We start from the raw sequence: 43,506 nt of genomic DNA, 5'->3' as shown, positions 1-43,506 counted from the left end.
GCGCCTATGTCGGCCGGCCGACATAGGCGCGCGGGGAGGTCGTGGATGGACCGCAAAACATTGCTTCTGGTTGGCGTTGCTCTGGCCGTGCTGCTGCTGATCGGCTTCGGCATCATTCCCTATCTGGATTAGGTGCTGCGGGAACCGTTTGCAATCGACGCCGTTAGCGATCCGTAAGGGCGGCCGTGTTCGCCAGAGGAGGAAATGGCCGGGCATGCCCTACGAAAGGAGGGACCGTCGTCATGAACAGGTATTCCTACATCGTCTCCACCGGCCTTGCTGTCCTGATGCTTGCCGGAACGCAGCTATGGGCGCAGGAGGGCGACCCGGCCGCGGGCAAGACCGTGTTCAACAAATGCCGCGCCTGTCACGAAGCGGAAACCGACAAGAACAAGGTCGGCCCGAGCCTGCTCGATGTGATCGACCGTACTGCAGGTTCCCTGGAATCGTTCAAAACCCGCTATTCGGCGAATATGCGCGAAGCGGGTGAGGAAGGGCTCGTCTGGAACGACGAGAACCTGACCGAATATCTGCGCGATCCGAAAGCCGTCATTCCGAAAGGCAAGATGGCGTTTCCCGGCCTGAAGAGCGACGAAGATATCGCCAATGTGATCGCCTATCTGAAGGCCGACCCGAAGCCGTAGAAAGCTGTCGTGAAACACCGGCGGCCTTGTTGCATCGGCGGATCATGTATTTGTTTGGCCCAAGCAAAACCCCGCCAAGCGGTTGGCTTGGCGGGGTTTTTGTTGTGTGGTTTGGTTGCGGGGGTGCGCAACCACCGATACCGACATTCGCTGATTGTTCCTTTATGACGGCCTCGCACCATGAGTCGTTTTTGTAAACCGATCATTATATGTCGTGTTTCGGGCCGTGGGCGGACCATCCGTTTTTCAGCGAAGAAGTTGAGTAAGCTGACCTAATACGGACACTCAATAGGTGGAGGGAAAGGGCTTGGGATCCAACGTTCTCCACCCAGCGACCCAAGCACTGCTATCCCACGGTGACCCCGAACAGCGCCCCGACCGCCGCTGTCGCGGCCATCGCGAGTGCTCCCCAAAGGGTGACCCTCGTCGCGCCACGCATGACGCCGGCGCCGCCGGCGGAGGCGCCTAGTCCACCGAGAACCGCGAGACCAAGGATCGTCGATGCCGCCACCAGAAGCGCGATTCTGCTTTCCGGCACGAACAGAGTGACGATCAGCGGAACAACTGCGCCGATGGCGAAGGTGAGCGCCGAAACCAGCGCTGCCTGGATCGGGCGAGCCGTCACGGTCTCGGAGATGCCGAGTTCGTCGCGCGCGTGCGATCCAAGCGCGTCGCGTTCGGTTAACTGGACTGCCACCTTCTCGGCCAGGTCGCGGTCGAGCCCCCGATCGACATAGATCCGGGTCAGTTCCTCGAGTTCTGCCTCAGGCGTTTCCGCGAGTTCGCGGGTCTCGCGGGCAATGTCCGCCCGTTCTGCATCCGTCTGCGAACTGACTGAGACGTATTCGCCCGCTGCCATGGACATTGCTCCCGCTACAAGCCCTGCAAGCCCCGCGATCAACACCTCGGGCTTTCCGGACCCCGCCGCTGCGACGCCGACGACGAGGCTCGAGGTTGAGACGAGACCGTCGTTGGCTCCGAGAACGGCTGCCCGTAGCCAGCCGATGCGATGCACCATGTGAATTTCTGAATGCGAGAGGCGGCTCAAGGCGTGGCTCCTTCGGGGATGTCGGCCTGCCCCGAGGAGACAGACTGCGGTTTCGATGCTGCAGGTTCATGGGGCGCGATGCGCAGGGCACGCAGGGCGTTCAGGATCACGGCGACATCGATCACCTCCTGCAAGAGCGCGCCCTGCACCGGAGTGAGGTAGCCGTAGGCAGCGGCAATCATACCGAGAACGGAGAGACCGATCCCCGCAACGACGCTTTCGACGGCGATACGGCGCGAGGTCCGTGCGATCTCGATTCCCGGACCAAGTCTGTCGATCCGGTCGACGAGGAGCACGACGTCGGCCGCCTCGGCCGAAGCGGCGGCACCCCGCGCACCCATGGCGACCCCCACATCAGCAGCCGCCAGAGCGGGCGCGTCGTTTACCCCGTCGCCCACCATCATGACAGGCCCGTTCTTGCGCTCGGTAAGAACCAGCAGAACCTTCTGATCGGGTGTCAGGCCGGCCCGCAGACCGTCGAGACCGAGGCCCTCGGTCACGCGCTCTGCCACGTCCACGCGATCGCCGGTGGCGAGCAGAATTCGCGAAATGCCTTCACGGCGCAGCCCGTCAAGCATGGCGCCCGCGCCCTCGCGAAGCGGATCTGACATGATGAGGTGCCCCGCCAAATGGCCGTCGACTGCAACCGCGACGAGGACCGAACCGGCGGCCATGGCTGGATGATCGCCCGGCCGCCGTCCAACGCGGGACGCCACGAAGCCGTCGCCGCCGACGATGACCTTGCGGCCCTCGACGTGGCCCACGACGCCTTCGCCCGGGATCTCTGCCACCTCTGACGGAACGGGCAGCGAGAAGCCCCGCGCCTTCGCGGCGGCGACGATGGCCTGCGCCACAGGATGCTTCGAAGCCTGGTCGAGCGCGGCGGCGAGCCGCAGGATATCGTCTTCGCCCATGCCGTCGTGGCTGTCGATCGAGACGATCTGAGGGCGGCCGTCCGTCAGCGTGCCGGTCTTGTCGAGGATCAGCGTGCGGATGCGGGCCATGGTCTCGAGCGGCCCCGACCCCTTGATCAGCACACCGAAATGCGTCGCACGCGAGAGACCGGCCACAAGGGCGACCGGTACGGCGAGGATCAGCGGACAGGGCGTGGCCACGACCAGCACGGCGACGGCCCGGATAGGATCGCCGGTGAACGACCAGGCGGCGAAAGCGATGCTGATCGTGACCGCGAGGAAGCCCAGCGACCAGCGGTCGGCCAACCGCGACATTGGCGCCTTCGAGCGCTGGGCCTCCTCGACCAACCGGACAATCCCGGCATAGGTACTGTCCTTCGCGGAGCGCGTTGCCGAGAGGTCGAAGGTCTCGCCCGCGTTGGTCGAACCGCTCATGGCCTCGGCTCCGCGTGCCAGCCGGACCGGCAGGGACTCGCCCGTAAGCGCCGATGTATCGACGAAGGCCGTTTCGGACGCCACCGTGCCGTCCACCGGCACGACGTCGCCCTGCCGGATCAGCAGGCGATCGCCGGGGGCGATCTCATCGAGCGGCACATCCTCCAGCCCGCCATTTCGATGTCGGGTTGCCGTCCTGGGCACGCGGGACAGGAGGTCGTGCATCTCGCGCCGCGCACGACCCTCGGCGAAAGCTTCGAGAAAGGTGCCACCGGAATACATCACCGCAACGACCGCCGCCGCGAGCGTCTCGCCGAAGACGAGCGCCGCAGACATGGACAGCGCTGCAACTATATCCAGCCCGACCTCGCCGCGGCCGATGCTGCGGAGGATCTCGATTACGAGCGCGATCAGCGCGGGAACGACCCCGGCGATCCAGGTGATATTCGCTATGTTGGGTTGGCCGCCAAAGTAGAATGCAAGTCCCGCGATTAGACCGGTCACGGCCAGCAGCAGAATGACGGTCTTTAGGCGATCGGTGCGGGTGGTTTCCATGCGGCTCATCTTTCCCCGGCGGAGGCGATTGCCGCTGGCTCTTCTGAGAAAAGTCGTCCGACTCCCACGCCCCTTGTGCTCCCGTCATCATCGCGCAGCAGGAACAGGGCGTCGAGCCCGTGTTTTCTTGCAAGTGGTGCCCCTCTGTCAGCTCCGAGCACCATGAGCGCGGTCGCCCAGGCATCGGCCTCGACACAACTCCGTGCAACGACGGTGACCGATGCCGGCGAGGTGAGCATGGGCGCGCCGCGGCCCGGATCCATGGTGTGCGACAGGCGGCGACCCTGCACGTCGACCCAGTGGCGATAGTCGCCCGAAGTGGCCACGGCTGCGTCCTGAAGGGTGAGGATGGAATGGGGTACGCGGCGCTCGGAGTCCGGAGCCTCTACCGCAATCGTCCATGCTTTCTGACCTGGCCGAAGCCCAAGCGCACGCATCTCGCCGTCAATCCCGACAAGGCCGGCCTTGATCCCATGGCACTGCAGTGTATTGGCCAGCCGGTCAACGCCGTAGCCCTTGGCGATCCCGTTCAGATCGATGTCGACGGGCACAAGTTTGCGGACGCTGGTCTCGCCGATTTCGAACGCCTCGTGCGCGGGCACCCGACCTGCGGTCATCGCAGCGTGAATGCGGTCCGGTGCCGCGGCTTCCGGCCCGAAGCCCCAGGCGGTCACAGCGTCGCCCATGCCGATGTCGAAGGCTCCGCCCGAGGCGCGCCCGATCTCGAGCCCGCGTTGCAGAACCTCCCTCAGCCGGTCCGGTGCCGCCACCCATACGCCAACCGGCGCTGCGTTGAGGCGCATCAGGTCGCTATCGGGATTCCAGGTGGACATCTGCCCGTCCACCTCGTCGACGGCTGCCTGCATCGCGGCGCGGACCGGCTCCGGATCGAAACCCGTCTGCGCAAAGAACAGGGCCGACCATCGCGTTCCCATGGTCGGGCCGTTCAGCGCGTGACGTACCGGCTCAGTAGACATCTTCGACATACCGCCCCTCCGCCTTGAGCACCGCGGGCGTCAGCCCGACGGGCGCAAGGATCTCGGCCAGCGCGTCGGCGACCCCTGCGGCCATGTCGCGCCCACCGCAGACCATGACGCGCGCGCCGTCGCGGATCAGCCGGGCGAGTTCGGCCGTGTCGCCGCGCAGTGCGTCCTGGACGTAGTGGGGTCGCGCGCCCCGCGAGACCGCCGTGACGAGCCGGGCAAGGCGACCGTCTTCCTGCCAGACGGGCATCTCCTCACCGTAGAAGAAGTCACTGTCCGGATGGCGCATACCGAAGTAGAGATGGATGGGACGCCGCCGCGCATTGCCGCGCACGAATCCCGCCAGCGGCCCGACACCCGTACCGGCGCCGATCAGGATGAGCGGCGTGCGGCTCCGTCCCGGCTGGAAACCCGGATTGCGGCGCAGGAAAGCGGTCACCGTGTCGCCGGGTGCCAGCGCGGTCAGTTGACTGGAGCAGAGGCCCCCCGGATGCTTCCTGACTACGATTTCGACAAATCCGTCGCGGCGCGCCGAGGCGAGCGAGTAGAGGCGGGGCACGGGCGATCCCTCGGGCATAATGCCTATCAGGTCGCCTGCGGCGAAGCGCGCGAAGCCCGCTCCGGTCAGCCGCTGCCAGATCGTGGCGCGCGGCAGAGCGAAGCGCAAGATCGCGGTCGGCGCCTGCACCTCGGCGCCGTAGTCGCGCCGCGAGATCAGGGTAAGCGTCTCGGTTGCGGGCGGAACGGGCTGATGGGCGAGTTCCAGATCGATCCCCAGCGCCTCCCCAAGGGCGCGCCCCCAGCGCGCGAAGTCCTGCGGCGACTGCCGGTCGATCGTGTCGAATGGCAAGAGTTCCGCCCAGCCCTTCGCCTCGGCCGCCGCAGCGACGTCTTGCGCGAAGGCGCAATAGGCGGGGAAGCTTCGATCGCCGAAGCCGAGAACGGCCAGGGCCGAGCTGGGGGCGCGATCAAGTGCGGACAGTCGGTCGAGGAAGCCTTTGGCCGAGGCCGGCGCGTTGCCGTCGCCATAGGTAGCGGCCAGCATGATGATTTGTTCAGCGCGAGCATAACGCGCGGGCGCGAAGCCGGACATAGGCGCGACGTGGACACTCTGTCCGGCATCGGTCAATGCAGCATGAAGTGTCGCGGCGAAGCCCCAGGTACTGCCGCCTTCGCTGCCGACGAGCAGGATCGTATCGGCCCGTCCGGCCGGCTGGTTTCCGCGAATGCGCGGGCGTCCGCGCCGCGCCGCCAGCCAGACCAACACACCCGTTGCGCCCATCGCGGGAACGCCGAGCGCCATGATCCCCAATACCAGCCCGAGCGTTGCCGCGCCCTGGCCCGTGTGCAGCATGTAGATGGTTTCCGAGACGCGTTCCCATCCGGTCAGGTCGGACCAGTTCAGAAGCGCCCCCGTACCCTGATCGAGATACCCGGTGCCCTGGTCCGTCTTCAGAGTGAAGACATCGGTGGCGTCGCCGGGATAGGGAAAACTCAGCTCGCGAAGTTCTGCTACGGGCGTGTCGCCAAGCACCGCCAAATTGGCGAGGGCCACGCCCATCTCACCGCTCACCGCAGTCGGGAAGGCCGGTGTGGCGCCTCCATCGGGCAGCAGATCGAAGGTGGAGGCCGTCATCCACAATGCGGTGGCTGACGACAGGAAAAGGCCGAGCACCGCGATCCGGGCGATCTCGACATGCAGCCGGCCTGATAGCGGCCCGCGCAGCCGCGTGAACCAGTGCGGCCAGCCCCCCGCACGCCGCGCAACCAGCGCCGTCCCGGACAACGACAGGACGAGCATCGCCGCGGCCCCCGCCGCCATCGCGATGCGGCCCCCATCTCCGAGGAAGAGCGAGCGGTGGAGGTTCGTGAGCCAGCGCTCGATCTGATTGGGGTCGGCGGAAGCCACACCCTGGCCCGTCGCGGGATCGATCACAGCTGAGCCGGGCGCGCCACCATCGAACCAATAGGCGGTGATCCGCCCCGAGGGGCCCCGCCGGATCTGCTCGACACCGGGATATGCGGCCTGGATGCGGGTGGCGAGTTCGGCCACGCTCAATCCCTTCTCCGCCTGTGGCGCACCAAGGCGCTCCGCCGCCGGAAAAACGGAAAGCGCCGCGCCGCTAAGCGCCAGTACGGTAACGAGAGCCAGGGCGAAAAGCCCTGGCCAGCGGTGAAAGGCACGGATCATGGCCTCGTCTCCATCACATGCTGTAGCCGAAGCTGGCGACGTAGCGGCGCCCGCTCACCGGATTGTCCGCACCTTCCGAGGTAAGCGGCACGGCCACCTCGTTCGGGCTGTCGCGCATGTTCTCGACCGCCGCATCGACGTGCAGCGTGTAACCGGCATCAAAAAGCGCATCCGCGAGATCCAGAGTGATCTCGAGCGTCCGCCCGGCTCCGACGCTGGCGCCGGTGATGCCGTTGATCTGTGCCGGATCGCCGCCTGTCGCGCGGTACCAGTCGGTGAGGTGCTCATAGTATTTGGATTTGCCGCCCGCCATCCAGAGACTGCCGGCATACGCGCCGGAAGGGTCGGTGACATAAAGGGCGAGATAGGCACCGTCGCCGCCATAGTTGTTGAGCGTGGTTGTCAGCGTAACCGGGCGCGCCATGGCAATGCCGGGTATCGTGAGCGCCGTCGTGAGCGCGAGAGCGGCCAGTAGGGATTTCATGAGATCGTTCCTTTTCCGGGAAACTGGAGTGTCGGACCTGCGTCAGTTCACCTGAACTTTCGGCGGCGTGCCGCTGCCGAAGAGCCCGTTCTGCGGCGGCGATATGGTGCCGGCCGGCGCCGGATTGCGCGCGGGGTTGCCGCTATCGTCATCATCATCATCATCATCATCGTCATCGTCATCGCCGCCGAAGGTGCGCGCGCGTCGGTATTCGCGATCGTCGTCATCGTCGTTGTCGTCACTGACGAACATGAGCGGCACGGCTTCCTCTTCGGCATCTGCTATCGCCGAGATGGACCGGGTGATGCCGTCGGTCATGGCACGCATGGCACCCCATGCGGGCAATCCGACGGCCGCAGTCAGTGCCGTCGAGGCAACAAGAAGGGTAAGAGTTCTTTTCATGGCAGGGTCTCCTTTCGTCTGCTGCGAGTTATCTGGCCCCACCACCTGAGGCTTTCCTGACAGAGACGCGGTTTTCGCTTCAGCTTGTCGTCAGGGACAGAAAGTTCCGCTGATGGACGCCGGGATAGGAAATGCCTGCGGATGTCCGCGCGAACCAAAAGGCCGGCTGGACCAGCCGGCCTGCTTCTGAATTTACGAAGTGATTGCCGCGCTCTACGGTCAGTTGGCTAGGTGCGGAAAACTTCCCGCATGTCCGCCGACAACGCGCAGACAGATGAGGGCGTGCGGTTGCCCGCCCCCATGTTCAAGGGAGCTAATCACTGCCGAAGGGTGTCCTCGGTCGAACCGGCGCCGTCAGAAGGGCTCGCCTCGTCCATGTCCCGCTCAACGCCGGAACTGACGAGAATGGCCGCCGGATAGAGTATTTCGGCATCTCCGGTTTCGTGCCAGACGACCCGCTCCGCGAGGCGCGATATGTCAGACCGATCCTGCTGTTGCGCTGCGGCAAATAGCTCAACCAGTGCGATTACGACCTCTTCTTGACCGCCCAGGATTCCAGCGAGTTCTGCTCGTAGGTCCATCGTTCCGCGCGCGGGCCAACTGGTCATCGTGCCCGACACGGCCGTTTCGGCAAATCCCAGAAGCGGCAAGACTACGGCTTCTTCAGTCTCGTTATGCCGACGCAGAAGATCTGCCGCGGCGCGAGCCGCGGTTCCGATCTGGCCCGGTACGCCGGCGGCATCCTCGAGTTGCATGAGGAAATCCTCGTGAGCGGCACTTAAGACATAAGGTGTTGCCGAAGGGGCCGCGGAAGCCGTCGTGGCAATCGCGCATACGACGGCGGCAGCAGTAAACAAGGCTTTCATGATCTTCTCCTTTGCTCGGTACCGGACAGGCTGGGAACACTCCTGTGTGAACGGATTTCCATGCCGCCGGCACGATCATCGTGGATGTGAGAGCTGAGAGCTACCTGACGGATGCGCGGTTTTGGCTTCAGCTTGCCGTCAGGAAGGGCAAAAGCCCCGCCGGAGGGGTCGGCGGGGCTTCGTCCGGGGCAAAGGGGCCGGGACAGCCCCGGACAGTATCAGGAAATGTCTTCAGGCCCCGCGGAGCGCTTGGCGCCTGTCACCATCGAGCGGGCGAGGTTTTCGTGATGACGGAACGAGGCCAGCACGACGCCCCCGATGTGCAGCGCCACGAGGACGAGCAGAACGTTCGCGAGCGTCTCATGTATCTCCTTCAACGATCCCTCGGCTTGTCTCTCGCCGTATTCGGTTTCGTAGCCTTCCTCATCAGCGAAGGCCGGGGCGGTGATGTGGGGAAGATCGGACAATGCCGCCACTCGGCCAGGCTCTCCCATAAGCCAGCCGGTCAAAGCCGTACCGGACAAGGTCACCAGCAGCGCCACGACCATCGCCGCGCCCGCGGGATTGTGGCCGAGATAACGGCGTTCGCGTCCTCTCGCCATGTCTCCCAGATAGGAGAACGTGGCTGTCGGCCCGCGCAGAAACTGCGCAAAGCGGGCATAGCGGCTGCCGACAACACCCCAGGCCAATCGAAAGGCGATCAGACCCGCGACCGCGTAACCGGCGATCTCATGTATCGGCTGCAACTCATCCGCCGTCAGCCAGGCGATTGCAAAGGCGGCGACCAGGCTCCAGTGAAAGATCCGGATGAGCGGATCCCAAACGCGAACCATGGTCTTGGCTTCCTTGCCACTGGCTTTGGCGTGCCCGCCGATCGCGTCAGTCATTGCCCCGATCCTTCTTGTCTGAACGCGGACGATCGTCGACATCCTCATATTCGATGTCGATGACTTGAAGCGTCGCGGGATGCACCGTCACCTCAATCCGGCGACCTTCGGCATCGCTGCCGTTGATTTCGTAACAGCCATCGTCGATCTTGATCCGGCGCACGGTCCAGCCGTTCTCATCCGCAAGGCGGGCGACGGCTTCGCGCGGCTGCCAGTCGGCCATCGGCACGAAACAGTCGTCGTCCGCCAGCGCGACACCGGCCGGAAAGACCGCTAGAAAGCCAAGAATTGTCAATGTCTTCTTCATGGGCCAAACTCCTCGCTGCGGCCATCTTGAAGTAATTCATGCGCTGCGAAGCTGACGGCAGCCTGAAGGGGCTTGGCCCACCTACTTCAGCTTCATGTCAGCCGGACGGATCATGGAGGGTCATCGGGAAAGGACGAGGACGAGCATGCGGATCCTGCTGATCGAGGATGATACGGTTCTGGGGACCGCTGTGCGCGACCAGATCGCAGCCGATGGACAGTCGGTGGATTGGGTGACGCGCCTCGATGCGGCCGGCGATGCGGTGAAATCCACGTCCTACGACCTGATTCTGCTTGACCTGATGCTGCCTGACGGACGCGGCATCGGCTTTCTCAAGGCATTACGCGCCCGAGGGGATGTCACGCCGGTCATCATCCTGACCGCGCTCGATCAGGTGTCCGACCGGATAGAAGGATTGAACGCGGGCGCGGACGACTATCTCGTGAAGCCATTCGACCTTGCGGAATTGTCGGCCCGGATCGGCTCGGTGGCGCGACGCTATACCGGCAATCCAAATCCGATCATCACGCACGGCTCGCTCGACATCGATCTCTCATCGCGAAGCATCCATCGTGACGGCAAGCCGGTGCAACTGACCGCGCGCGAATGGGCCTTGTTCGAAGCCTTCCTCTCACGGCCCGGTCAACTCCTGTCCAAGGCGCAACTCGAAGAGAAGCTCTATGCCTTCGACGCCGAAGTGGAGAGCAATACCATCGAGGTGCATGTGAGCCGCCTGCGCAAGAAACTCGGAGCCGGAGTGATCGAGACCGAACGCGGTCTTGGCTATCGGCTGGGCAAGCCATGAATTGGCCCGCGAGCCTTCAGGGTCGGCTCGGCCTGTCGCTTGGGCTCGCGCTGACGGTGCTGTGGCTGCTGGCGGCGACGGTGACGGCCGTGATCGTCAGAGGCGATCTGGACGAGGTCTTCGACAGCGCCTTGCGAGAGACTGCGGAGCGCATCCTTCCGCTGGCGGTGACCGACATCGTCGGGCGGGAAGATCAGGGGGGGACGCAGCGGCTCGCGCCCATCCGGGAGCACGACGAGTACTTCACCTATCTCGTCCGCGATGGCGAGGGGCGGATCCTGTTGCAATCCCATGCGGCCGACCCCGCGGTGTTCCCGCCATACGATGGGTCCGGGTTTCACCAGACTGCCACCCACCGGCTCTACAGCGATGCGGCGCTTCAGGACACGATCCGGATCACCGTGGCCGAGCCGCTGGCCCATCGCGCTTCGGTGGCGCGGGAAATCCAGATGGGCCTCGGCCTGCCACTGCTGATCGTCCTTCCGGTAGCGCTTGCGGCTATTTTCCTGGCCGTCCGCTTCAGCCTCGATCCGCTGCGCCGGTTTCGTGAAAGACTCGGCGCTCGAGGCGCGCGCGACCTGTCAGAGGTCCCCGCCGACGACTTGCCGATAGAGATCGCCCCACTAGCCGGAACGCTGAACGGTCTGCTAAACCGATTGCACGACGCTTTCGAAGCCGAGCGAAGTTTTGCAGCGAATGCGGCTCATGAGTTGCGGACGCCGTTGGCGGGCGCGATAGCACAGGCACAGCGGCTGAGGACGGAGACGCACGAGCCGGCAACCGAAGCGCGTGCCACTGAGATCGAGGCAACGCTCAAGCGCCTGACTCGGCTTTCAGAACGCCTCATGCAGCTCGCGCGGGCCGAAGGCGGGCGGCTGCGGATGGACCGGAGCGCGGATCTGAGGGCAGTCGCCCGCCTGGTGGTGGACGATCTTGGGCGCGCCAGTGCGAAGGACCGCATCGCCCTGGATCTTCCCGACGCAGCTGTCATGTCAGACATGGACCCCGACGCCTTCGCCATCCTGTGCCGCAACCTCGTGGAGAACGCTCTCCGGCACGGAGCCGACAATACAACGGTCAACATTGCATTGACCTCCGACGGGCTGCTCTCCGTCGCGAATGACGGCCCGGTCTTGCCACGCCAAACACTCGACCGCCTGACGGCGCGCTTCGAGCGGGCGAACACTAGCACCGACGGCAGCGGGCTCGGCCTCACCATAGTCGCCGCCATCGCGGACCGTATCGGAAGTAGGCTCATTCTCGAGTCACCTCGTCCGGGTTTCTCTTCCGGATTCCAGGCGTCCCTAAGATTGCCGATAGATGGCTCCAACTTCTGGGCGAACAGCGATGCGTAGCAGGCGCAAAGTGCTGAAACGTCAGCAGTTTCGTGTCTGATCCCGCATCTCGACTTAGTCGGTCATCATCTCCGCGATCGCCCACCCCTCCAGCAGAAGAGCCCGCTGCGTTTCCGCCTCCGCCAGGAACTCCCGCTTGCACTCGATCGCGAGAGACTGGAAACTGAAGCCCGGGATGAACTCATGCAAGAGATCATGGAGATTTTGGAAGAACAGTTGTCACCGAAGTGCATGGCAAAAGTCCGCGATCTCTTGTCCGACTATCTCTAGATCTTGTGGCTATCGGGCACTTGCGCTGAGCTCGTATGTCGCGCCGCACGTTCAATGCGCGACGGAGCAACATCTCACGCTGGTTCACATGGCTTGAACCCTTGCACAACCTAAGATCTTGAGAGCCGATCAAGCATTCGATCAATGAGGCTCTTGGCAGCAACCTGGTTCACTGAACAGTCGTAGATCAGGTCGATGACTTCCTTGTAGGCGGCGCGTTTCTGTTTCGGCATTCCTTCGAGAATATCACCCACGGTCCTGGTGGCCTGCCTGTCTACCGCCTTCTCGATCTTGCGCAGCTGCTGTCGCAGGGCGCCTCTCTCCTGTTCCTCGAAGAGGTCGAATTCCGTTGCCTTGCGCATCTCGGAAAGCAGCGTGCCTGTTTCGGCCTTGATTGTCTTGGCATAGCGTTCGGAGACCGCGCCCTGCTTCAGAACATCGAGCCGTTCGTAGACCTTGTCCGCAGCCAGTTCGAAAAGCTTTATGCGATTTCGCTTCTGGGACGACACACGGCACTCGCGCGCTACCTCCGCGCCGATCGGCCGAAGGTGAGCCACGATATTGTCGAGATGGGCATTGCTTTCAAATTCGTCGCGACGGCCGTTTGGTAACACGCGCGGATCAAGAATATGCACCTCTCCAACCGACCATGAGCAGAAGCGGTCTTCAGGGAAGATCTCGGCAAAAAGCCGGTCATGGCCGATCTGAATATTGCCAACGCGGGCGCGAAGTCCCCGCACCCCTTGCGAGACCGGTATCGCGCCTTGGTAGTCATGATGGATCAGCCAACCTACGGCCGCCATCTCACCGTCAATGCCTTCAATGGAAAACGGCTTCAGGCTGTGAAACGCTGATTTCTTGAAATCCGAAAATGCGACCTCATCGCGGTGAGGTCGATAGACCGGTGTTTCAGACCCGTTGATGTGGATGTGGTAGGTTCGCCCGGCTCGCCCATGGCTTGCCAGAAGATCGGCTATCTCCTTCCGGTAAGAAAACTCCGGAGAAAACGGGCAAGGGCATACCTGGCCGATGAAGGTTTCGATCTCCACCTCGTTTAGCAGACGGTCGTTTGCAATCCGCCGCGGCTTGACGAGCTCGACCTCGAAGAAATGTGCCGGGTAGTCGTCCGGCTCAAGCTGCTTCAGAGATACGGCCTCCCTTACAATCGACTGCAAGTCGGTTTCGTCGTCCGTGGAGGCGAGGAGCTTCTTGACTATTCTCCCATCCCAGCGGGCCTCCAGTACCTTGGCATCCCCTTTGGAGCGCGTGCGGAAGATCAGCTGCTGGACATATCCCAGCGCCGAAAGCCGTCCGACCCCCCGAAACCCTCGAGCATCAGTTCCGCGCTTCCTGCTGGCACCGAACGACATCATTCGCAGCGCAAAGTCAGCGTTGGACAAGCCAACGCCATTGTCTCTGATGACGACCCGGCGGTCGATATGGTCCAGATTGACTTCGATGCGCCCGTCAGCAACCGAATGCAGAAGGCCTTGGGCAACCGCGTCGTCGATGGCGTCTGTCGCGTTCTGCACATACTCGCGATAGATCGCGAGTGGATTGACATACATGGAGCTGCTCAGCAGCTCGAGAACATCCTTGCCGACAAATACCTCCGGCTCGTCGAACTGCCGTTCTTCAACTTTTTCAGCTTGGTTCATCATCTGCCGCCCCCAATCACTCACGCAAATATTTGATTTATCTTCGAAATGCTCTTCTTTGAGCCGGCACTGGGCTGTACGTCCTCGTCTGTGAGCGCTGCATCTTCAACGCGCTCATCTTCAGGGACCAGATATGCGCTGATATCTTCAACGCGCCGCCGCTTCTGTGCTTCCCAGATTTTCGCCTCTTCGGCTTTGGACATGGGCACAAAGAAACGCGCGGCTTCTCGAAGCTTACCCGGTGCGAGGTCGTTGAGGTCGCGCTCGTAATCATTCTTATCCCGGCCGCAGAGATAGCCCGTCAGTTCTGCACGCTCGCCGCTCGAGAGAGAGGACATGACCGATTGGAACGAGTCGAATTCCGCGCGACCGTCAAACTGCTCATACCAGTAGCGATTGAAAATGAAGTGGTGCGGGCGAAGCAGGATGCTCTCGAACTCTTCATATGTGTCACCGAAGGCTTTCCGGAAGAAATCCGGAGCGCCGCTGACAATACCATGCGTGGCCTGAAGGATGACCTGCATGGAGCGCAGGTAATAGGGATTCCACTTATCGCCGACATGGCCACGGTCCGGCCGACTGACAGGCTGATAACGCATCGGGAAGGAGAAGATGCGGATATTCAGCTCTTCGTTCAGATCAACATTGAGCCGCATGCGCTCAAACAGATCCTGCGGGCTGTCCTTAAAATTATAGAGCATATAATTTGACAGCTCCGTCAGCCCCGCCTCCGCGGAATACCGGATGGCCTGTGAATATGGCTTCTTCACCCCGAGATGGTCAAAAGCGATGCGCAGCGGCTTGAGCGCAATACGGGAGAGTTGCTGCAGATACATCGGGTCTTTGCACAGGATGCGTGCATCAACGCCCTGGTTGAAATCCACGCGGCGCTGCAGCTCGTATCGCCCTCGCTTTAGTTTTGCGCCGCGTTCGAAACCCAGATCGATGATCTCAGCAATAATCTCCTTGAAGTTGGCCGAGGCAACGACATTGTTGTCCATGAGGATCAAGTCGCGCTTCTCACCATAGAGCTGGCTGACGCCTTCAACGACCTCCGTCAGTGAGTTGGTGTCGCGCTGCATGCCTTCGAGCGCCGGCACACCGCAGAACGCACATTTGCGGACGCAGCCCCGTGAGGCATAGGTAAAGTACGCATCTGAAACAGGATACTCGTATTCGATCTGGTCCAGAATACTGTAGTCAGGGACGAGGTCCTCAATCGGCTTGCCGTTCGTGTCTTCGGCGTAGAGCTCTTCATCGAACGGGTCGAGCTGAAGCGAGGTTGCCGGCGCCTCGCCGAGAAGCCCTTTGATGAACCGGACACCGCGCCACTTCGGCTCCGAGATGTACTTGTCATGCATGAGCGAGGCCGCGATGCCCCCGACAAACACGCGATGAGCCTGCCCGCCCACCAGGTCGAGCGCGTAGTCGATGCTGCGCGCGGTCCGGTCCCATTCGAAGGAAAACAGGGTTGTGATGTAGACCCGATCCCAGGCAGTTTCGTAGGCTGAAGGGTCTTCGCCCTTCACAAACCGAACGTGATCCTTCTTACCGGCAGGCCCGTGATACTGCGCGATTTTCATCAGCCCGAGAGGTGGATACTTGTTGCGGTACCCCGGTTCGACCAGAAGGATGTTCTTGTTCGCCATTCACTGTCTCGATTCAGTTCTTGCGCCACACCATAGACCAGGTCGACCCGCCGATCTACAGCAAACTCGCGCTGACGCCCCTGCCACCGTGGCCGGCTCGGGCCCACTTTTCTGAGCCATTTTCTCGGTCGCTCCGAGCCGGAAGCGACGCCGTCAATGCGACTTCGACTTCCCGAGCTGCTCGCGTATTGTCGATATCCTGGCTTCAATCTTCTTGAGCTCGAAATCGATTTTCTGTCTCACGCCGGGATTGTGGTCCGCCATTTCATCCAGAACGTCAGGCTCGGAAATCCATGATCTGAAGCGCTTCACCTTGCTCAGCTCAACACTGTCCCCGCCGGCGTGCTTCGCGTCCGTGAAGGCCTCGTCAATATCCACGTCTCCTTTGGCGAATTTCTTCACGATCTTCGGCGCCTGACAGATCGTCGGTAACTGATCTCGAATGTCGACGGCCCGTACCGCCCCCGACTTGATCAGCCCAACCACCTTGCCCTCGAAGTCAGCTATCTCCTCCCGCGCTTTCTTGATCTTCCGGGATTTCAGGAACTCGTCGTAGTGACTCCATCGCTCACGATTGTCGTCGCCGTTGTCCTTCATGAACTGAAAAACATCGACCAGGTGCCGTATCTGCTGAGGGCTTACACCCAACTCGCGAGCTAAGTCGGGGATATCGACTTTTTGGTCGGTGTGGCGTCGATAGACGAATCCGGCTTTCTCGTATGGTGCCCAGTCCTTCTTACCCTTGACGTGGTACTGGCCGAGCATGGCGTACACGTCCGCGTCCCGGATGTCGGCCGGCAAGACGCGGCAGCGAACCGTGTTCCACTTCGCCGGATCGTCTGAAGCCAGTGACCGGTAGGCCGCGAGCCGGCTGTTGCCCTCGATAACAACGAAATCGCCATCGCGAACAATGATCGGGTCGATCAGTCCCCCGTTGTCCAGGATATCGTGCCGGAGTGCGCGGACGTGCTCTAGCTTCAACATCGAACGGAATATCGCGTCCTGATCAGGCTCTGCGGTACTCCGGTCCAGCAGCGAGTAGACGCGCGGGTTGTCTGGCCAGAACTTCAGTTCCTCGTTAGGGATATCGCGCGAGACCGCAGGAATCTTTTTCTGACGGATCAGTATGTAGTCTTCGTCCTGGCTCATTTTTCTGCCGCCGCTGGATTCAGGATTTCGGTTACCACGCGGCCAAAATCATAGCTTGCGGTGCTTTCATACTCTTCCTGCGTTACATCTGACTGCATCAGCTGAGCCGCGAGCCGCTTTGCCCGCAAAAGGCTGTCGACCCAGGAATCGATTGTGTCTTCGCAGATGAGGTTCCAGATGTAGCAGTCTTTTTTCTGGGAGATCCGGTGTATCCTATCCTGCGATTGAAGGTAATCGTCCAAGCTGAATGTCCTGTCATAGTATATCGCGTGATTGGCCACCGTTAGCGTCAACCCTTCTTTGGCGGCGCCGGGCGTCGCAACCAGAACCGAAACACTGTCCTGGTTCTTGAAGTCGTCGATGGCCCGGTTTCTCGTCTCGATGGGCAACTCACCATGGACTCTGACCGCTCCAAACTCGCGCAGCCGCAGGCAGAGCCATTCTGCATTCTGAACAAACGAGGTCCAGACGATGACTTTGCTCCCATCCTCGGTCGCGTCACGCACCAATCGATACAACTCCGAGAATTTTCCAGGCTCCTCCTTGTAACTGTCATCCACCAGCGCGGGGTTCGATGTCACCTGCACCAGGCGAAGAAGCCGCTTCAGGACCGCCTCGGCATCATCCTCGGTCAGAATATCGTCCTGCGTGACTTCTGCACGCGCTTCTTCACGATAGGTGTCGTAAAGCTTTGCCTGAAGGGGGGACATGTAGGTCGAGACCGTGCGGACGATCTTGTCCGGAAGTTCGATGCCGGTCGAACTTTTGGTTTCGCGAATTGAGAATGCTCTCAGCTTGGCGAAGACTGACCCCAGAGCTTCGGCGAGGTCATTCTGCCGCTCAACATCCAGATGCAGTTCATTGTCGAGAGACAGGTCCGATCTGAAGGCCTCGAAGTCTTCGCCAAGTGCCTGACCTCCATCGAGAAAATAGATTTGCGACCAGATGTCTTCGGGACGATTGGCAACAGGCGTTCCGGTCATGATGACCCGGCGCTGAAATCCTTCCCTGAGGTCATGGAAGGCGCGGGTAAGTGCCGCAGAGGGGTTCTTGATCTTTTGCGCCTCATCGAGGATCACACCAACTCGCCGCGTCTTCAGGAACATCTCGAGCCTTTTTTGCTCGGACCTGACCACCTCAAAGTGACCGAGAATCACGCGGGCCGGAGAATTCAGAACGAAGAAATTGTGCTTCCGATCCTGGTTCAGAACGCTTGGCTTAAGATGCGTGTGTGCAACGAATTCCTGTCTCCAGTTCTCGACCAGAGCACGCTTTGTTATGATCATCACCGTGTCGAGGGACTGCTCGGTCAACCAGTGCAACAGCAGGTCAACCGCGATCTTAGTTTTGCCAAGGCCCTGCTCGTGAAACAGCGCGGCGTATTCCAGGTCTTTCACTGCCTCGACAGCATCCAACTGGTAGGGGAAGGCATCAAATCTAGCCGAGAGGTTAAGGCGTGGGTCGGGGCGAAGCATCTCAGTATTCGATATCTGTTGTCAGAATTTGGACCTTAACGCCTTCGTGCCGGCATCCCAGCTCCCGCACCAGTGTCGTCGCGGCAGGCTTTGCCAGGGTCGGAACCGCGAGATAGAAAAACGCGGCGTCATAGAGCGCGAGATAGCGCAAGAAGGTTCCCAGCTGGCGGCGGGACCTGGTCGATATCAGATCAAGGTGCGTCTTGGCTTCCCCAATGACCACGAAGGTGCGCGGTACGTCCTCAGCATAAAGGTCCGGTAGATAGCTGCCGATCCTCTGAGGGCGTTCCCGGCCATACATCTGGTCATCAAAATAGAGCGCAAGATTCCCGCCGCACCCATGCCGCTTTGTTACAAAGTCAGTCAGATGAGAGACCAGGAATGCATGTTCGTTGGATTCGCCCGACATCAGACATCGCCGGTAATCTGAGTCTGAAGGAAACGAAGCGCATCCATGGCAGCTTCGATATGGCGTAACGTCGCCCCATCATCTTCTTTGAACGCTCTCAGCTCGGCCATGGACGTCTGGTTCGCCTTGCTTTCGAGCGCGGCCGCCAGCTGACCGAGCGTTGCTTTCTGCAATTCAACATTCTCGGTTTCACGATCGAGCGCTTTGACGGCCATCTTCATGCCGTCTTTCAGAAAAATCGCCTTCGCGTTCTTATCTTTTAGCACGGCGGGAAGTTGTCTGACCTCCTGCAGTGTGTTTATGCGTCTGTCCTTTATCCATTCGGCGAAGTCGACCCCTGAGAAGCCATTTGTCAAAATGGCTTCCTGCACACGCGGGCTCTGGTACTCCACGAAACCTGAAAACCGCTCGGCATCAAATTCACCGGGCTCGCAAAGCGGCCGATAGAGCTCCTCCATATCCGCATAGGCCTGGATTGAGCGGGTAACGTCGCGCTGGTTCCCGCCACAAAGGGCAACGATCCTGTCAAGCGGCATGAGTTCTTTGTTTTGAAGCTCATGGAGGTAGCGTGCCTTCGAGTAAGCGTCCCAGGGTCTCGGGCCAACCAGATGAGCCTGCAACCTGATGGCATCGATGCTCTCATTCTCCAAGCCTGTGTGTACGAGCGCAGGAATTTTCGACCAGTCTCCCGTGGCTCCCTTCTTGTGAAGATCTCGATAGATCCAAAGGCGTGTATTGCCCTCGATGCAAACCAACGAACCATCGGCCCGCTTGTCCACGATGATGGGCTGCCTGATGCCTCTATTTGCGATAATGGACTCACGCAGGCGCGATGGCGTGGTTGTGTCGGCCAGCGCAGACGGCGAATCGCTCGAAGGCGCGTTCAAGGCCAACCCAATGTGATGATCCCCAATTTCGGTTTGATCGTAGATCTCCAGAAATCGGCGGATCCTCGGGTTGCTTGTATCAAGCTGAATGGCGTCAATTGATACGTTCTGAAATTCACCTGAAATCATCGTCTTCTCGCCCCAAAATCACTGCCCCCTGAAGCATCGCTACTTGCTGAATACCCTGCGGGTCCAGTCTGTGTTGTCTGTTCTCGGTGTCAACGAGACAACGGGTTGCTTCGCCCGCGTTGTATACGTTCATCTCCCCAGCCGCGTAGCTCCGATTGTACCCATTTGTTCTTGTGATGAACATCCGGGAGGGGAAAGCCTTCCCCTGCGGCCGAGTCTTCGGTCTCGGCCGACCCCTTCGAGCGGGGGATTCCCCCGCAACGCCCCCTTGAGAGTGAGAGTGCGGACGGGTTTGCCGTGACGGGATGAGGACCGGAGGAGAGGCCTCCGGCGCCCGTCGCGGAGACCCGCGATGTCCAGACAGAACCGCAAATCCGGCGCCCGGCGCGACCGAACCAATCTCTATTCCGAAATCACCGACAAGATCATCGCCGAGCTGGAGGCCGGCCGTGTGCCCTGGGTTCAGCCCTGGGGGACAGCGGCGGCGAAGGCGCCCCTTGGCCTTCCGAAGAACGCCTCCACCGATCGACAGTATTCGGGGATAAACGTCCTGCTCCTCTGGGGTGCCGTGATCGAGCGCGGCTTCTCCGGCCAGAGCTGGCTGACCTTCCGCCAGGCGCTGTCGCTCGGCGGCAATGTCCGCAAGGGCGAGCGCGGCACTACTGTCGTTTATGCCGACCGCTTCGTGCCGGAGGACGAGGAACGCCGTGCGCGGGAAACGGGCGAGGACGCCCAAGCGATCCCGTTCCTGAAGCGCTTTACTGTTTTCAACACCGACCAGTGCGAGAACCTGCCGGAGGATGTGGCGACCGCCGCGCCGCCCGTGCCGACGGGTTTGATCGAACCGCGCGTCGAAGCGCTGATCGCAGCGACCGGCATCGACTTCCGCATCGGCGGCAACCGGGCCTTCTACGTGCCCGCGCATGACTATGTGCAGGTGCCACCGCCGCAGGCCTATTTCGAGCCCATCAATTGGCACCGTACCGCGCTCCACGAGATGGGCCACGCGACAGGCCATGCTTCGCGTCTGGGGCGGGATTTCTCGGGTTCGTTTGGCACAAAGAAATACGCCTTCGAGGAGCTCATCGCCGAGATCAACGCGGCCTTCTGCTGCGCCTCGCTCGGCATCGCCCCGACCGTCCGGCACGCCGATTACATCGCCTCTTGGCTCGTAGTGTTGCGCGAGGACAATCGCGCCATTGTCCGCGCCGCCAGCCAGGCAAGCAAGGCCGCCGACTGGCTTCTGGCCTTCGCGCCGGACGGCGTGGAGACCAGCGTTTCGGAGACCTCTCGCGACAGGAGGGTGGCATGATCCTGTTGACCGACGACATTCGCGACCGGTTACTCGCCAACGGGCGGCAGGGCGATATCGATCATGTGCCCGTGCTGAAATTCTTCAATCCGGTCGGCGCGGCCACCTGGCTCATCACCGAGATGGAGGCCGACGGCGACACGCTGTTCGGGCTTGCCGATCTCGGTTTCGGATGTCCGGAGCTGGGCTCCTGCAGCCTTGCCGAACTCACCTCGGTGCGCCTGCCTTTCGGCCTCGGGATCGAACGCGACATCCTGTTTCAGGCGACAGTCCCGATATCGATCTATGCCGAGGCAGCGCGCCGGGCCGGCCACATCGTGGAACGCGGGGATCTGCTGGAGCAAGCTGCGGCCGCAAGTCAGTCGCGGCGGTGAGGTGGCGCTCAGGCTGTCACTTTCGTGTGTGGCTCTGGTCAGGCAAAGGAGAGTGAGAGGGCTGCGCCCTGTTTCCGTGACGGGTTTCAAGCCGAGAGAGAGGCTCTCGGCGCCCGTCGCGGAGTAACTCACCATGGCGACAGCAGCCAGGAAGATCATCCTCAGCGCCTCGCGCGACATCCCCTTCAACAACCTCGTCCTCTCCCAGTCGAATGTCCGGCGCATCAAGGCCGGCGTCTCGATCGAGGACCTGGCCGAGGACATTGCCCGCCGCGGCCTCCTGCAGAATCTCAACGTCCGTCCTGTCCTTGATGGCGACGGCAAGGAGACCGGTATTTTCGAGGTCCCGGCCGGCGGCCGGCGCTTCCGGGCGCTCGAATTTCTCGCCAAGAAGAAGCGGTTGGCCCGGGCGACTCCAGTCCCGTGCAACGTGCGCGAGGCGGACAGCGACATATCGGCCGAGGAAGATTCCCTCGCCGAAAACGTCCAGCGCGCAGCGCTGCATCCCCTCGACCAGTTCCGTGCTTTCCAGACGTTCCGAGACCAAGGCATGAGCGAGGAAGACATCGCCGCGCGCTTCTTCGTTTCGGTCAACACCGTCAAGCAGCGCCTCAAGCTCGTTTCGGTGTCGGAAAAGCTCCTCGACCTCTATGCCGAGGACGCCATGACGCTCGATCAGCTCATGGCCTTCACGGTTTCCACTGACCATGCCCGCCAGGAGCAGGTCTGGGAGGCCATCGAGCATAGCTGGTCGAAGGAGCCCTATCAGATCCGTCGCATGCTGACCGAGAATACCGTTCGAGCCTCGGACCGGCGCGTGCGCTTTGTCACCGTCGAAGCCTATGAAGGGGCCGGCGGCACTGTCCTGCGCGACCTCTTCCAGGACGATGACGGGGGCTGGATCGAGGACGTGGCCCTGCTCGAACGGCTGGCCGGCGAGAAGCTCACCGCCGAGGCGGAGACCATCGCCGAGGAGGGCTGGAAATGGATCGCGGTCGCAGCCGATTTCCCCTATGGCCACACAAACGGTTTGCGGGCGCTTACCGGCACACCGGTTGATCTCACCGACGAGGAACGGGCGGCGCGCGAAGCGCTACGCGAGGAGTTCGACCGACTCGAAGCCGAATACGCCGAGGCCGATGAGTTGCCCGACGAGGTGGATGAACGGCTCGGCGAGATCGAGGTGGCGCTCGACGCATTCGAGGATCGCCCGAAGCAATACGATCCTGCCGAGATCGGCCGCGCCGGTTCGTTCGTCAGCATCCGCCACGATGGCCAGCTTTCCGTCGAGCGTGGCTATGTCCGCCCAGAGGACGAAGTGCCCGAGGGCGACGATGACGCGGGAAGCGATGGCAATGCGACGACCGATTCCGGCGCCGTGCAGCGGACCGTCATCTCCGTGGGTGGTGAACCCGAGCAGCAGGACGAGGAGGATGACGCGATCAAGCCGCTGCCCGAGCGGCTGGTGATCGAACTGACGGCGCATCGGTCCTTGGCGCTGCGTGATGCGCTGGCCGATAACCCCTCCGTCGCCATGACCGCGCTGATCCACAAGCTGGTACGTGACGCCTTCCAGCGTGTCTCGTCACCGGGGTGCCTGGAGGCATCGGTTCGGCAGGTCTATTTCCCGGTGCAGGGCGAAGACCTGAAAGACAGCACGGCCGCCAAGACGATCGACGACCGGCACGAGGCCTGGAGGGCCGACCTGCCCCTCGATGATGACGATGCGCTCTGGGCGAAGATTGACGGTCTCGACGATGCGAGCCGCATGGCGCTTCTCGCCCATTGCGTCTCCTTCGGCGTCAACGCGCTCTACGAGAAGGCCAATCCCTATGGCGCAGGGCCGTCAGCGCGCGGCGTTCAGCAGCGTATCCACGAGGCGAACCGGCTCGCCCGCGCCGTCGGGCTCGACATTGTGGAAACCGGATGGCGGCCGACGGTCGACAACTATTTCGGCCGGGTGACCAAACCCCGCATCCTCGAAGCGGTGCGCGAAGCCAAGGGCGAGGAAACCGCGCAACTCATCGACCACCTGAAGAAGCCGGACATGGCCAAGGAGGCCGAACGGCTGCTCGCCGACAGCGGCTGGTTGCCCGAACCACTGCGTCTACCCGTCATCGACGATGACGCCCGCTCGGACGTCGAGGGGGACGACGCCGAAGCCCTCCCGGCCTTCCTCTCCGACGAAGACGAAGGTGACGAAGAGCCCGCGGACGAGCCGCGCACCGTGGCTGCCGAATAGGCCCTCAGGCGGGGTGGCCCCGGGCCGCCCCGCATCTCCCGCCATCAGTCTCATCTCCGCCCGGCCATCGCGCCGGGCTTTCTCGTTTCAGGAGCCCGATATGGCTGACTACTTCACCCACTTCTCCTGCGTCCTCGACGTCAGAACACCCGAGAACGCGGCGCGCGCGCTCGATCTTTACAACCGCCTGTCCGATGAAAACGCCTCGGAAGACCCGCCATCGGAAGGCTTCGATCTCTCAATCGTGCCCGAACATGGCGGCACCTGCCTCTGGATGCGCGACGATGTTACCGGGGATCCGGAACACGTTATCCAGTTCGTCAAACGCTGCGCCGTCGCGTTCGCACTGACCGGGCGATGGGGCTTCCAATACGCCAACACCTGTTCACGGCCACGCATCGATGCGTTCGGTGGCGGCGCCCATGTCCTCGACCTTACCACCGGCGAGACCGTGGCGTGGACCTATACCGGCGAATGGCTCGCCGACACGCTGGCGGGAGGCCAGTCATGAGTATTCCCGACCATGCCCGCGCCAATTTCCAGACACTGTTGCGCGCCGCCGCCGACGGCAATCTCGCCTTGCTCGAATGCGCCGACGCCGAGACCGGGGCGGTGCGCTATGTGATCTGCGCGGTCGGCCGGGATGGCGGCGAGTTCCTCTTCACGCCCTTCGGCCATCTCGCCGACGGTAATCCCTACCAGGCCTATCGGCCGCCCGAGCCTTGAGAGGGAGAGGGTTGCCGGGACGGGTTTGAGCCGGTGCGGTCCAGAGAGAGCGCTGCCCGGCTTGCCCCGTTCCCGCTCTCCCGAGGTTCTCCTCATGACAGAGATCGTTCCCGCGGCGGCGCTTACCCGCGCCGCCCGTCAGCTCCTTCCGCTTCTCGAACAAGGTCAGCGCATCGACGCGCCCGCACTCCGCATCGCGATGAGCGCCGCCTTCGGCGGCTCCGATACCGATGGCGCCTGGGACTGGAAGACTGCCTATGATGTCTGCGAGGGCGCCGCTGTCTTCTTTCTGCGCAAATACGGAAAGGCGCTTCTGCGCAAAGGCGGGTCTCCGGCAGGCGCATTGCCGTTGCTCACCAGGATCGCCGCGCTTCAACCGTCTCACACCCGCCGTTCCGAAGAGAGCGAAGCCTTCCAGCAATTCTCGACGCCGATTCCCCTGGGCTTTGCCGCGGCGACAGCCGCCGCAATCTCCGCCGACGATATCGTGCTGGAACCGTCCGCCGGCACCGGCCTGCTCGCCATTCTCGCCGAAATCGCCGGGGGCCGCCTCCATCTCAACGAACTGGCCGAGACGCGCAGCGGCTTTCTCTCATCCCTCTTTCCGGCTTTGTCGATCACACGCTTCGATGCAGCCCAGATCGACGACTATCTGGACGAGTGTGCCGTTCCCAGCGTCGTGCTGATGAACCCGCCATTCTCGGTGATGGCCAACGTCTCCGGGCGCATGGCCGACGCCGCCTATCGTCATGTCGCCTCGGCGCTGGCCCGTCTCGCACCCGGTGGACGCCTCGTCACCATCACCGGCGCCAGCTTCGCACCCGAGACCCCGAGATGGCGGGACGCCTTCACGCGCCTGCAGGAGCATGGGCGCGTCGTCTTCACGGCTGCGATCGACGGCATGGTCTATGCGCGCCATGGCACCACCATCGACACCCGGCTGACGGTGATCGACAAGATCGCCGCGGACGATCCCACCGCCTTTCCGGTATCGCGGGGTATCGCCCCCGATGTCTCGACGCTGCTTGGCTGGATCGAGGCGGACATGCCGCCCCGCACACCGGTCTCATTGCCCGGAATCTCCGGACAGCGGGTCACCCCGCCGCGCTCGACCTCGGCCGCGCCCCGCAACCACAGTGGTATCAGCACAGCATCGTCCATTTCCGACCCGACCGGCGAAGAGCTCTCCTATGAGACGGTCGACTGGACCCCGCCGCAGGGCGGGCATCTCACCGATGCGATCTATGAGGAATACGCGCTTCAGTCGATCCGTATTCCCGGCTCTCAGGCGCATCCGACCAGGCTCGTCCAGTCCGCCGCCATGGCTTCCGTTGCGCCGCCGAAACCGGACTATCGCCCGCATCTGCCAGCGGGGCTCGTGGCCGACGGCACTCTCTCCGACGCCCAGCTCGAAAGCGTGATCTATGCCGGCGAAGCCCATGCCCAGCATCTCGCCGGCGCCTGGACCGTCGATGAGACCTGCGATGTGGTCACCGCCGCGGCGGAAGACGCCGCCGACGCTGTCCGTTTCCGGCGTGGCTGGTTTCTCGGCGATGGCACCGGCGCGGGCAAGGGCCGCCAGGTCGCCGGCATCCTGCTCGACAACTGGCTCAAGGGCCGTCGCCGCGCCGTCTGGGTGTCCAAATCCGACAAGCTGCTCGAGGACGCGCAGCGCGACTGGTCGGCCCTCGGTCAGGAACGGCTGCTGGTCTCACCGCTCTCGCGCTTTCGCCAGGGCACACCCATCCGTCTGCCGCAGGGCATCCTATTCACCACCTATGCCACGCTACGCTCCGACGAACGCGGATCGAAGGTTTCGCGCGTGCAGCAGATCGTCGATTGGTTGGGGGATGATTTCGATGGAGTGATCATTTTCGACGAGAGCCACGCCATGCAGAACGCCGCCGGATCGAAGGGCGAACGCGGCGACCAGGCCGCCTCGCAGCAGGGCCGCGCGGGACTGCGCCTGCAGCACGCGCTCCCCGATGCGCGCGTCGTCTATGTCTCGGCGACCGGCGCCACCACGGTCCACAATCTCGCCTATGCCCAGCGGCTCGGCCTCTGGGGCGGCGAGGATTTTCCCTTCGCCACCCGCGCCGAGTTCGTCGAGGCGATCGAGGATGGCGGTGTCGCCGCCATGGAGGTGCTGGCGCGCGACCTGAAGGCGCTCGGCCTCTACCAGGCCCGTTCGCTCTCCTATGAAGGGGTCGAATACGAGCTGGTCGAGCACCAGCTCACCGACGAGCAGCGGCGCATCTACGACGCCTATGCCGGTGCCTTCGCGATCATTCACAACAATCTCGATGCGGCCATGCAGGCGACCAACGTCACCGGCAGCGAAGGGACGCTGAACCGGCAGGCCAAGTCCGCAGCACGGTCCGCATTCGAAAGCGCCAAACAGCGTTTCTTCAACCACCTCATCACGGCGATGAAGACCCCCTCGCTGATCCGCGCCATCGATGCCGATCTCGAAGTTGGCCACGCCGCCGTCATTCAGATCATTTCGACCGGCGAGGCGCTGATGGAGCGGCGGCTCGCAGATATCCCGACCGAGGACTGGAACGACGTCCAGGTCGACATCACGCCGCGCGAATATGTGCTCGACTATCTGGCGCACTCCTTCCCGGTACAGCTCTACGAGCCCTTCACTGATAGCGAGGGCAACCTGTGCTCGCGCCCCGTGTTCCGCGACGGCCAGCCCGTCGAAAGCCGCGAGGCCGTCGCCCGGCGCGACCGCCTGATCGAAACGCTCGCCTCGCTGCCGCCGGTTCCCGGCGCCCTCGATCAGATCATTCAGCGCTTCGGCACCGATACGGTGGCCGAGGTCACGGGCCGCTCGCGCCGCATCGTCCGCAAGCCGGGTGCTGGCGCCACGGCGGATCGCCTCGCCGTCGAGGGCCGCGCGATTTCGGCAAACCTCGCCGAAACTCAGGCCTTCATGGATGACGTCAAGCGCATCCTGATCTTCTCGGACGCGGGTGGCACGGGACGCTCCTACCATGCCGACCTTGTGGCGAAGAACCAGCGGCTGCGCGTCCACTATCTCCTGGAGCCGGGCTGGAAGGCCGATGCGGCGATACAGGGCTTGGGGCGCACCAACCGCACCAACCAGGCACAGCCGCCGCTGTTCCGGCCGGTCGCCACCGACGTGAAAGCCGAGAAGCGCTTCCTTTCCACCATTGCCCGCCGGCTCGACACGCTCGGGGCGATCACGCGCGGCCAGCGCCAGACCGGCGGCCAGGGCCTGTTCCGCGCCGAGGACAATCTTGAAAGCGCCTATGCACGCGACGCGCTGCGCCGGCTCTATCTCATGATCGTTGGCGGCAAGGTCGAAGGCTGCCCGCTCCAGACCTTCGAGACCTCGACCGGTCTGAAGCTCATGGATGATACCGGCATCAAGGACGACCTGCCGCCGATCACAACCTTCCTCAACCGACTTCTGGCACTCACCATCGATCTACAGAACATCCTGTTCGCGCATTTCGAGCAGATCCTCACCGCCCGGATCGAGGGCGCCATTGCCAGCGGCACCTACGATGTCGGCCTGGAAACGCTGAGGGGCGAGCAGTTCACCGTCACCGACCGACAGGTGATCCACACCCATCCAGCGACCGGCGCGGAGACCACGCTGCTCACCATCGCGCAGCGAGAGCGCAACCACCCGGTCACGCTGGACCAAGCACTCGACCATCTCACCGATCCGCGTGCCGCCCTGCTGATCAACGAGCGGTCCGGCCGGGCCGCGGTGCGCATTCCGACCACCAGCGTGATCGACGACGACGGTGTCGTCGAACGCCGGGTGCGCCTGATCCGGCCGATGGAATCCACCAAGGTGCCCGTTGCCATGATGGGCGACACCCACTGGGTCGAAACCGACCGCGAGACCTTTGCGCGCATCTGGGACACCGAAGTTGCGGCGGTCCCGGAATTTACCGACAGCACCGTTCACATCGTTTCCGGACTGTTGCTGCCGATCTGGAAGCGCCTGCCCAATGAATCGACGCGGGTCTACCGGCTCCAGACTGACGACGGCGAGCGGATCATCGGCCGCAAGGTTTCACCGGCCTGGGCCGCGAAAGCCTCGGCGACGGGCGCAGCCAGCCTCACGGCGGACGACGCCTTTGCCGCGCTGACTGACGGCCGCACGGTCCTCGACCTCGCCGAGGGGCTCCAGCTCCGCCGTGCCCGCGTCATGGGCGCGAACCGCATCGAGCTCGCCGGCTTCACCGACACGATGCGCGACCGCCTCAAGGCCTATGGCCTTTTCGGCGAGATCATCTCGTGGAAGTTCCGGCTGTTCGTCCCGACCGACCCTTCCGGCGCAGCCGTCCTCAGCAAGCTGCTGGAGCGGTTTCCGGTCGAGCGCATCGCCGAGCGGGAGGCAGCATGATGACCCGCGACGCTTCAGACCTCGCACATCGTCTCGGCCGGCAGGCCGAGGCCGTGTGCCACGAATATCTCTCCAGCGGGCGGCGCGAGGGCCGCTACTGGATGGTGGGCGACGTGCGCAACACCAAGGGGCGCTCGATGTTCGTGCGTCTGACCGGCCCCGAATCCGGCAAGGGAGCCGCGGGCAAATGGACCGACGCCGCAACGGGTGAACATGGTGATCTCCTCGACGTCATCCGCGAAAGCCGCGGTTTGACCGAGTTCAGGGACGTGGCCGACGAGGCCCGGCGGTTCCTTAGCCTGCCGCACCCCGAACCGGAGCCGGCATCCTCGCCTGGACGCAAATCGCCCGCACCAACGGGCTCGCCGATCGCGGCCAAACGCCTGTTCTCGATGGCGCGGCCGATTATGGGGACACTCGCGGAATCGTATTGCCGTAAGCGCGGCATTACGGCTTTGCACGGAACCGGATCGCTGCGGTTTCATCCACGCTGCTACTACCGCCCCGACGAGCACAGCCCGACAGAGACCTGGCCCGCGCTGATCGCATCGGTCACCGATCTTGACGGTCACCAGACCGGCGCGCACCGGACTTGGCTCGATCCGAACGGATTCAGCGAGGCGACTCTCGGCAAGGCCCTGATCGAGACGCCGCGACGGGCAATGGGCGACCTGCTTGGCCATGCCGTGCGCTTTGGCCTGGCGGGCGAGGTCATGGCGGCCGGCGAAGGCATCGAGACCATGCTTTCGCTGCGATGCGTCTTGCCCGAGATGCCCATGGCAGCCGCGCTCTCCGCAACCCATCTTGCCGCCATCCTGTTCCCCGACACCCTGCGCCGGCTCTACATCGTCCGCGACGACGATCCGGCGGGCGACGGCGCAAGGGACACGCTCGTCGAACGGGCAGACGCGCTCGGCATAGAGGCGCTGCCACTCTCGCCGATGCTCGGCGATCTCAACGAGGATCTGCGCCTGCGTGGCATCGATGCCTTCCGGGCCTCGATCCGAGTCCAACTCGCACCACAGGATGTCGCCAGGTTCATGGAGCCCGTTCTGTCCGCCTGAACGGGGCAACGGTATGGGCTACGGCGCTGACGTCGCAGTCATCGTCAACGGCTCCCTATCGATATCGGAGAGGGCCGCGCCCCGGCCTTCTTCAGAGGGCGACCGGACAGCAGGCGTCCCGGTCCGGCAATGGCTGCGGCCAACGATTTTCCGGCGGCCCTTCGGGCCTTTCCATCGCGAAACAAAATCGCCGGCCTTCGCCATCCTCCGCACACGCTCCGGTCCTTCCGCTGCCGCTCCAGGATGCAGGCCCGGTCCGCCCGCTGTCTTTCGGCGCCATGAAGGCCGCGGCGGGCGCGGCCAACCGACAAAGGGAGCACCTGATGACACTCGACGACGACACCTTCGAACCCCATCACGAGTCCTCGCCGACCGAGCACGCGCTGAACGAACTGGAACTCCACGGCTACCGCCACGATGGCCACGGTCCGGACCCACGCCTCGTCCCGGAGGACAATGTCATCGCCGGCGCCGTCTCCGACATCTTCGACGCCCTGATCGCCACCATGGCGGATACCGCCCTCGATGGCGAACTCGACGATCTGCTCTGGTCGACCGTCAACATGTTCCACCGCGCCGCCGACCGCCTCGAGCGCAAGCTCGACGACAATGAGCAGGCCCAAAAGCGCGGGCAACGCGAACAGGACGGCTCCGAAATCAAGGCCGTCGAGCTTGAACGGCTCATCGAGACCGGACAAGGCCTCATCGAACGCCGCGACAGCCTGGAAGTCTTCCGCGACAGCGCCGCCGAGCATTATCTGCGCACCACCGGATCGCCCTGGTCACCGCGCACCGGCTCGCAGGTGAATCATCGCGCCCTGACATCGGCGATTATCGACAGCCGGGACTTCATTGCCGAGCGCAAACGCGCCAGTCGCGAGGTGCTTTTGCCAGCCGGTCCGAAGGTCGCCGTCTCCGGAGGCTCCGACTTCAACGATCACAAGCTGATCTGGGACAAGCTCGACCAGGTGCATGCCAAGCACCCGGCCATGGTGCTGATGCACGGCAAGTCGCCAAAGGGCGCCGAGAAGATCGCCGCTCGCTGGGCCGATCATCGCAACGTCACTCAGATCGGATTCGCGCCCGACTGGACCAGGCATGGCCGCGCCGCGCCCTTCAAGCGCAACGACCAGATGCTCGATGTCCTTCCGATCGGGGTTATGGTGTTCCCCGGCACCGGCATTCAGGAAAACCTCGCAGACAAGGCCAGAAAGCTCGGCATCCCGGTGTGGCGGTTCGCATGAGCCGCCACAACTTCTCATATCGCGGACGAAGCTTCCGTTTCGGGCGACAGATCGGATGTCGGCTTTCATTCGGTTCTCGTGACAGATGGCCGAGCGGGGGCCTTTCAACACCGGCGGTTGGCAGATAGTCTCTTTAGTATGGTCATACTCCGAGGCTATCAGTTTAGCGTCTACAATCGTATTGCGCGGATTGCGCTTCACGAAAAGGGTGTCGCTTACGAAACCGAGGAAATAGACCCGTTCCAGACGGACGTGCCTCTCGACCATCTGAGACGGCACCCGTTTGGCCGCGTTCCAGTTCTAAGCCATGCTGGTTTCGATATTTACGAAACAACTGCCATTTGCCGCTACATTGAGGCCGCATTCGAGGGGCCACGCCTACTCCCGTCTGGAGCAAAGGCACTTGGCCGTGTCGCGCAAGTCATTTCGATCGTGGATTGCTACGGCTATCGACCTTTGGTCCGGCAAGTGTTCGCACATCGTGTTTTCCGCCCATCAGTTGGAGAAGACAGTGACGAAACCGAGATATCAAAAGGCTTAGAAGCGTCATTTCCCGTGTTGGGTGCCCTAAATGTGTTGGCTATGGAAGGCAACGTTCTTGATGGCCAGAATTTCACGTTGGCAGATTGCCATCTTGCGCCAATGATTGCGTATTTCGTCCAAGCTGCAGAGGGCGCAAATGCCTTGAAGTCCCATTCGGCTCTAGCGGATTGGTGGGCATACGCCGCTGACCGAAGAAGTGTCGAAGAGACTGATCCAGGCCTCCCATCAAGCTAGTGCTGTGATGATGAAAAGCCGTCGTTAAAGTGAGCGCCGTATCGTGTAATTTAGGCTCAATGTGGACCTTTACACTCGTCACTGAATCACGACTGTGATATTCTCTCTACTTGCGCCATGGTGGTGGTGGAGGCGCAACCGTTCGAACCTCATCTTGCGGAGACGCCACCATGATTATTGCTATTCTCGGATCCATCACCGCAATTGCAGTCCTTTGCTGGTTGCTGTTCACGCTTGCCATCTACGCTTTGCCGGCGCTCGGCTGCGTGGCGGCCGGAATGTGGGCCTATCAGACCGGAGCCGGCCTGCCGGGCAGCGTCCTTATCGGACTTGTTGGCGCGGGCCTCGTGTTCGGCCTTGCGCGGTTCCTCATCCTGTTCGCCCGGCCAATGTGGCTGAAACTCGCCGTAGCGCTTGCCTTCGTCGCACCTGCCGCCGTTGCAGGCTTTCACGCCACCCACGGCATCGTAAAACATCTCATGCCGTCTGAAACTTGGCAGACCGTCTTCTCCATAATCGGCGCGGTGGCGGTCGGCATCACTGCGTTCGTGCGCTTAGCCTCCATGGCCGCGCCCGGGCCTGCCGGACAGACGCCTGCCAGCATCTGAATGCCATTGCAGGCGAAGCCGGGACAGGGGCTGAGGTCTTGTGCCGCGTCCGTATTGAAGGCTGAGCAATATGGACGCGTGGTACGGGACGGACCGACTATTTCGGTTGAGCGCCGGCGCTCCCGGACGGCATGGCGGAATGTGCCCCGAACAGCGCGACCGGTACAGGTCGCAATGTGGCTTGTTTCCGCATCAGGTGGCATCGCTGGATATGAAGCGGACAGGCCTGCAGGGCCAAAGACTATTTCCGTTCCTTCGCCGGACATGAGCGGGGCACTCAGAGTTGCCATTCCCTCCTTGAACGATCCCTGTGAGCCGACCGCTCCAAACGGCCTCTTCAATGGGCTGATCTGGCCGAAGACCGGCTGCGCCTCGATCGCCTATGGCGCAATGGCGGCTTCCAACTTTCATCCCCTGGCCGCTGCGCGTCCATTCCTCGCGCAACAAGAAAGTTCTTCGGCTGCCATCCTCCGCTGACGCTGCGGTCGCAAGCGATGCGCCGTCGATCGCCTCCGGCCCCTCCGATCGCCATCGAGGCCGCATGGTGCGGGCTCGAAACCAGTGATCAAGGAGAACTACCATGGCAACCATCGGCACATTCAAGAAGTCCGGCAACGAATTCACCGGCGAAATCGTCACCCTCAACGTGCAGGCCAAGAACGTCCGCATCGTCCCCGAAACCAACCAGGCCAGCGAGAACGCTCCCAGCCACCGCGTCCTGGTCGGCCGCGCCGAAATCGGAGCAGCCTGGTCCAAGCAGTCGAACGAGGGTCGCGACTATCTCGGCCTCAAACTCGACGATCCGAGCTTCACCAGCCCCATCTACGCCAACCTCTTCGATGACGAGGACGGCGGTTTCAGCCTCATCTGGTCGCGCCCCACCCGTCGCAACGGCGAGTGAGGCCCGACAGGTTCCCGCCCGGCAGGCCCGGGCGGGACCTTTTCTTGTGCCGACCGAATCAGATGCGCCGTCAACCGCCGATTGCCCGATTCAAAACGGTTTTTTCCGCTTCCCAATCGATCAAAGACTACTATTATAGATGGGGTATTCGAGCGCTCCTGCACAGCAACTTCGAGCCTGGTTGAACCATTTAGGAGTTTCACCGGCACCATGCGGAGCTAATCATCTAGTTGCTATAAAATCCCAATGTCAGATAGCCGGTGAGCGTGAAGGGGGCACGCGCTCATGTTCCTTCATCGGTCTTCGGTCGTCCGCCTGAACGTTTTAGTGATAGCGGTAGAAAACAATCTATCTCGTCAGCACTGAACGTCATGTCTTCCATTTTCTGAAGACGCTTCTGAGCCTCAACGTAGGCTTTGCCATCCGTTTGTGGTGCAGATTGATAGAGTGCGGCGAGCATAGTCTGCAACTCGTCGCGACGCTCAACGGCCGCCTGCCGATCAAGAGCCGGCAGATCCGTGAGGAGCGAAAGGTAACACTCGCGGACGTTCCACAGTTTCGCCGCGGCATCGCGGTGTTTCTGCGCGGTCGCGCCCAAATCGAAGTTCTTGAGGTAGGTTGTCACAAAGAGCGTAAGGAATGACACCAGAACCGTTGCGACCTCGAGCCACGTCTCATTCGTTACAACTACACCAACAGCGCCCGTGCTCGTCGCTGCGGTGAGGACGATCTGTCCAACCTTAAACCGATTGAGTTTTTTGGTGCAGTTGTCGGCCATCCTCTCGTGCGTCTTGTGTGTATAGACCACCCGACCGAAGCACTCGCGGATTTGATCCTCAAGGGTGATGTCATAATCAAGCTGCATGGTCGCCTACTTCAGCGCTCTGTGCGCTAATGGGAACGAGGATGTCATCTCGCGCGACGACAACACCATTCAGGACCGCATAGCATTCCACAAGGTGGTTGCCCCGGAAGTCGGTGCTTTCACGCTGTTCCCAATTGCCATTGTCACGGATAATTTGGCCGCGGATCATGTCGCGCCGCTCAGCCTCGTCTCCTCGATTCAACACTTTCCAATAGATGTCGACGTCATCGGGGAGATCGGCGCCGTCCGCGACGAAGAATCGAAGTTTTTTCTTGCGCAGAAGGATGCCGTGCCGCTCGAGAAGGTCGAGCAAGCGTGTGGCCCGGAAGCCGTTCTGTGTAACCTCGCAGTCGATCCGCATGTCGTACCGGACATCCAACGGAAACCGATCCTCAACAAATTCCTCGGTGTTGCGAAACGCTGCTTTGGCGAGCGTGGCTTCTGTTTCCGACTTGGATGCGGGAGCGGGATAGCCATTGCCGAACACGTCTCGCCACTTCTGGCGCTCATTCGCTTGGCCGCTCGCCTCGATAGCCTTCAGGCAGAGTTCGTGGGCCTTCTTTGCCTTCCGCTCGAACCTCTTCTTTACCCGTACGCGCTGTCGGCTGCCGAGGGCGGCGTATTCCGACTGTTTGGGTTGGTCAGCCAGGAACTTGAAGAAATCTCGACACATATAATCGTAGTAGAGGTAACTTTTCTCGTCGTACTCATCGGTCGATTCGAGAAAGTTGTAGGCGAGCGTATCAATCAGAAGGCCGCCCATAGCCACGCCGTGCTTGTTCTTCCAAGCGCGAGCCATCTTACACAAGCGCCGGAGATTCCGATTCTTCCGCTCATTAGCCGCCCGCATCTCATCGAGTTCGGCTTGGGGCTTTGTGATCTTCCATGATCCTCCGTTCGCGGTGTCGGGATATTTGTAGCTTCCATCCGCCTCCCGAAAAGCTGGCATAACCTCAATATGGAAATCCTTATAGAGGACCCGCACAACTAGCCGATCGACCTTCACCGTTGTGGATGGATAGCGCGCCTTGATCGCATCCTTGGTGTCGCGAAGGAGCTCGTACTGTCCGCCATCCATGTAGGTATCCCACTCAGAGGCCGGGACAATATAGATCATGTCCAGATCGGAAATGCCCTTGATCGCCGTCCAACGACCATAGGAGCCGACCTGAAGGCTGTTGGCAGTTTTCGACTCGGTATCTCGAAATTGCTTGTTCAGCGCGGAGGTGATCTCGCCATAGCGAAGCGAGATAGTTGCTGAGTCATCTACTTTGATGTTGTCGAGGAAAGTCCTGAAGTCGTCCGCGATGCCCACGTTGCCCCCTGTCGGCTCTAGGGATGATGCACGCCGTAGGTTCCGAATCGACGAGCTGATGTTCCTATTTTGTACTCGTGCTACCGTATCCGTCAAACCACGCAACATGATCTGCCAACAGAAAAAATGCTGAAGGCTTCGTAGCGATCAAGTTCACAATGGTAGTTTTCGTGCGAAGACCCCGCGTTGCGATGTTCTCTCGCGAAGAACGACTGAAATAGTCGTAGTTTACAAAAACGTTCGAAGATTGGTTATGAGAAGTGCCGGTTCTTGATTCGAGAAGGGATTCGGCATGTCCCAAAATCACTATATCGGGCTGGATGTCTCGGCCCGCAGCGTCAATCTTTGCGTCGTCGATCACGATGGCCACGTCGCACACGAACGCAAGCTCTCCTCCGATCCCGAGGAGATCGCACAGCACATCCTGTCACTTCCGTTTAGGATCGTCCGCGTCGGTCTCGAAGCCGGCATGCTGTCGCAGCATATCTATGGGCGGATGGCTGAGGCCAATATTCCTGTCGTCTGTGTCGAAACCCGACACATGAAGGCGGCGCTCGCTGCGCAGCTCAACAAGACCGACAGGCACGATGCGCGCGGGATCGCGCAAATGATGCGCGTCGGTCTGTTCAAGCCGGTTCACGTTAAGACACCGAATAGTCAGCGCCTACGCACGATCCTCACCGCACGCCAACTTCTGCGGAACAAACTTCAGGACGTCGAGAACGAAATTCGCAGCCTCATCCGAAACTTCGGCTATCACCTTGGCAAGGTGACGGCTCGCGACTTCGAGCCTCGGGTGCGCGAGCTGATTGCCGACACGGACCTGCACGCCGTGGCGGACGCTCTGCTGCTGGCGCGGCGCGGATTGCGGGAGCAGTTCGGCCGGTTGGACGACATGCTTGTCCGATTGGCCCGCCAAGATGAAGTGGCACGCCGGTTCATGACCGTTCCTGGCGTCGGTCCTCTCGTCGCGCTGACGTTCCGAGCCACAGTCGATGTCCCAGCCCGCTTCACGCGCTCGCGAACAGTCGGCGCACACTTCGGACTGACACCGCGTAAGCAGCAATCCGGTGAGGTCGACCGCAGCGGCCGGATCTCGAGATGGGGCGATGAGATGATGCGAACTCTGCTCTATGAGGCCGCGCAAGTTCTGCTGACGCGAGTGAAACGGTGGTCGGCGCTCAGGGCATGGGGCGCACAGATCTCGCGACGCCGAGGCCACAAGAAAACGATCATCGCGCTGGCGCGGAAAATCGCCGTGATCCTCCATCGCATGCGGGTCGACGGAACGGAATTCGACTGGGGCAAACGGCCGGAAGGTGCGGCCTCATCGGCATAAGGTTCGACCGGGTTCAGTCCCGGTCGAGGCACCTCCCCGCGAGGGGACGGGGAACGGCGAGCGCGCAAATACGACTTGACCGCCAAGGCGATGCCGAGGTGATGTCGCAAAATGGATTGTCCCGCCGGCTCCTCTGATCCCATCCTGTGGCGGTCCCGTACCGACCACGAAGAGAAGCATGATCCTCGCGGGCGTGTCGCTAAACCTGGTCGTCGGGCTGGACCAGATCGACGTGGCTGACGCCGAGGGCCTGGGCCAGTTCATATAGCGTAATCACGGTCGGGTTCCTCCGGCCGCGTTCGAGGCTGCTGAGATATTGCTGGCTGAAGCCTGAACGTGCTTCGACCTCTTCCTGGGTCAGACCTTTCTCCCGACGCAGGCGGGCGAAGTTCCGGCCGACCAGTTTGCGCATATCCATGCGCAGGAAGATCGCGATTTACATACTTTAAGTTTATCAACTATAGTATGTAAATGAACCACCAGGGAGTGAGGGAAACCACGCTGTCAGGTTGGTCCGAATAGAGAAGTCGTTTTAGTGGCGTAAATGCCGGGGTCTGTAGGAGGTGATCATGCATGATCACCGCCCGACAGGCACGAGCCGCGCGCGCATTGCTCGGTTGGACACAAGAGATGCTCGCTGAGAAGGCCCTGGTTTCGCTGACCGCACTCAAGCGCCTCGAGTCCGTCAACGGACTCAAGGTGCATGAGAGCACGTGCGACCAGATTCGCCGGGCGCTGGAAGCAGCTGGCATCGTCTTCCTGTCCTCTGACCGAGGAGAAGGAGTGATGATTGTCGATGCAGCGAACCCTAACCAACCAGAAGCGCTGGCCTGACGACGGAGGTGCAAGGCGCAATGCGCCACTCCTTTCGCAGCGATTTTTCGGCGCGCCTCTACAAATTTTGTCAATTTACGTTAACCATATGCACCGAGGCCTCGCGCCGAGAGACCGGGGGACAGATGGGGCAAGCTGACTTTCTGGACGAGCCGCCGCACAGCGAACACCTGACCGAATACGATCGTGCGCACTTTGCGACCTATCTTCGCTTGCTCGATGCGGAGGCCGAGGCCGCGCATTGGGCTGAAGCAGTCCGCATCATCTTTGGTCTCGATCCCGACGTGCAGCCCGATCGCGCTCTGCACGTTCACCAGACACATCTCGCCCGCGCGCACTGGATGAGTGAGAACGGCTACCGCGATCTTCTTAGATCCGCCTATCACTGATCAGGTGATGCGTGCCCTGCATCGCTATATGCCGGTTGCTCGGCTATCCAAGTTTCAATTTTAACGCGATCTTCCAACGACCTGCGAACCACCGCGTAGAGTCGGGGAGGAAATCGGCATGGTGGCGGAAACGAACTGGCGCGACCCGACGGACTATCGATATCTGAACGGTCTGAATCCTTCCGAACTTGCCTGGGAGTTTCTCAGGCGCAACCCCGAATACGAAAAGGAAGTCTCGGCTTCCGATCCGGCAGACGATCACGCCGCGACCGCGCTGACGGCGCATTGGGGGTTACGCTTTCCCGATAGCGCCGAACTTGTCCGCACCCAATGCCGACATCTTTTGGAGCCCTGCTGTCGATCCGAGCGTCCTGATCTTCGCCCCTCAGCAGGGGCCGAACATGACCACCGTGAACTTCAAGGTCATTCCAGCCGATGCCCGAATATCGGATGAAGGTCTCTATATTCACTTCGTGATCGACACCGAGCACTTCGTGGCAATTTGCCTCGACGGCAGGGCGCCCGCCGGACCGGTCGCGGCAGTTACGCTCATCGACCAGTTCATGCAGGATCGAGTCGATGCAATTGTTCGGTTCCGCGATGCTGTCCTCCATCACCGGACATCGCCTGACACGCGATTGACGCCGCAACGCAGACAACGCCTTATCGAAAGCCTCCGCGCGATCGACGGTCGACGTGCAGGGGCTACCTATCAGGAAATCGCCGAGGCCGTCTTCGGCGCCGCTCCAGTCAACGCCATCACTTGGAAGTCCGCTCCTTTGCGCGACACCGTGATGCGTCGCACCGCCTCTGGTCTCGATCTCGTGGCGGGCGGTTATCGCAGGCTTCTTCTCGGACATCGCCCCAACTGAGACTAGCGGCCATCGGGGTGCGAATTTTCTTTCGAATCTTCGCACTCCCCCACGCCCTTTCTTCTCCGCCACCGTGACCCTGACGCTCCGCCCGTATCCGGCGGCGCCAACAAGGATCACGGAGGCACGATCATGCCCGCAGCCACCGCCGGTATACCGCCGCGCTATCTGAGAACGCCCGAAGCGGCCCGCTTCCTCAGCCTTTCCGCCCGAACCCTCGAGAAACACCGCACCTACGGGACTGGTCCCGCATACCGCAAACTCGGTGGTCGCGTCGTTTACTCCGTCGATGACCTGCAGGCCTGGGCGGAACGTGGCGCCAAGCGATCCACCTCCGACCCCGGCGTCGGCACGGTCCTTCCGGCCAAACGTCATGACGATCCGTCGTCTGCCGAGAACCGCTGATTACTCCCATGACGGCGCGGCCTCGCAGATCGGAACGGGACCAGCTTGAGCTGTTCCGCGCTCTACCGAGCGACCTGGCGCCGCGCGATGCGCAGGACCTCATGGCCTATCCCTTCTTTTCTCTCTCCAAGTCCCACCGCGTCGAGCCGATCGACTTCCGAGCGGGCGAGATCGCCATCCGCGTGGAAGCCGTTCCCGAGCATGGCATGGCCACGATCTGGGATGCGGACATCCTGATCTGGGCGGCCAGCCAGATCGTCGAGGCGCGCGACAACGGCTTTCGCACGTCGCGCCTGATCGCAACCACCCCATACGAAATCCTCACCTTCGTCGGACGCGGCACCAGTGCCCGCGACTATCGCCGGCTGAGAACCGCGCTCGACCGGCTGCAATCGACGACGGTCGCGACCACCCTGCGGCAGCCACCGTCCAATCCACGAGGGCGAAGCGAAGGTCCGCCGAGCAGTCGTACGACCGCTCGGCGCATGCATCGCTTTTCCTGGATCAACGAATGGACCGAGCGCGCCGATGCGTTCGGCAATCCCGACGGCATCGAGCTCATCGTGCCGGATTGGTTCTACAAGGCGGTGCTGGACGAGGCGCTCGTCCTCACCATCGACCGCGCCTATTTCGGCCTCACGGGCGGGATCGAGCGCTGGCTCTACCGGATCGTGCGCAAGCATGGCGGCAGGCAGAAGCGTGGCTGGCGGTTCGACTTCCGGCACCTCTACGTCAAATCCGGAAGCCTCTCGCCGTTCAAGCGCTTCGCCTTCGAACTGCGCGCGATCATCCAGCGACAACCGCTACCCGGCTACATGCTGTTTCTCGAGATCGAAGCGGGCGGGCGCACGCTGCTCGCATTCGAGCCGGCGCCCTGTGGACAGGCTGTGGAAGCCGTCGTGCTATCGGGAACCCGGACTATCGTGCCATCGGGAACCGACCCATCGTGCTATCGGGAACCCAAACCGGACCTAAACTCTTCCGCAGAAAGCAAAAACCGACCCCTTAACTTAGAGTCTAACAAAGAATCTAACTTTTTTAGGGGCCCGCATTCTGGGGAAAACCGCTCTCCGACGGGCCGAAAAGAGGATGAGCGGAGGCGGCAGACGGCGTTCTTCGAACGCGATGACGACGCTGTCTCCAAGAGCGAACCGGCCCGTACTGGCGCGGGAGACGCTTCATGATTGCGGCGTTCCTCAATCAGAAGGGCGGTGTCGGCAAGACGACGCTCGCCTTGCACCTCGCTGGTGAATGGGCGCGTGGTGGGAATAGCGTCACCCTAATCGACGCCGACCCGCAGGGATCGGCTCTCGACTGGTCGGAAAGGCGCAGCCATGAGGGCCTGCCACGGCGCTTCGGCGTCATTGGCCTCGCGCGAGACACGCTCCATCACGAAGCCCCGGAACTCGCCCGCAATGCCGACCATGTCGTCATTGACGGTCCGCCGCGGGTCGCAGGGTTGATGCGCTCGGCGCTACTGGCAGCCGACGTCATCCTCATTCCGGTGCAACCGTCACCTTTCGATGGCTGGGCCTCGGCGGAGATCCTGCGCCTGATCGAGGAGGCGCGGATATTCCGTCCGCAACTCGCCGTGCGCTTCGTCCTCAACCGCTGTCCAGCACGAACCATCATCGCGCGCGAAACCGGTGATGCGCTCGCCGACCAGGACCCGCCGGCGCTTAGAGCGACGATCGGCCAGCGCGTCATCTTCGCCTCGGCTGCTCAATCCGGCCGCCTCGTTTGCGAGTGCGACGCAGACGGCATCGCCGCGCGGGAAGTGACGGCACTGGCGCTCGAGATCGGAAGGCTCGCACCATGAGCGACCGTCCAAACCGCCGCGCCTTCGCCGCGAGGCCGGGCGATCCCGAGCACTGGATCAGGTCCGACGATGCTGCTCCCCGTGATGGCAAGCCTTCCGGATTCACGGCGCGCCTGACCATCGACATCACGCCGGAATTGCGCGGGCACATCAAGATCGCCGCTTTCCAGCGCGGCATCACCGTCGCCGACATGTTGCGCGACCTGCTCGCCCGCGAATTTCCGAATGGCGAAGGAGATCCCTCATGACCGGCACCGGCCCGATGCCTTCCGCCCACACTTCCGAGTCACTCACCCATGTCGAATTGACCTGGGTCGAAGGCAGGATCGAATACTGGATTCGCTTCGGCCGCGTAGCTGCCGAGCGGATCATCGACCGCCGCCGACGCGTCGTCTCCTTCCGACCCGGCGCCATCTTCGGTTTCGTGCGCTGGGCGGCCAATGACTATGGCACTGTCATCTCCCGCATCGACATCGTGCGCGCCGTCGAGCACGGCGCCGCATATCAGACCCTGCCCTTCGTGCGACCCGGCGGGGAAATCCTGCTCAAGATCGAAGGCTGGCCGAAGGTCGAGAAGGTGCTCCAGCACATCGACGCGGTGGAAGCCACGGACGTCGATCCCTGCGACGCCGCGCCCGATCACTGGCGCCATGTGGCGCACCGGATGAGCGCCGGCCAGGAACCGCGTCCCTACACGCGGGAGCGTCATCAGGCATGGCTCAAGCGGCGGGAGATCGAACGATGACCCGCTTCGGCTACGTCATGCTGACCTACTTCACCGCCATGGGCGTCGCTGCGGCCGCCATCGTTCCGACAGCGCTGAAGCTCGTCTGGAACGTGTCGGCCAGCGCACCAATCGGGCTCTACCGCATCGAACCCGCCGCGCATCTCGACGTCCCCGATCTGGTCGCCGTGATGCCGCCCGAGCCTCTCGAGGATTTCATGGTCGAGCGCGGTTACATCGGCCGCGACGTACCGATCTTGAAGCGCGTTCTCGGCCTGCCGGGACAGCGCATATGTCGCATCGACCACACCATCACGGTCGACGGAATCGCGATGGGCGAAGCGCGCGACCGTGATCGCCTGGATCGGCCGCTGCCGGTCTGGAGCGGCTGTCGCACCGTCGCTGCGGACGAGCTCTTCCTCATGAACTGGCAAGTCCCCGACAGCCTCGACGGGCGATATTTCGGTCCGCTTTCGGCGACGACCGTCATCGGCCGGGCTGTCCCTCTCTACACCGACGAAGACGGCGATGGCCGCTTCGTCTGGCGCGCGCCGACGCGGTGACGACGCACGCCTTCCCGCAATCCCACCGCATCCAAACAGGAGATCCATCATGCCCCAGATCGGTCAATTCACGCGCACACCAGACGGGTATAGCGGTCGCATGCGCTCGCTGTCCCTCGATTGCGCGCTCACCTTCGTCACAGCCGAGAATGCCGACAGCGAGAACGCGCCAGCCTATCGCGTACATCTCGGCGACGAGACCGGCCCGGAAGTCGGTGCCGGCTGGAAACATACCGGCGACCGCGCCGGCACATTCATCTCCGTCGTCCTCGATGACCCGGCATTCGCGTTTCCGGTGCGCGCCCGGCTGTTCCAGTCGGACGAGGATGGGCGCGACTGGGGCCTGCACTGGACCCGTCCGAAGAAGCGCGACGAGCAGGACTGATCGATGCCGCTCATCGGTCCGTCAGCTTCATTGCGGCGGTGCGGTTCCTGCGGCCGCATCGCCCTCCTTCTCCTTTTCGGCCTTCCGCTCGCTCTACTCGACAGCGGCAGCGCATCCGCACAACCCGTGCCTGTCCAGCAACAGAATATCCGCGAATCCATCGGTGCATACATTGCTGAAGCGGCGCAGCGTTTCGGTGTTCCCGAGCGCTGGATCATGGCCGTCATGGGCGGCGAAAGCGATGGCGACACACGCGCCATCTCCGACGCCGGAGCGCAGGGATTGATGCAGGTCATGCCGGCGACCTGGGATGATCTGCGCACCCGATATCATCTCGGATCCGATCCCTTCGATCCGCACGACAACATCCTCGCCGGCGCGGCTTATCTGCGCGAGATGTACGACCGCTATCGCACAATCCCGGCGATGCTGGCGGCCTACAATGCGGGGCCAGATCGCTATGACGAATATCTTACGACCGGCCGACCGCTGCCCGCGGAAACACGCGCCTATGTTGATCTGCTTGCACCGGCGCTGGGCGCAACGGTGCCGTCGCCCGGCGCTCCGGCTGCGCCATCGCCGCCCGACTGGCGTGAGGCGCCGCTGTTCGTCCCGCGCTCAGTTGACCGCCGGACAGTCGCGGACCGCACCACCGACAAACACCCGGACGACACTTCCGCTTCCGTGCCGGTGCAGCGGAATCCCGAGGATCAGTTACATCCGAAAGCGATCTTCGTTGCTCAGGATGACACGAGGGGTGAACCATGACACGTTGCAGCTCTCATCGCATGACCTCGGGCTCTGGTGTGTCATGGAGTGCGCGAAGGGTAGCCGCAGGAACCACAACCGACCGATT

General features: G+C 62.3%; 45 protein-coding genes. 27 read left to right on the top strand and 18 right to left on the bottom strand.

Annotation, left to right across the window (positions count from 1 at the left end):
• Positions 1-242 precede the first annotated feature (242 nt).
• Positions 243-644, top strand: a complete 402-nt coding sequence (locus NUU27_RS12785; protein ID WP_374566717.1) for a cytochrome c family protein — start codon at positions 243-245, stop codon at positions 642-644.
• 346 nt (positions 645-990) lie between these two features.
• On the opposite strand, the gene NUU27_RS12780 is transcribed toward NUU27_RS12785, so the two are convergent.
• The 9 genes from NUU27_RS12780 to NUU27_RS12740 form a co-directional block, all read right to left on the bottom strand.
• Positions 991-1,692 carry a VIT family protein gene (locus NUU27_RS12780; protein ID WP_257762496.1) on the bottom strand — a complete coding sequence of 234 codons (702 nt, stop codon included), beginning with the start codon at positions 1,690-1,692 and terminating at the stop codon, positions 991-993.
• A complete protein-coding gene (locus tag NUU27_RS12775) occupies positions 1,689-3,596 on the bottom strand; it encodes a heavy metal translocating P-type ATPase (RefSeq protein ID WP_257762495.1) in 1,908 nt (635 codons plus the stop codon). Before NUU27_RS12775 ends, NUU27_RS12780 begins: the two co-directional genes overlap by 4 nt.
• Before the next feature lie 5 nt (positions 3,597-3,601).
• Positions 3,602-4,582 carry an FAD:protein FMN transferase gene (locus NUU27_RS12770; protein ID WP_257762494.1) on the bottom strand — a complete coding sequence of 327 codons (981 nt, stop codon included), beginning with the start codon at positions 4,580-4,582 and terminating at the stop codon, positions 3,602-3,604.
• Complete coding sequence (locus NUU27_RS12765) at positions 4,563-6,770, bottom strand: PepSY domain-containing protein (RefSeq protein ID WP_257762493.1); 2,208 nt, start codon at positions 6,768-6,770, stop codon at positions 4,563-4,565. The genes NUU27_RS12770 and NUU27_RS12765 overlap by 20 nt, the downstream gene beginning before the upstream one ends.
• Positions 6,771-6,783: 13 nt before the next feature.
• A complete protein-coding gene (locus NUU27_RS12760; RefSeq protein ID WP_257762492.1) occupies positions 6,784-7,254 on the bottom strand; it encodes a DUF2271 domain-containing protein in 471 nt (156 codons plus the stop codon).
• Between the two features lie 42 nt (positions 7,255-7,296).
• Positions 7,297-7,572, bottom strand: coding sequence for a hypothetical protein (locus NUU27_RS12755; RefSeq protein WP_257762491.1), 276 nt, complete (start codon positions 7,570-7,572; stop codon positions 7,297-7,299).
• A 401-nt stretch (positions 7,573-7,973) separates the two neighbouring features.
• Complete coding sequence (locus tag NUU27_RS12750) at positions 7,974-8,522, bottom strand: hypothetical protein (protein WP_257762490.1); 549 nt, start codon at positions 8,520-8,522, stop codon at positions 7,974-7,976.
• Between the two features lie 218 nt (positions 8,523-8,740).
• The gene (locus NUU27_RS12745) at positions 8,741-9,451 is read right to left on the bottom strand and encodes a cytochrome b/b6 domain-containing protein (protein WP_308219965.1); all 711 of its coding nucleotides are present in this window, start codon (positions 9,449-9,451) and stop codon (positions 8,741-8,743) included.
• Complete coding sequence (locus NUU27_RS12740; RefSeq protein ID WP_257762489.1) at positions 9,402-9,716, bottom strand: PepSY domain-containing protein; 315 nt, start codon at positions 9,714-9,716, stop codon at positions 9,402-9,404. Before NUU27_RS12740 ends, NUU27_RS12745 begins: the two co-directional genes overlap by 50 nt.
• 145 nt (positions 9,717-9,861) lie before the next feature.
• Between NUU27_RS12740 and NUU27_RS12735 the strand changes: the two genes are divergently transcribed.
• Together NUU27_RS12735 and NUU27_RS12730 are read left to right on the top strand one after the other, a co-directional pair.
• The gene (locus NUU27_RS12735; RefSeq protein WP_257762488.1) at positions 9,862-10,521 is read left to right on the top strand and encodes a response regulator transcription factor; all 660 of its coding nucleotides are present in this window, start codon (positions 9,862-9,864) and stop codon (positions 10,519-10,521) included.
• The gene (locus NUU27_RS12730) at positions 10,518-11,876 is read left to right on the top strand and encodes a HAMP domain-containing sensor histidine kinase (RefSeq protein ID WP_257762487.1); all 1,359 of its coding nucleotides are present in this window, start codon (positions 10,518-10,520) and stop codon (positions 11,874-11,876) included. The genes NUU27_RS12735 and NUU27_RS12730 overlap by 4 nt, the downstream gene beginning before the upstream one ends.
• A gap of 380 nt (positions 11,877-12,256) precedes the next feature.
• Here NUU27_RS12730 and NUU27_RS12725 read toward each other — a convergent pair whose 3' ends face one another.
• The 6 genes from NUU27_RS12725 to NUU27_RS12700 form a co-directional block, all read right to left on the bottom strand.
• Positions 12,257-13,804, bottom strand: a complete 1,548-nt coding sequence (locus NUU27_RS12725; protein WP_257762486.1) for an ATP-binding protein — start codon at positions 13,802-13,804, stop codon at positions 12,257-12,259.
• 20 nt (positions 13,805-13,824) lie between these two features.
• Positions 13,825-15,453 carry a radical SAM protein gene (locus NUU27_RS12720; RefSeq protein ID WP_257762485.1) on the bottom strand — a complete coding sequence of 543 codons (1,629 nt, stop codon included), beginning with the start codon at positions 15,451-15,453 and terminating at the stop codon, positions 13,825-13,827.
• A gap of 153 nt (positions 15,454-15,606) precedes the next feature.
• Entirely contained in the window at positions 15,607-16,602 is a 996-nt protein-coding gene (locus NUU27_RS12715; RefSeq protein WP_257762484.1) for a ParB N-terminal domain-containing protein, read from the bottom strand.
• The gene (locus NUU27_RS12710; RefSeq protein ID WP_257762483.1) at positions 16,599-18,077 is read right to left on the bottom strand and encodes a DEAD/DEAH box helicase; all 1,479 of its coding nucleotides are present in this window, start codon (positions 18,075-18,077) and stop codon (positions 16,599-16,601) included. Before NUU27_RS12710 ends, NUU27_RS12715 begins: the two co-directional genes overlap by 4 nt.
• 1 nt (position 18,078) lies before the next feature.
• A complete protein-coding gene (locus tag NUU27_RS12705; RefSeq protein WP_257762482.1) occupies positions 18,079-18,486 on the bottom strand; it encodes a hypothetical protein in 408 nt (135 codons plus the stop codon).
• Positions 18,486-19,502 (bottom strand): ParB N-terminal domain-containing protein, encoded by a 1,017-nt coding sequence (locus NUU27_RS12700; protein ID WP_257762481.1) that lies wholly within the window; start codon positions 19,500-19,502, stop codon positions 18,486-18,488. Before NUU27_RS12700 ends, NUU27_RS12705 begins: the two co-directional genes overlap by 1 nt.
• Before the next feature lie 352 nt (positions 19,503-19,854).
• Here NUU27_RS12700 and NUU27_RS12695 point away from each other — a divergent pair, with 352 nt between their 5' ends.
• The 11 genes from NUU27_RS12695 to NUU27_RS12645 all read left to right on the top strand — a co-directional run bounded on the left by NUU27_RS12695 (position 19,855) and on the right by NUU27_RS12645 (position 33,140).
• Positions 19,855-20,814 carry an ArdC family protein gene (locus NUU27_RS12695; protein ID WP_257762480.1) on the top strand — a complete coding sequence of 320 codons (960 nt, stop codon included), beginning with the start codon at positions 19,855-19,857 and terminating at the stop codon, positions 20,812-20,814.
• Positions 20,811-21,188 carry a DUF2958 domain-containing protein gene (locus tag NUU27_RS12690; RefSeq protein WP_257762479.1) on the top strand — a complete coding sequence of 126 codons (378 nt, stop codon included), beginning with the start codon at positions 20,811-20,813 and terminating at the stop codon, positions 21,186-21,188. The genes NUU27_RS12695 and NUU27_RS12690 overlap by 4 nt, the downstream gene beginning before the upstream one ends.
• A gap of 133 nt (positions 21,189-21,321) precedes the next feature.
• Positions 21,322-23,430 carry a ParB/RepB/Spo0J family partition protein gene (locus tag NUU27_RS12685; protein ID WP_257762478.1) on the top strand — a complete coding sequence of 703 codons (2,109 nt, stop codon included), beginning with the start codon at positions 21,322-21,324 and terminating at the stop codon, positions 23,428-23,430.
• A gap of 100 nt (positions 23,431-23,530) precedes the next feature.
• A complete protein-coding gene (locus tag NUU27_RS12680; RefSeq protein ID WP_257762477.1) occupies positions 23,531-23,941 on the top strand; it encodes a hypothetical protein in 411 nt (136 codons plus the stop codon).
• Positions 23,938-24,156, top strand: coding sequence for a DUF6117 family protein (locus tag NUU27_RS12675; RefSeq protein ID WP_257762476.1), 219 nt, complete (start codon positions 23,938-23,940; stop codon positions 24,154-24,156). Before NUU27_RS12680 ends, NUU27_RS12675 begins: the two co-directional genes overlap by 4 nt.
• 94 nt (positions 24,157-24,250) lie before the next feature.
• Positions 24,251-28,546: a strawberry notch family protein gene (locus NUU27_RS12670; protein ID WP_257762475.1), complete on the top strand. Its 4,296-nt coding sequence runs from the start codon at positions 24,251-24,253 to the stop codon at positions 28,544-28,546.
• A complete protein-coding gene (locus tag NUU27_RS12665) occupies positions 28,546-29,610 on the top strand; it encodes a toprim domain-containing protein (RefSeq protein ID WP_257762474.1) in 1,065 nt (354 codons plus the stop codon). The genes NUU27_RS12670 and NUU27_RS12665 overlap by 1 nt, the downstream gene beginning before the upstream one ends.
• Positions 29,611-29,933: 323 nt before the next feature.
• Positions 29,934-30,854, top strand: coding sequence for a DUF2493 domain-containing protein (locus NUU27_RS12660; protein ID WP_257762473.1), 921 nt, complete (start codon positions 29,934-29,936; stop codon positions 30,852-30,854).
• Positions 30,855-30,992: 138 nt separating this feature from the next.
• Complete coding sequence (locus NUU27_RS12655) at positions 30,993-31,631, top strand: glutathione S-transferase family protein (RefSeq protein ID WP_257762472.1); 639 nt, start codon at positions 30,993-30,995, stop codon at positions 31,629-31,631.
• 170 nt (positions 31,632-31,801) lie between these two features.
• Entirely contained in the window at positions 31,802-32,239 is a 438-nt protein-coding gene (locus NUU27_RS12650; protein WP_257762471.1) for a hypothetical protein, read from the top strand.
• Positions 32,240-32,819: 580 nt separating this feature from the next.
• Positions 32,820-33,140 carry a DUF736 domain-containing protein gene (locus NUU27_RS12645; protein WP_257762470.1) on the top strand — a complete coding sequence of 107 codons (321 nt, stop codon included), beginning with the start codon at positions 32,820-32,822 and terminating at the stop codon, positions 33,138-33,140.
• Positions 33,141-33,423: 283 nt separating this feature from the next.
• Here the strand turns inward: NUU27_RS12645 and NUU27_RS12640 are convergent, their stop codons facing one another.
• Positions 33,424-34,005, bottom strand: coding sequence for an SLATT domain-containing protein (locus tag NUU27_RS12640; RefSeq protein ID WP_151610485.1), 582 nt, complete (start codon positions 34,003-34,005; stop codon positions 33,424-33,426).
• The gene (locus NUU27_RS12635) at positions 33,995-35,320 is read right to left on the bottom strand and encodes a nucleotidyltransferase (protein WP_257762469.1); all 1,326 of its coding nucleotides are present in this window, start codon (positions 35,318-35,320) and stop codon (positions 33,995-33,997) included. Before NUU27_RS12635 ends, NUU27_RS12640 begins: the two co-directional genes overlap by 11 nt.
• A 292-nt stretch (positions 35,321-35,612) precedes the next feature.
• Between NUU27_RS12635 and NUU27_RS12630 the strand changes: the two genes are divergently transcribed.
• Positions 35,613-36,659 carry an IS110 family transposase gene (locus NUU27_RS12630; protein ID WP_257762468.1) on the top strand — a complete coding sequence of 349 codons (1,047 nt, stop codon included), beginning with the start codon at positions 35,613-35,615 and terminating at the stop codon, positions 36,657-36,659.
• Between the two features lie 199 nt (positions 36,660-36,858).
• Here NUU27_RS12630 and NUU27_RS12625 read toward each other — a convergent pair whose 3' ends face one another.
• Entirely contained in the window at positions 36,859-37,077 is a 219-nt protein-coding gene (locus tag NUU27_RS12625) for a helix-turn-helix domain-containing protein (RefSeq protein ID WP_151610482.1), read from the bottom strand.
• A 155-nt stretch (positions 37,078-37,232) separates the two neighbouring features.
• On the opposite strand from NUU27_RS12625, the gene NUU27_RS12620 reads away from it, so the two are divergent.
• From NUU27_RS12620 to NUU27_RS12565, 12 genes are all read left to right on the top strand, one after another.
• On the top strand, positions 37,233-37,493 hold the full coding sequence (locus NUU27_RS12620) for a helix-turn-helix domain-containing protein (protein ID WP_257762467.1): 261 nt from the start codon (positions 37,233-37,235) through the stop codon (positions 37,491-37,493).
• Between the two features lie 20 nt (positions 37,494-37,513).
• Positions 37,514-37,882 carry a DUF2285 domain-containing protein gene (locus tag NUU27_RS12615; RefSeq protein WP_308219964.1) on the top strand — a complete coding sequence of 123 codons (369 nt, stop codon included), beginning with the start codon at positions 37,514-37,516 and terminating at the stop codon, positions 37,880-37,882.
• Between the two features lie 118 nt (positions 37,883-38,000).
• A complete protein-coding gene (locus tag NUU27_RS12610; protein ID WP_257762466.1) occupies positions 38,001-38,336 on the top strand; it encodes a transcriptional regulator domain-containing protein in 336 nt (111 codons plus the stop codon).
• Positions 38,284-38,754, top strand: a complete 471-nt coding sequence (locus NUU27_RS12605; RefSeq protein WP_257762465.1) for a DUF2285 domain-containing protein — start codon at positions 38,284-38,286, stop codon at positions 38,752-38,754. Before NUU27_RS12610 ends, NUU27_RS12605 begins: the two co-directional genes overlap by 53 nt.
• 132 nt (positions 38,755-38,886) lie before the next feature.
• Positions 38,887-39,159 carry an AlpA family transcriptional regulator gene (locus tag NUU27_RS12600; RefSeq protein ID WP_257762464.1) on the top strand — a complete coding sequence of 91 codons (273 nt, stop codon included), beginning with the start codon at positions 38,887-38,889 and terminating at the stop codon, positions 39,157-39,159.
• Positions 39,160-39,167: 8 nt separating this feature from the next.
• On the top strand, positions 39,168-40,343 hold the full coding sequence (locus tag NUU27_RS12595) for a replication initiator protein A (protein WP_257762463.1): 1,176 nt from the start codon (positions 39,168-39,170) through the stop codon (positions 40,341-40,343).
• Positions 40,340-40,978, top strand: coding sequence for a ParA family partition ATPase (parA, locus tag NUU27_RS12590; RefSeq protein WP_257762462.1), 639 nt, complete (start codon positions 40,340-40,342; stop codon positions 40,976-40,978). The genes NUU27_RS12595 and parA overlap by 4 nt, the downstream gene beginning before the upstream one ends.
• On the top strand, positions 40,975-41,226 hold the full coding sequence (locus NUU27_RS12585; protein WP_257762461.1) for a hypothetical protein: 252 nt from the start codon (positions 40,975-40,977) through the stop codon (positions 41,224-41,226). Before parA ends, NUU27_RS12585 begins: the two co-directional genes overlap by 4 nt.
• Positions 41,223-41,723, top strand: coding sequence for a DUF2840 domain-containing protein (locus NUU27_RS12580; protein WP_257762460.1), 501 nt, complete (start codon positions 41,223-41,225; stop codon positions 41,721-41,723). The genes NUU27_RS12585 and NUU27_RS12580 overlap by 4 nt, the downstream gene beginning before the upstream one ends.
• On the top strand, positions 41,720-42,265 hold the full coding sequence (locus tag NUU27_RS12575) for a S26 family signal peptidase (protein WP_257762459.1): 546 nt from the start codon (positions 41,720-41,722) through the stop codon (positions 42,263-42,265). The genes NUU27_RS12580 and NUU27_RS12575 overlap by 4 nt, the downstream gene beginning before the upstream one ends.
• A 49-nt stretch (positions 42,266-42,314) precedes the next feature.
• The gene (locus NUU27_RS12570) at positions 42,315-42,650 is read left to right on the top strand and encodes a DUF736 domain-containing protein (protein ID WP_257762458.1); all 336 of its coding nucleotides are present in this window, start codon (positions 42,315-42,317) and stop codon (positions 42,648-42,650) included.
• Between the two features lie 3 nt (positions 42,651-42,653).
• Positions 42,654-43,418, top strand: a complete 765-nt coding sequence (locus NUU27_RS12565) for a transglycosylase SLT domain-containing protein (RefSeq protein WP_257762457.1) — start codon at positions 42,654-42,656, stop codon at positions 43,416-43,418.
• Positions 43,419-43,506 lie beyond the last annotated feature (88 nt).

The sequence above is a fragment of the Nitratireductor sp. ZSWI3 genome, assembly GCF_024655565.1.
Taxonomy (GTDB): Bacteria; Pseudomonadota; Alphaproteobacteria; order Rhizobiales; family Rhizobiaceae; genus Nitratireductor.
This window is presented reverse-complemented; position numbering and strand designations above follow the sequence as displayed.

Bases quoted from the DNA above. Each gene is read 5' to 3' on its own strand.
- NUU27_RS12785 (WP_374566717.1), top strand. From the start codon at position 243: ATGAACAGGTATTCCTACATCGTCTCCACCGGCCTTGCTGTCCTGATG.
- NUU27_RS12775 (WP_257762495.1), bottom strand. From the start codon at position 3,596: ATGGAAACCACCCGCACCGATCGCCTAAAGACCGTCATTCTGCTGCTG.
- NUU27_RS12770 (WP_257762494.1), bottom strand. From the start codon at position 4,582: ATGTCGAAGATGTCTACTGAGCCGGTACGTCACGCGCTGAACGGCCCG.
- NUU27_RS12765 (WP_257762493.1), bottom strand. From the start codon at position 6,770: ATGATCCGTGCCTTTCACCGCTGGCCAGGGCTTTTCGCCCTGGCTCTC.
- NUU27_RS12760 (WP_257762492.1), bottom strand. From the start codon at position 7,254: ATGAAATCCCTACTGGCCGCTCTCGCGCTCACGACGGCGCTCACGATA.
- NUU27_RS12755 (WP_257762491.1), bottom strand. From the start codon at position 7,572: ATGACCGACGGCATCACCCGGTCCATCTCGGCGATAGCAGATGCCGAA.
- NUU27_RS12750 (WP_257762490.1), bottom strand. From the start codon at position 8,522: ATGAAAGCCTTGTTTACTGCTGCCGCCGTCGTATGCGCGATTGCCACG.
- NUU27_RS12745 (WP_308219965.1), bottom strand. From the start codon at position 9,451: ATGTCGACGATCGTCCGCGTTCAGACAAGAAGGATCGGGGCAATGACT.
- NUU27_RS12740 (WP_257762489.1), bottom strand. From the start codon at position 9,716: ATGAAGAAGACATTGACAATTCTTGGCTTTCTAGCGGTCTTTCCGGCC.
- NUU27_RS12735 (WP_257762488.1), top strand. From the start codon at position 9,862: ATGCGGATCCTGCTGATCGAGGATGATACGGTTCTGGGGACCGCTGTG.
- NUU27_RS12730 (WP_257762487.1), top strand. From the start codon at position 10,518: ATGAATTGGCCCGCGAGCCTTCAGGGTCGGCTCGGCCTGTCGCTTGGG.
- NUU27_RS12725 (WP_257762486.1), bottom strand. From the start codon at position 13,804: ATGAACCAAGCTGAAAAAGTTGAAGAACGGCAGTTCGACGAGCCGGAG.
- NUU27_RS12720 (WP_257762485.1), bottom strand. From the start codon at position 15,453: ATGGCGAACAAGAACATCCTTCTGGTCGAACCGGGGTACCGCAACAAG.
- NUU27_RS12715 (WP_257762484.1), bottom strand. From the start codon at position 16,602: ATGAGCCAGGACGAAGACTACATACTGATCCGTCAGAAAAAGATTCCT.
- NUU27_RS12710 (WP_257762483.1), bottom strand. From the start codon at position 18,077: ATGCTTCGCCCCGACCCACGCCTTAACCTCTCGGCTAGATTTGATGCC.
- NUU27_RS12705 (WP_257762482.1), bottom strand. From the start codon at position 18,486: ATGTCGGGCGAATCCAACGAACATGCATTCCTGGTCTCTCATCTGACT.
- NUU27_RS12700 (WP_257762481.1), bottom strand. From the start codon at position 19,502: ATGATTTCAGGTGAATTTCAGAACGTATCAATTGACGCCATTCAGCTT.
- NUU27_RS12695 (WP_257762480.1), top strand. From the start codon at position 19,855: ATGTCCAGACAGAACCGCAAATCCGGCGCCCGGCGCGACCGAACCAAT.
- NUU27_RS12690 (WP_257762479.1), top strand. From the start codon at position 20,811: ATGATCCTGTTGACCGACGACATTCGCGACCGGTTACTCGCCAACGGG.
- NUU27_RS12685 (WP_257762478.1), top strand. From the start codon at position 21,322: ATGGCGACAGCAGCCAGGAAGATCATCCTCAGCGCCTCGCGCGACATC.
- NUU27_RS12680 (WP_257762477.1), top strand. From the start codon at position 23,531: ATGGCTGACTACTTCACCCACTTCTCCTGCGTCCTCGACGTCAGAACA.
- NUU27_RS12675 (WP_257762476.1), top strand. From the start codon at position 23,938: ATGAGTATTCCCGACCATGCCCGCGCCAATTTCCAGACACTGTTGCGC.
- NUU27_RS12670 (WP_257762475.1), top strand. From the start codon at position 24,251: ATGACAGAGATCGTTCCCGCGGCGGCGCTTACCCGCGCCGCCCGTCAG.
- NUU27_RS12665 (WP_257762474.1), top strand. From the start codon at position 28,546: ATGACCCGCGACGCTTCAGACCTCGCACATCGTCTCGGCCGGCAGGCC.
- NUU27_RS12660 (WP_257762473.1), top strand. From the start codon at position 29,934: ATGACACTCGACGACGACACCTTCGAACCCCATCACGAGTCCTCGCCG.
- NUU27_RS12655 (WP_257762472.1), top strand. From the start codon at position 30,993: ATGGTCATACTCCGAGGCTATCAGTTTAGCGTCTACAATCGTATTGCG.
- NUU27_RS12650 (WP_257762471.1), top strand. From the start codon at position 31,802: ATGATTATTGCTATTCTCGGATCCATCACCGCAATTGCAGTCCTTTGC.
- NUU27_RS12645 (WP_257762470.1), top strand. From the start codon at position 32,820: ATGGCAACCATCGGCACATTCAAGAAGTCCGGCAACGAATTCACCGGC.
- NUU27_RS12640 (WP_151610485.1), bottom strand. From the start codon at position 34,005: ATGCAGCTTGATTATGACATCACCCTTGAGGATCAAATCCGCGAGTGC.
- NUU27_RS12630 (WP_257762468.1), top strand. From the start codon at position 35,613: ATGTCCCAAAATCACTATATCGGGCTGGATGTCTCGGCCCGCAGCGTC.
- NUU27_RS12625 (WP_151610482.1), bottom strand. From the start codon at position 37,077: ATGGATATGCGCAAACTGGTCGGCCGGAACTTCGCCCGCCTGCGTCGG.
- NUU27_RS12620 (WP_257762467.1), top strand. From the start codon at position 37,233: ATGATCACCGCCCGACAGGCACGAGCCGCGCGCGCATTGCTCGGTTGG.
- NUU27_RS12615 (WP_308219964.1), top strand. From the start codon at position 37,514: ATGCGCCACTCCTTTCGCAGCGATTTTTCGGCGCGCCTCTACAAATTT.
- NUU27_RS12610 (WP_257762466.1), top strand. From the start codon at position 38,001: ATGGTGGCGGAAACGAACTGGCGCGACCCGACGGACTATCGATATCTG.
- NUU27_RS12605 (WP_257762465.1), top strand. From the start codon at position 38,284: ATGACCACCGTGAACTTCAAGGTCATTCCAGCCGATGCCCGAATATCG.
- NUU27_RS12600 (WP_257762464.1), top strand. From the start codon at position 38,887: ATGCCCGCAGCCACCGCCGGTATACCGCCGCGCTATCTGAGAACGCCC.
- NUU27_RS12595 (WP_257762463.1), top strand. From the start codon at position 39,168: ATGACGGCGCGGCCTCGCAGATCGGAACGGGACCAGCTTGAGCTGTTC.
- parA (WP_257762462.1), top strand. From the start codon at position 40,340: ATGATTGCGGCGTTCCTCAATCAGAAGGGCGGTGTCGGCAAGACGACG.
- NUU27_RS12585 (WP_257762461.1), top strand. From the start codon at position 40,975: ATGAGCGACCGTCCAAACCGCCGCGCCTTCGCCGCGAGGCCGGGCGAT.
- NUU27_RS12580 (WP_257762460.1), top strand. From the start codon at position 41,223: ATGACCGGCACCGGCCCGATGCCTTCCGCCCACACTTCCGAGTCACTC.
- NUU27_RS12575 (WP_257762459.1), top strand. From the start codon at position 41,720: ATGACCCGCTTCGGCTACGTCATGCTGACCTACTTCACCGCCATGGGC.
- NUU27_RS12570 (WP_257762458.1), top strand. From the start codon at position 42,315: ATGCCCCAGATCGGTCAATTCACGCGCACACCAGACGGGTATAGCGGT.
- NUU27_RS12565 (WP_257762457.1), top strand. From the start codon at position 42,654: ATGCCGCTCATCGGTCCGTCAGCTTCATTGCGGCGGTGCGGTTCCTGC.